Below are 53610 nucleotides of genomic sequence, written 5' to 3'. Positions count from 1 at the left end.
CATACCGCCGCGCCACCGAGTCCGCCACATCCGTCATAGCTCAACGGTAACGCCCGAAACCAGCTAAAGCGACATTATTTTGTCACAGGCCCTAAGCGGACGCTCATCTCCACGATGTGCCTGATGGGTACCGCCACGGTCATCATCGGTCTGCTGCCCACCGCAGCGACCGCAGGGGTCGTCGCACCGATCCTGCTCATCGTGCTCCGCATAGCCCAAGGGTTGGCCGCGGGCGGTGAATGGGCAGGCGCTGCACTGTTCACGTCCGAGAACGCTCCCAGCGACCGCCGCGGCTTCTGGTCGATGTTCACCAACCTCGGCGGAGCCGTGGCCAACATCCTCGCGCTGTCGACCTTTTTCGTGACCGGCCTCTTCATGAGCAACGAGGCATTCATCGCCTGGGGCTGGCGTGTTCCGTTCCTCCTCAGCATCGTTCTCGTCACGGTCGGCCTCTACGCCCGGTTCAAGCTCGAGGAGAGCCCGATCTTCGCGAACGAGGTCAAGCGGCGCGGGCGAAGCAGTCTCCCGTTCAAGGACGCCTTGGCCAACCAATGGAGGGAGATCCTCCTCGGCGCCGGGGCGCTCGTGTCGTCGTTTGCCTTCGGCTACATCGGGATTGCGTATCTGATCAATTACGGGACCGCTACGCTGCACCTGAGTCAGCACGGCGTGCTCGCGGCCGGGATCTTCGGGAACGTGGTGAACGGGCTGGCCATGATCTCGGGTGCGATCCTGTCCGACAGAATCGGCCGCCGACCTGTTCTGCTGATCGTCAACATGATTGGCATACCCTGGGCGCTGGTCCTCTTCCCCCTGCTCGACACCGAGTCGCCAGTCGCGTTCTGGATCGGCATCACCGTGAGCTTCCTCATCGCCGGCCACGGCTGGGGAGTCTGCGGGTCCTTCCTCTCCGAGCTGTTCCACACGCGCTACCGCTTCACCGCCGCCGGTCTCGCCTACAGCCTCGCCGCCATCCTGGGGGGTGGTATCCCCCCGCTGGTAGCAGCAAGCATCATCGGTAGTCACGGCGGCTTTGTCTTCGGGATCTTCCTGGCGGGCTACTGCCTGGTGGGACTTGTGTGCACGTTCGTCCTTCGAGAGACCCGCAGCAGGGCACTGGACGAACTCCCTCCCGACATCGGATTCGCACGAGCTGAAAACAACTAGACAACTACATCGGAGTGGTCCCATGAGCCTGACGATCAGAGCATTCTCTGTCGGCCGAGTATTCGGCCTCCCGAAGCCCTCGTTCACCTATCTGCGGGGATGGGGCGACACCATGGACCTCCCGCTCATCATGTTCGTGATCGAAGGCGGGGACGCGCCCGTGGTCGTCGATACCGGGGCCGACCTCAGCCGAGCCTGGGACACCCACCGCATCAAGATGGAACAAACTGTCGAGGAACGACCGGAGGTGGCGCTGCGATCCGCCGGGATCGATCCGGACGACGTGCGCCTCGTCGTCAACACACACCTGCATTGGGATCACAGCTCGAACAACCATCTGTTCCCCAACGCACGCGTCGTCGTCCAGCAACGTGAACTCGACTTCGCCCGACAGCCCGTGCCCTGGCACTGCCGGCAATTCGAAGCACTGCCACATATGGACCCCGCCTGGCAGCGAGCCGAGGACAAGATCGTTCCCGTCGACGGTGACACCGAGTTGGCTCCGGGAATCTCACTGGTCGCCTTGCCAGGACACACGCCGGGCTCGCAGGGCGTTCTCGTCGAGGCAGACACCACCCGCTACCTCATCGCCGGCGACTGCGTCTACCTGTACGACAACTGGGAGGGCGACGCCGAAGCCGACCACATTCCCGTCGGACTCTTCACCGATCTCGTCGCCTATCACGAGAGTCTGCTGAAGATCGAAGCCCTTGACTGCGAGGTCATCCCGAGCCATGACTTCCGTGTCCTCGAACGGTCGATTTTCAAGTGATCCCGCCGATTCGCGAGGGCGCCGAACCCCGGCTCCCTGCTGAACATCATCGCCTCACTCCGGAAGGAACCCAGTGACACGAGAAGCCGTCGTCGTCTCCACGGCACGAACCCCGATCGGCAAGGCCTACCGCGGCGCCTTCAACAACACCCAGCCGCAGCACCTCGCCGCCCACGCGATCACCGCCGCGGTCGAGCGGGCCTCGATCGACCCTGCTGAGATCGACGACGTCGTCCTCGGCTGCGCCATGCAGGAAGGCGCCTCCGGACTCAACATCGCCCGCCAGGCGTCGCTGCGCGCATCGCTGCCGGTCACCGTGCCGGGTATGACCATCGACCGCCAGTGCGCATCCGGGCTGATGGCCATCGCCACCGCCGCGAAACAGATCATTGCCGACGGCATGACCGTCACGGTCGGCGGCGGCGTCGAATCGATTTCGCTGGTGCAGAATGATCACGCGAACCGCTACCGGGCCCGCGACCCGTGGCTGGTGGAGAACCTGCCGCAGACGTACATGCCGATGCTCGAGACGGCCGAGATCGTCGCCGAACGCTACGGCGTCTCCCGCGATCGCCAGGACGCCTTCGCACTTCTGTCCCAGCACCGCACCGCCGCCGCTCAGCAGGCGGGGCTGTTCGATGCCGAGATCGTTCCCCTCACCACCACCAAGGCGGTCACCGACCGCTCCACCGGGGAGGCCGGCGGCGAGACGGTCACCGTGACCCAGGACGAAGGCAACCGCCCACAGACCGATCTCGCCGGACTCGCCGGGCTGTGCACCGTCCTCGAGGACGGGCACGTCACCGAGAAGGCCAGCGTCACCGCAGGCAACGCCTCCCAGCTCTCCGACGGCGCCTCGGCCGCCGTGCTCATGGAAGGCCGGGAGGCGGCCCGCCGCGGCCTCGATGTCCTCGGCACCTACCGAGGGATGGCCGTCGCGGGCAGCCACCCGGACGAGATGGGCATCGGCCCTGTCCACGCCATCCCGAAACTGCTCCGCCAACACGACCTGAAGATCGACGACATCGACCTGTGGGAACTCAACGAGGCCTTCGCCTCCCAGGCGGTGTACTGCCGCGACCACCTCGGCATCGACCCCGATCGTTTCAACGTCAACGGCGGCGCCATCTCCATCGGCCACCCCTACGGCATGAGCGGCGCCCGCCTCGTCGGACACGCACTACTCGAAGGGCGTCGCCGCGGGGCCCGATACGTCGTGGTCACCATGTGCATCGGCGGCGGCATGGGCGCCGCTGGGCTATTCGAAATCTGAACCGCATGAACACCATTGGGGAATCCATAAGAAGCGTGCGCCGATCATCTCGAGGTGCGCAGAGGGCCGACTTCAACGGGTGATGGCGACGGCATCGGAAACGTCGCGATGTATGCGCACGCCGGTCTCGGCCAACGGACGACCGGCACCGCCCCACCGTGACGCGACGACCTCGGCCACGATCGATACCGCCGTCTCCTCGGGTGTGCGTGCGCCCAGATCCAAACCGATCGGACTGCGCAGCCGCAACGCGATGTCGAGGACCGGAACATCGAACCTCGGGTCATGGGTGAGCACACAGATCACCTTGGTGGCATCGATCGCGCCGTCATCGGCTTGGGCCGCGAGGTAGCGGTGGGGCCACTCCACGACGACTTCGTCGGCGGCGGGGAACCGGGCGGGAGTCGCGAAGACCGGGCGGGCATCGCACACGGTGACTCGATATCCCAGCAGCGATCCTTGCTGTGCCAGGGCGGCGGCGAAGTCGACCGCACCGAAGATAAGCATCCGCGGCGGCGGCGCATGGCTGGCGACGAAGATCTCCATCCCGTCGCCTTGTCGCTCTCCCTCCGGCCCGTAAGAGAACACGGTGCTGCGGCCGACAGTGAGCAGGCCACGCGCGTCGTCGCGCACCGCAGCGTCAGTGCGCGCCGATCCGAGCGTGCCGGCGACCGTGTCGTTCTCGATCACCAGCCTGGCCCCCACCCTGTTGTCGTCGGGGTGGGCGATGATGGTTGCCACCGCGGTCGGTCGGTGAGCGGCAAGGTTGTCGGCCACAGTCTGAAGCTGAGGGAAGGTGCACTGCGACGCCGCCTCGACGCAGCCTCCCGACACAGATCCTGCGACCACGCCGTCCGGGGCCACGGTCATCGTGGCGCCCGGCAGCCGTGGCGCCGACCTCAGAGTCCGCACCACGGTGGCGACACCCACCGTGCCGCCTGCCCGCCAGACCACCATCACATCCGCCAGCACTTCACGCGTGCGGACCTCCCCGCCGATGAGCCGTCACAACAGGGTGTCCAGGGTGATGGGAAGGCTGGTCACCCGTTTTCCGGTCGCGTTGAACACTGCGTTCGCAACTGCTGCGGGCACGCCGACGATCACCACCTCAGCGAGCCCCTTCACTCCGAGCGGGTCGGCGATCATGTCCTCGGCGGGCACGAATTCCGCGTCGAGGGCGGTGATGTCGGCGTTGACGGGGACCAGGTAGTCGGCCAGGTTGGCGTTGACGATCTTGCCGTCGCGGTAGTCGAGGTGCGTGCCTTCCATCAACGCCATCCCGATCCCGCCGACCATGCCGCCGATGGCTTGGCTATGGGCGAGTTTCGGGTTGATGATCCGCCCGGAGTCGTAGCAGGCGTGCATGCGCCGGACCCGGACCGTGCCGAGCAGTTCGTCGACGGCGACCTCGGCGAACACCGCACCGTAGGCCCACATCGAGTACCGTTCGGCGGCGTCGCCGGCATCCCAGTCCTGTTGGGAATCCAGGCTGTTCCAGCCGCGGCGCCGCAACAGGTCCTGGTACGTCTCGCCGCGGGCCTGGTCATCGGTCTGGAACATGCGGCCGTCGGCGGCACCGACCTGGTCCGGGCGCAGACCGTTCAGCGGGGAACCGGGATCGACGACAGAGGTTCGAATAAATCTGTCACGCAGCATGTTTCCCGCGATGTGCACGGCCGACCCGACGCTGGCCATCGTCATCGAGCCACCGTGCAGGGGCGCGGGAGGGAAGGTGCTGTCGCCGAGCGCGAATCGCACCCGTGACATCGGCACGCCCAGTGCGTCGGCGGCCACCTGGGTCATGGACGTGTACGTACCCGGCCCCATGTCGATGGTGGCGCTGCGGACCTCGAAGGTGCCGTCGGCGTTGGCCCGAGCCACCGCGGAGGAGTCGGCGGTCAGTGTGTGATAGGCCGCAGCCGCGGTGCCGTATCCGATCAGGAGGTTGCCCTCGCGTATGACTCCGGGCACCTGATTGCGACGCGACCAGCCGAAGACGTCGGCGCCGCGGCGAAAGCACTCGGTGACCCGCCGGGTGGAGAAGGGCAGTCCTTCGGACTGGTCGACCACCGGTTCGTTGCGCAACCGCAAGTCGATGGGATCCATGCCGAGCCGGTGCGCCAGGTCGTCCATCGCGCACTCCATGGAGTACGCGCCGGTGACGGTGCCCGGTCCCCGCATGGGTGCGGCCGGGTTGATGTCGAGCGGCACCAGGCGCGCGGTGGAGCGCATGTTGGGAGAGTTGTACATGAACCGCGCGTACGGCGCGTTGGCTTCCAGATACTGGTCGTAGCGCGAGGTCTCGATGGACACCTCGTGGATGATCGAGGTGATCGTTCCCGCCCGGTCGGCGCCGACGGCCAGGCGCTGGCTGCTGGCCGGGCGGAACCCGACCACGCTGTAGAGCTGTTTGCGGGTCAGGACCAGCTTGACAGGGCGAGCAAGTTTGCGTGCGGCGAAACACGTGATGAGTTCATGTGGCCACACCTCGAGCGCGTTGCCGAACGCGCCACCGACGAACGGGCAGATCACCCGCACATTCTCGACCGGGATGCCGAAGGCCTTGGCCAAGCTCGCCTGCGACTGCGGCACGCCCTGCACCTTGTCGCGCACGGTGAGCCGATCGCCGTCCTACCGGGCGACGGTCGCGGGCAATTCGATGGGGTTGTGATTGTTGCGCGCAATGTCGTAATGCAGATCGCTGACCACTGCCGCCGACGCGAGGGCGCCTTCTGGGTCGCCTCGGCTGTAGTCGGGGGTGCGAGTGTTGGGTTCGGCCGGCGCCGCGGGGTCGTGCATGTCGGTGATCTGCGGTGCCTCGGTGTAGCGCGCGGTGACCAACCTTGCGCCGTGGATCGCGGCTTCCGATGTGGAGGCGAGGACCACTGCGATCGGCTGTCCGTGGGAGCGCACCTGCTTCGGGTCGAACGGCAGCGTGACGCCGGTGAAGTCGGTGATCACCTCCAGCACGCCGGAATGCTGTTGTGCAGCAGTGGTATCTATGGAGTCGACCGTGCCGCGCGCGACCGTGCTGTCCACGAGTACGGCGTAGACCAGCCCGGGTTCGATATTGTCGGCGGTGTACGTGGCCTTGCCGGTGACCTTGAGTGGTCCGTCGACGCGGGAGATGGGCCGGCCGCTCGCGAGGGTCATGGCAGTGCTCCGATGGTCGAGAGCTGACGTTCGACGGTCCGCTTGATCAATTCGACTTTGAAACCGTTCTCCGACAATGGTTGCGCGCCGTCGGCTGCGGTGGCGGCCGCGGTGCGCCACAGTTCGGCGCTCGGCGCCTGCCCGATGACAGCGCGCTCCACCGACGGCAGCCGCCACGGCACGGTACCGACCCCACCGACGGCAACCCGCGCGGTGCGGATCCTGCCGCCGGCGATGTCGAGGGCAACCGCCGCCGAGGTCAGTGCGAATTCGTAGGATTCACGGTCGCGGACCTTGAGGTAGCCGGACCGGCGTGCTTCCGGACCGACGGTGACCTCGACGGCGGTGATCAGTTCGCCCGGGCGCAGCGTATTCTCGCGGTTCGGCTTCGTGCCCGGCCGAAGATAGAACTCGCTGAGCGGAATTCGGCGTTCCCCATTGCTGTCTCGCGCGATGACGGTCGCGTCGAGGGCGGTCAGAGCCACTGCGACATCCGAGGCGTGGGTGGCGGCACAGCTGTCGCTGGTGCCCAGGATCGCATGGGTGCGGTTGCGGCCCCCGCTCGCCGCGCACCCCGCGCCCGGTGTGCGGCGGTTGCAGGCCGCGGTGACGTCGCGGAAATACAGGCACCGGGTCCGTTGCAGGAGATTGCCGCCGATGGAGGCACTGTTGCGCAGCTGAGCTGACGCACTCAGTTCCAGAGCCTGCACGATCATCGGGAACTGTTCGCGCACTCCGGGATGCGCGGCGATCTCCGCCATCCGCACCAGCGAACCCACACGCAACCGGCCGGGTTGCACATCGATGTCGCGGTAGGGCAGCGCGTTGATGTCGACGACCGCCTCGGGTCGCTCGACGGTTTCGCGCATGAGGTCGACCAGGGTGGTGCCGCCGGCGACGTAGCGTGCGCCCGACGCGGCGGCGCTGAGCGCGGCTTGCTCGTCGGAAGCCTTGCTGAATCGGAAGGGGAACATGCGTTCAGCTCTCCTTGGCGGCGGTGCCGATAGCGGCCGCGATGTTGGTGTAGGCCCCGCAGCGGCAGATGTTGCCGCTCATCCATTCCCGGATCTCGGCCGGTGATCTGGTGCGGCCCTCGCGTATGCAGCCGAGGCCGGACATGATCTGGCCCGGGGTGCAGGCGCCGCACTGGAAGGCGTCTTCGTCGATGAACGCCTGCTGCAACGGATGCAGCCGGTCGCCGTCCGCGACTCCCTCGATGGTGGTGATCTCGGCGCCGTCGTGCATCACAGCCAACGTCAGACAGGAGTTGACGCGCTGCCCACCGACGAGGATGGTGCAGGCACCGCACGCACCCTGATCGCAGCCCTTTTTCGTACCGGTCAGCTCGGCGCGCTCACGCAGCATGTCCAGCAGCGACGTGCGGTTGTCGACGGTCAGTTCGCGTTCTTCGCCGTTGATCCGCATCCGCACGACCGATGTCTGTGCCTCGCTCGCCCCGTTCTCGGAGTCACCGCAGGCGGCCAGCAGCGGTGCCGCCACTACGGCGCCACCGACCGCCAGCGAGGATCCGACGAAGGTCCTGCGATTGATTTCCTTCCGCCAGGGGGCGTTGCTACCGTCCAGCGCGCTCATAGGCGTTACCTCCTCGATTCGGGACAACTCACCGGCGGGCTTCGAAAATCTCTTTGAAGACCGGCATCGCGGTGAACACATACGGCCAGCCGGCGTAGAACGCGACCTGGGTGAGCACCTCGGAGGCCTGGGCCTGTGTGAGGCCGCTGTCCATCGCGCGGGTCAGGTGCGAGCGGATCTGCCCGGTGAGACCGGTCGCGACGAGCGCGCTGACCGTGACCAGGCTGCGGTCGCGGGGCGCCAGACCGGGGCGCAGCCACACATCCTGGAACAGCACGTCCGTGGTGAACCCGAGCACGCCGGGTGCCGCCTGGCCGAAATCGCCGTCGACCCGGTTGCGGCGTGCGGTCTCCCACTCCTGGTCGACCGGCAGGAGTTGAGGTGAGACGTCCGGCAGCTGCGCGGCGTCGATACCGCGGGCATCGAAGACGGGTTTGGCGGCTTCGACGGCACTCATCGCGTTAGGCCAGCCCGAGTAGAAGGCCAGGTGGGTGATGATCTCCGATACCTCGGTCGGGGTGACGCCGTTGGCGAGCGCTCGATCGAGGTAGAAGGGAAGTTCCACGCTCTGGTTTCGGGCGATCAGGGCAGCGAGGGTCACGATGCTGCGGTCGCGGGCGGACAGCTCGGTCCGCTGCCACAGCTGGTCTTCGAGGACTTCGTCGCCGTAGCGTTGCAGCGCCGGGGAGACCGAATCGACAGACTCCACCTTCGCCGCGGGCGAAGGCGAGGACGCGGGGTTGTTCTCCGAGCATGCGGTGGCCAGCACCGACAGCGAGACGATCGTTCCCGGGACAGCGACCCATCTGGACAGTTTCATCAGAAGTTCCTTCTCTCAGAGGTAGTACTGTTCGGGGCCGACTTGCTCCATCCAGGTGACACGGCTGCCGTCGACTGCCTCGGCGACGGCGATATGCGTCATCGCGTCCACGGCGGTCGCCCCGTGCCAGTGCTTGACGTCCGGCGGAATCGTCACCACGTCGCCAACCGTCATCACCTGCTTGGGGCCGCCCCATTCCTGCACCCACCCGGTACCCTCGGTCACGATCAACGTCTGACCTGCGGGATGGGTATGCCAGGCGGTCCGGGCGTGCGGCTCGAAACCGACCTCACCGCCCGAGGCTTCGAGGTGATCGGTCGCGCCGAACAGTGACCTACTCTGCACCTGACCGGTGAAATTCTCCGGGGAACCGGGAGCCGCAGGCCGAGAAATCTCGGGGCAGACGCCGATCTGAGGGCTTCCGGCGTGGGCGGGCGCCGCGATGATCACGGCGCCCAGCAAGGCTGACGTCGACAGCAGGGCGGCCTTGGAGGACAAACGCACGATATCGCCTTTCACAAAGGGGAGTTCGGCTACTTGCCGTCGAGTTGCTTGTCGGCGAGGAACTTCGAGACTTCGTCGGCGATTTGGGTGTTGTTGAGGTCGGAGAACGGGAAGTGGGTATTGCCGATGATGCCGATCTCGGGCAGGTGGACGACGGTGGCGTCGCCGCCGTGGCGGTTGACTGCATCGGCCCACAGCCGTGCCATCTCGAGTCGGGCCCGCCAGCTGTCCTGATTCGGCTGATCGGTGGGCTCGCTGGGGATGTTGTCGCCGTAGTAGATGACGATCGGAATCTTCGTCAGCGCGGTGAACTGTTCCATCGGAACGGTTTCCGGGCTGAGAGTGTCGAAGCCGTTCGGGATCGGTTGTGGTGCTTCCCCTTCGGGGAAGACAAATCCGCTGCCCGGCTCGAACGCGACGATACCCTTCACGTCGGGATTCTTCATGGCGGTTTGCCAGCCGGGCCCGCCACCTTGGGAGTGGGTGAAGAGGATCCCCTCGCCGATCCTGTCGAACAGGGCTGACAGGCTGTCGGAGATGACCCCGGCGTCGAAGGGACCGGTGTTGGGTGTCATCGAACGGTAGAACTGGTCCAGGGCTGCGGGGTCGCTCGGGAACTGCACCCCGGGGAACATGTCCGGCCAGGTCCCGAGGCGGAACTGGTTGAACCACAGTTGCTCGTCCGGGGTCGGGGTGACGGTGGTGCCGACCATGCCGCGGCCCGCGTCACCGCGCCGCGGCTGGTCGACGAGATAAGTGGAGAACTGTTTGCGCAGGAACAGGTTTTGGAAACCTTCCCGGCCGTCGGCGGTGGTCTCCCAGGTCTTGGCGGACTGGCCGGCACCGTGCAGCATCACGATAGGCAGGTTCCGGGTGTCTTGGGGCACCTGGTAGTAGGCGTAGGCGTGGTCGCCGTGATAGGTCTGTCCCTGCGGATCGGCGGGACGACGAGGATCGAACTGGCCGGGCGCGGTTGTCATGGTGCCGCCGACGGTGAAGCTGCCCTGCTCGGCGATGGTGAGTCCGGTCGCAGGTGAGTCACTTCCACTCTCGCCGGAGCTGCAAGCGGTGAGCGCAGCGGCGACGGCCACTGCGAGGGCGGCCATCCGTGTCCGCGTGCCGATCGTTGTGGTGTGCATATCGTTTTTTCTCCCGACTAGAGCGTGTTCTGCGAAATATTGGCGGTCGGATGGTCGATGCTGTCCCGGTGCTGCGTGCCGGCGAGATTTCCAACGTTCCCGGGGACTGCGATCAACGGGGCCGCTGGGAGCGAGATCAGATCTCGCGGAGGACATCCCGAATCCCTGTCCCGCAACCCGGGGAGGTGTGTCACACCACGCATGCCGCATGACGATAGAGAAACTGTCGATGCGTTCTGTGTGAAAAGATGTGAGCTTCCTATGAAGTGCCCGTCGGCTCACTCGGCCGTAGCTGGCCCGAGGCTCAACTCGCCGGTGCCGACCATCGACCCGATCAGCAGTACCGCGCTGCCACTGGGAAGAAATCCCGGCGGAAATACTGAACCGGTCCACCCGGTGTCGTGCGGGTGGACTGGATCGCCGTCAGCCGAGTTGGCCGGCGGGGCGGAGCAGGATCTCGTTGATCGCCAGGTGACGGGGGCGGGCGAGGGTGAAGGCGATGACCTCGGCGATCTCCTCGGGCTTGACCGCGGCCGCGTCGTAGCCCTGCTGCACGGCCTGCCTGGTGGCCTCGTGGGTGATGTGGGTGGGCAGCTCGGTGTCGACGACACCCGGTTCGATCAGCGTGACCCGGACGTCCGGTAGCAGTTCCTGGCGGAGGGATTCGGACCATCCGTTGACGCCCCACTTGGTGGCGGCGTAGACCCCGTTGGTTGCCCTGGCCGTGCGTCCGGCGACGGAGGAGATGTTGATGAGGTCGCCGCCGCCATCCTTGAGCTGGTCGAGGAAGACCTCGGTGGCGGTGATCGCGCCGAGCAGGTTGACCTCGATCATGTTGCGGTAGTCGGCGCGCTGTTCGGAGGAGAACGGGCCCAGGAGCATGGTTCCGGCGTTGTTGACCAGCACGTCGGCCCCGCCGAGCTCGTCCTGCACCCGCTGGGCTGCGGCCACTAGTGCGTCGCGGTCGGTCACGTCGGCCTGGATCGCGATCGCACCGTCACCGAGCTCGGCGGCGAGAGCCTCGATGCGGCCGAGGCGGCGCGCCAGGAGCGCGACGCGGTACCCGTCGGCATGGAGGGCGCGAGCGGTGGCTGCGCCGATCCCGGACGATGCGCCGGTGATAACCGCAACACGGGGAAGGTTCTGGGAGTCAGTCATGTGATTGGTTTCCTTCTGATTGGTCGGGGGGTCTCGCAGTGGCAGCGACCCGACATACGGTGGGATGCTCGCCCTGCTGCCTTTCCAGCACACCATGGTGACTCCGAATGCGGGAGTAACCGGCTATCCGTGTACTGGTATTACTCTTTACCGCCGTCGGTCGGGCGTGACGTACACGAGCGGGCGCGTTGTCCGTGCTGCTTTCTCATACGAGGTTGTTCGCGCTGAGCCACTTGTCGAGCTCCGGGGCTGCTTCTGCGACGGTCTCGCCCTGAATGGCCAGCCCGTCACGGACCTCGCTGTCGGGAAGGGCATCGCGGTAGTCGTCGTCGATTCCGCTCATGCCGCTGACGGCGTAGGTGACGAACGGCAGGATCGTCTTCCCTGCGAGGTCGAGGCCTTCGATCAAGGTGGACATGATCATCGGGGTGCGCATGTTCCACACGGGGCTGCCCAGGAGCACGATGTCGTAGCCGCTGACGTCCGGAAGCGGGTTCGCGATCGCGGGTCGGGCGTCGTCTTGTTGCTCTCGGCGGTTGCGCTCGACCGTCGGGTCGTACGCATCGGGATAGGGGTCGGCGGCTTCGATTTCGTAGGTGACACAGTCGATCCGGTCGGAGATCATCCCAGCGAGGACTTCGGTGTTGCCGATCGCCAGGTCCCGACGGCCCCTGTAGTAGTAGTTCTCGCCGGCACGGGAGAAGTAGACGAGTAACACTCGCGTGCCGGGGACGGTGGTTCTCTCGGGATCGGGTGTCCTCGGGGTTCGCTCTCCGGTGGCCGGACTCTCTTGCGGGCGCTGCCCGGTGGTGCAGCCGGTGAGGACCGCGGCGATGGCCGTGATCCCGGTGAGCCCCGCGGTCAGGAGTGTTCTGCGGCTGATGGATTCGATCATGATGCCGTCGGGTGCGGGCCGGCGGCGGCGCTCACGATGCTGCATCGGTGCTGCGGCTGAGTTGCTCGAACCGATCGACGTCGCGGGCGGCGTCGTCGGCGGCTGCACGAAAACCGCCGAGCGCGTCGCTACCGAGAACGAGCAACTTCGGTGGCTCGGCGTCCTCGGCGGCCTGCAGAATCGCGGCCGCCGCTTTCTCCGGTGCGCCACGCTGCGGACTGAGCGCCGAGTCACCTGTCCGTCCGAGTACCTGGTCGTACGCCTCGATCTGGACGCTGGACCGGTCGGCGGAGCGTCCGCGAAAGTCGGTGCGGAACGATCCGGGTTCGACGACCATCACGCGCAGCCCCAACGGCTCGACCTCCTTGCGGAGCGACCCGGACAGTCCCTCGAGGGCCGCCTTCGCGGCGGAATAGTAGCCACCGCCCGGAATGGCGATGCGCGCGCCCACAGATGAAATGTTGATGATCAGGCCGTTCCCGCGGCCGCGCATACCGGGCAGGGCCGCCTTGATCAGCGCAACGGGACCGAAGAAGTTCGTCGCGAACAGGCGAGCCACAGCCTCGTCCTCGCCTTCTTCGACCGCAGCGGTGTACCCGTAGCCGGCGTTGTTCACCAGCACGTCGATACCGGTCCAGCGCTCCTCGACCCTCGCTACGGCGGCATCGATGGATGTCGGGTCGGTGACGTCCAGAGACGTGATCAACGCGGTTTCGGGATAAGCCGCCCGGAGGTCGTCGAGGGCGTCCGTGTTCCTCGCGGTTGCGACGACCTGATGCCCGGCAGCGAGAACGCGCTCGGCGAGCGCACGGCCGAGTCCGCTTGATGCTCCGGTGATCAACCACGTCGTCATTCGTCGTCCTTCTCGATGGCGAAGTCGGTGATGGCACTGACGTGCGCCCACTCGTCGATCTCGTCGATTCGTCCCTGGAGCTCCTCGCGGACGATCTGAATGGCGTCGGTCCCGAGCAGCAGGCGGAAGGGGGCGTCCTTGCCTCGGACCGTGTCGATGATGACCTGCGCCGCGCGATCTGGGTCACCCTGCTGGGTGCCGTGGGTGTGGTCGCTCTCCTTGCGGCGCTTTCCGGCGGTGTCGGCGTAGTCGTCGATCACGGTGCTGGACTGGTTCAGGGAGCGACCGGAGAAGTCGGTCCGGAACGCGCCCGGCTCGAGCACCATCACCCGGATCCCGAGCGGCGCGACCTCACGGTTCAATGCGTCGGACATGCCCTCCAACGCTGCCTTCGTCGCGGTGTAGTAGCCGGAGGCGGGGTTCGATCGGGGCGCGCCGATCGAGGAGACGTTCACGATGGTGCCCGACCGGCGGGAACGCATCTGCGGCAGCACCTGCTTGATCAGATCGACGGGGCCGAAGAAATTTGTGGCGAACAGCTCGTCCACCTCGTCCACAGCTGCTTCCTCGACTGCGGCCCGGTACCCGTGCCCGGCGTTGTTCACCAGCACATCGATGCCCCCGAACCGGTCGTTCGCGGCGCGGACCGCGGCGACTACCTGTTCGTGGTCGGTGACGTCCAACGGCACCGCCAGCGCACTGTTCGGGTGCGCGGCGACGAGGTCCTGAACGTGGTCGGCGTTGCGGGCGGTGATCACCGCGTTGTCGCCGTGCTCGAGGACGGCCCGTGCAAGCGCGTCTCCCAGGCCGCTCGAAGCTCCCGTGATGAACCAGGTGGTCATGTTCGTGTCTCCTTCGTCGTGCGTAGTGCGTCCGGCGCTCGCGCCGGGCCGGCGGGCAAGGGGCTGTCCGGGGGCGCGGAAGCAGAAGCCATATGCCCATTTCATCGCACCGTCCGCGCGCGTGGGAGTCACGTCTTATCCGTGTACTGGCAGTTCCTCCCACCGCAGCATCGCTGACGTTAGCGTTCAAGATATGGATCATCGAGCAGAAGTGGCCGAGTTCCTCCGGACCCGCAGGGACCGGATCACCCCGGACCAGGCGGGCATCATCGGCGGAGGACGCCGCCGCGTGCCCGGGCTGCGCCGCGAAGAGGTCGCCATGCTCGCCGGGGTCAGCGTCGAGTACTACGCGCGGATGGAACGCGGCGACCTCACCGGCGTCTCCCCCGAAATACTCGACAGCATCGCCAGAGCTCTCCAGTTCGACGACGCCGAGTGCGACCACCTGGCCGACCTGGCCCGAGCCGCCGGACCACCACCGCCGCGGCGACGCAAACGACCCGCCGAGCAGACCGTGACGCCCACGTTGCAGCGGTTCCTGGACGCCGTGACCGGCGCGCCGATGTGGGTGCGGGACCGGCGTATGGACTTCATCGCCGCCAATCCACTGGGGCGGGCACTCTACGCGCCTTTGCTCGATGATCCGGCGAACCGAGGGAATACGGCCCGGTTCACGTTCCTCAATCCCGCCGCGCAGATCTTCTTCCCGGACTGGGAACAGAACGCCGATAACATCGTCGCGACCCTGCGCACCTACGCCGGTCAGAATCCGCTCGACAAGCCGCTCACCGATCTGATCGGGGAGCTCGTCACCCGTAGCGACACCTTCCGGCACCGGTGGGCCGCACACAACGTCCGTCATCATCGCGGTGGGATCAAACGCATCCACCACCCCGCCGTCGGCGACCTCGAATTCTCCTACGAAGCAATGGATCTGCCGGCGAATCCGGAATGGTTCATGTTCGCCTATACCGCCGAGCCCGGCAGCCCCACCGAGGAACGCCTCAAGCTCCTCGGCAGCCTCGCCGCCACCGGCCAGGCAACCAGTGACGCCCGCGCGCATCGCTCATTCTGATCGGGCCCGCCCCACCTGTGGGGCGGAGAGTCACACCGCCGAGTCCGGCAACCCAACCGCGAAGGGTGTACTGCCAGTTACTCCCTCATCTGACATCGAATGTCTAACGTCAAGGAATATGAGTATGAACGTGACTTTGAACAATGGCGTCGAGATGCCCGCCCTGGGTTTCGGCGTCTTCCAGACCCCGCCCGAGACGACCGCCGCATCCGTGGCCGAAGCGCTGAGCGTCGGCTACCGGCTGATCGATACGGCCGCCTCCTATTTCAACGAGCGCGAGGTCGGCGAGGGCATCCGCCGGTCCGGGCTCGACCGTTCCGAGGTGTTCGTCGAGACGAAGATCTGGATCAGCGACTACGGCTACGACCAGACCCTGCACGCCTTCGACAAGAGCGCAGGCAAGCTCGGCGTCGACCAGATCGACCTGCTCCTGCTGCATCAGCCCGTGCCCACGCAGTTCGACAAGACCATCGAGGCCTACAAGGCGCTGGAGAAGTTGCTGTCCGACGGTCGCGTCCGGGCGATCGGGATCAGCAACTTCATGCCCGACGTCCTCGCGAAACTGCTTGAGCAGACCGATGTCGTGCCCGCGGTGAACCAGGTGGAGGCGCACCCGTACTTCACCCAGCCGGACGTGCAGGCCGCCGACAGGGAGCACGGGATTCTGACTCAGGCGTGGTCGCCAATGGGTGGCATCACCAGCTACCGTGGCGACGGCGCGCGCTCGACCTTCAACGATCCGGTGATCGGCGAGATTGCCGCCGCCCACGGCAGGACGCCCGCCCAGGTCATGTTGCGCTGGCACCTGCAGGAGGGACGCTCGGCAATCCCGAAGTCCGTCAACCCCGAGCGCATCGCCGCCAACTTCGACGTGTTCGACTTCGAGCTCACCACCGACCAGCTCGGCGCGATCGACGCACTCGATACCGGTGTCCGCGGCGGACCCGATCCCGTAACCGTCACCCCCGAGCTGTTCGCCCGCGACATCCCGGAAGCCTGAACCGCAGCTCGCGGTGACCCGATGAGCGCCCACGCGCGAACGGACGGCCAACCGGTGAACCTCGAGGCCACATTCCGGTTCCAGGTGATCGGTGCCGATTGGGAGATCGACACCGAACAGCCACTCCCCGAGAAGGTACGGCGCAGAATCTGCTCCGTCACCGAGGACTTCGATCACGTCTGGTCCCGGTTCCGTGCGGATTCACTGGTCACGCGGATCGCGCGCGCCGAGGGCGGGGGACGGTTCGAGTTCCCCGCCCGGGACCTCGCCCTGTTCGAACTCTACGACCGCCTCGTCGCCGCAACCGACGGGGCGGTCGACCCGCTCATCGGAAGGGACCTCGAACTGCTCGGCTACGACGCCCGGTATTCCCTCGTCCCCGACGCTGCCGCGCTCGCGAACCGCCGTCGCGACCGCTGGCTCTCCGACATCCACCGTGACGGAACCACAATCGCCTCGGATCGTCCGACCGTGATCGACGTCGGCGCAGCCGGAAAGGGGTACCTGGTCGACCTCGTCAGCCAGACGCTGACCGAGGAGGGAATCGACCGGTTCTTCGTCGACGCCAGCGGCGACCTGCGGCATCGCGGAGCCGAGGCCGTCAGGGTGGGACTGGAACACCCCCGTGCTCCCGGCCGAGTGATCGGCACGGTGAACCTCCGAGACGGTTCGCTGTGCGCGTCGGCGACGACCCGACGAACGTGGGGCGCTGGACTGCACCACGTGCTCGACGGCCGAACCCGGCGCCCGGTCGCGGACGTCGTAGCGACCTGGGTGCTCGCCGCCGACGCCGCCACCGCGGACGGGTTGGCGACCGCCCTGTTTATGAGCGAAGCAGCGAGCCTCAGGTCGTTCGAGTTCAGCTGGGTGCGCATGCTGGGTGATGGAAGAGTCCAGTGGTCCGATAACTTCGACGGGGATCTCTTCATCTGACGGACGCTCCGATCGCACGCAGTCGTCCCCTCGTCGCTGCCGACGACCGCCGGCGGCCGGTGTCCGAACGGTCATGTCATCGGTGATCGGTTGCGGTCCGGGAAGATCGCCTCGCCGAAACCTTCGAATTCCGAGGAATGTTCGGTTCCGGAAGGAGGAACCGCGGATGGGTGTTTCAGCAGTTCCTCCCTCCATGCTCGAGCCGACCGTAACGTTGAATATATGAACCAGCAACCTCACAAAAGACCGGGCGACGCGCGTCCGTCCGCGAACCCGGTGCTCATCGTCGGCGCATCAGGAAGTATCGGCCGACTGGCGGTCGACGAAGCCTTGCGCGAGGGGTTCGAGACCAGGGCGCTCGTTCGCGACCGCAATCAGTCTTCCTTGTTCCCTGAGGGCACCCGTGTCGTCGTCGGCGACTTCACTCAGCCGGACTCACTCACCGAGGCACTCGAAGGGGTGACCGGGGTGGTATTCACCCACGGCACCTATGGCGGTGCCGACGAAGCGGAACGGGTCAACTACGGCGCCGTCCGCAACGTGCTGAACGCGCTGAAGAAGCCCGCCCGGATCGCGTTGATGACGACGATCGGCGTCACCAAGCCCACGCCCGGCCACGACTGGAAGCGGCGCGGTGAACGCCTTGTCAGGGCCAGCGGGCTGCCCTATACGATTGTCCGTCCCGGCTGGTTCGACTACAACGAGCCGGATCAGCACCGCCTCGTGATGATGCAGGGCGACGCCAGGTGGGCGAGCGATCCGTCGGACGGTGTGATCGCACGCCGGCAGATCGCGGAAGTCCTCATCGGCAGCTTGAGCTCGGACGCAGCCGAGCACAAGACCCTGGAACTGGTGGCAGAGAAGGGCGGGGCTCAATCCGATCTGACGCCGCTGTTCGCCGCGTTGAAGACCGATCCCGTGCAGTCGTTCGACGCCGTCCTGGATCGAGACAATCTGCCGATCGCCGGCGAACCGGCCCGTGTGGTGAGCGACCTCGACGCGGTACGGGGACGGTTCTGAAAGCGGAGAGCGACGCGTTCACCCCGGGTGAGCCGACTTGCACACGACGAACCCCGGAGAGCCCGTGAACGCGTGGAGCCCAAGTCAGTTGCCGTCGGTCGAGCGCGCTTGCTCGCGGATCTGCTCGATGGCGTCGTTGAAGCCATCTGGGCAGGTGCTCGCGCCCGCCAGCCTCCCGACCTCGGCCTCATCGAGGCTCTTCCCAATTACCTCATCGGGGACGGCGGCCGCGAACCGTTCCTGATATCCGAGGGACGTCTCGTTCTCCGCCATTGTCCCGACCGTGACATCGGCAATGACCTCGTCGCTGATGGTGACGGTGACGTTCAGGTAGGAGGGTCCGCCGCCGTACTCACCGATCGCGTTGTAGGTCCCGTCCTCGTAGGTCGCCGACCCTGTGCTGCTCTCCGGCGGCAGGGTCGACTCAGTGGCAGGAACAGATTCCGAAGGGGATGGGCCGGTGCCGAGACCGGAGCATCCTGCCAGTGGCACGAGAGCCACGGCGGAGACAACGGTCGCGAGCGCGGCGCGTGTCAAGGTGTCGGTTCTCATTCTTCAAATGTAGAAGGCGCCAGTCTCTTTCGGGAGGAACTCGCGGTACACCCCTGGCACATAGGAAACACTTATCTTTTCAAAGGGGACACATCGAATTCGGCATTATCCTCACGTGCCATGCGGCTGACAGCGCAAACCAAAATCGGCTCCAGACTCCCAATCGGACGGATCGACCTGTGACAAGACCAACTGCCCTACGGCCCACCCTCGTGGAACCGACAACTCGGGTCGCCTTGGGAGCGCTCTGCGCGATTGCAGCCTCCTCTGCAATGTTTCTCCTGCTCGACCTGAATGCAGTAGTAGCGATGCGAAGCCGACTCGAATCAGCCATCAGCGCATACGGTGTCGGCAGCGGCCGTTGGATCTTTACCCTAGCCATTCTCTTCCTTGCTGCGGGCTCCGTTGCGCTACTCATAGCAGTTGTAGACCAACAGCTCACGAGGTGGAGATCCGGCGCTACCGTCGCCCTGACACTGTGGGTTCTCGGGCTCCTCGCCATCGCAATCTTTCCCAAACAGGACTGGTCTCAACCCCCGAGTATCAGTGGCAGCATTCACCTCACCGCGAGCGGAATTGCATTCGTCAGTCTTCCGATCGCGGCCGTCCTCCTCGCCAGGCCGTGGCTTCGGCATCGAACCCATGGTGTGCACGCCCGACGGACTCGGCTCTTCGCCTGGCTGGCGATCGCAAGTTTTTCGCCACTCCTATACGCGTTTGTCGTCGCTGCGGTGACCGGTGTTGCGTGGTGGGAGGTCGTGACCTTCGGTCATTCCGAGCGCCTCCTGGCAGTGAGTGAAGTGGCGACATTGGCCGTGATCGGCACCTGGGTCCTGACGAGGAAGTGAAGTACAGAAGTTACGTGGGTGCTGCGTCCAGATAGGTTGTGACAACCAGGATTAGGAAGACAATCGCGAAGATGATCGCCCCCTTCCGGGTGATCAGCGGTTCGAACTCGTGAGTTTCGTCGTCTATGTCGTTGCGTGAGTCCATGCACCGATCACTGTCCGTTCGATAGGCAGGCCGTCCCGGCAGCCCGAGTAGTACCCGTCAGTCCACACCTTGTCCCGCACCCGAAGAGGTTTGTCACACCACGCATGACGCATGACGATAAAGAACCTGTCGGTGTGTTCTGTGTGAAAAGATGTGAGGTTTCTATGAAGTGCCCGTGCATCCTTTGATCACGAGAGTCGATCAGGAATAATGGTCGCAGTGTCATCAACTCGTCCGGATTTTCATGCCGCCGATTCGGGACGTCGCCGCGCCGTTCTGGCGCAACTGCCACGGATGTATCGAGCGGACGGGTCGACGATTCGCGTGCTACTCGTCGACGACGAGCCGACTCTGACCGACCTGGTGGGCCTCGCCCTCGGGTACGAGGGTTGGACCGTCGAGGTGGCGCACGACGGTTCGACCGCTCTGCAGAAATTTCGTGAGCAGCAATTCGACGTGGTGGTTCTGGACATCATGCTGCCCGACATCGACGGGCTGAGTGTGCTCCAGCACATACGGGGCTCGGGCGGGGGAGTGCCGGTCCTCTTCCTCACTGCGCGGGATTCGGTCGACGACCGGGTGATCGGACTGACAGCCGGCGGCGACGACTACATGACCAAGCCCTTCAGCCTGGAAGAACTTGTTGCACGACTGAGGGGTCTGCTACGGCGGGCGGCCGATTCGATCTCGGAGAACGATGCGGTACTGACCGTGGGCGATCTTTCGCTGGACGAGGGCAGCTACGAGGTGAAACGGGGCGGCGACAGCATTGCGTTGACCGCCACCGAGTTCGAACTGCTCCGCTACTTCATGCACAATCCCAGACTCGCGCTCAGCCGGGCGCAGATTCTCGACCGCGTATGGAACTACGACTTCGCCGGCAAGGCGAGCATCGTCGACCTGTACGTGTCGTACCTGCGGCGAAAGATCGACGCGGGTCGGGAGCCGATGATTCACACCGTTCGTGGCATCGGATACATTCTCAGGCCCGCAGAATGACATTATCGGGCCGCTTCCTCGCTCGGGGACCGTGGAGTTTGCAACGGAAATTGGTCGCAGCACTGACGACGGTGATCGCGGTTGTCCTGCTCGTCGTCGGAGTGGTCGGTGTAGCGACGTTGCGTGCGTCGGTCACCACTGTCGTCGACAAGCAATTGACCGGATCGATGTCCGTATTCAGTCACTCGGTCGACAAGTATCGTGACGGAAGCCCGGTCACCGCTCCCGGCCTCGACCCGAACTACGTGAAGCCGTTGACCGAGTTCGGTGGGCAGGCGCCGGGCACCGTGATCGTGCTCCTGGACGACGGGGTAGTCACCGATTCTGCGGTGTTCTCGGACGCCGAGCCGGTCCCGCTCAGTTCCGAGGCAATTGCCCAGATCGAGAGCAGGGAGTGGGCAGACAATCGCAGGCAGGACTTCGACGTGGCAGGCCTCGGCGATATGCGGGTGGAAAGCCTTGCACACGATGAAGATTTGACTCTCGTCGCCGGAATATCGTTGACAGCGGCAAACGAGGCTGTGGTCCGCGAAACCGTGGTGTTGTCGATTCTCGCCCTTGCGGCACTCGTCGCGACGGTGATCTGTACGGTGCTCGTAGTTCGGGTTGCCTTCCGACCGTTGAGTCGCGTGGTTACCACGGCGAAGAAGGTCACCGATCTTCCGCTCGGCACCGGTGAGGCGGCCCTCACGGTGCGGGTCGCGGACCCCGACACGGATCCTCGGACCGAAGTGGGCAAGGTCGGGGAAGCGCTGAACCACCTGCTCAGTCACGTCGACGACGCACTGGCGGTCCGCGTGGCGGCGGATCGGAGGATGAAGCAGTTCGTCACGGATGCGAGCCACGAATTGCGGACGCCGCTGGCCGCCATCCAGGGCTACGCCGAGTTGACTCGACAGGACAGCGACCAGCTCCCCGAGATGACCGAGTACGCGCTGGCCCGGATCGAATCGGAAGCCAAGCGGATGGGCGCGCTTGTCGCCGATCTCTTGTTACTCGCCCGTCTGGACGAGGGCCAGGATCTGCACACGACGTGTGTCGATCTCGCCGACCTGCTGGTCAATGCGGTGAACGATGCTCGGGTCTCGGCGCCTCTGCACCGCTGGGCGGCGGTCGTGCCCGAGTCCGCGGTCATGGTGAATGGTGACAACGAGCGTCTCCATCAGCTCGTCGCGAACCTTCTGTCGAATGCGCGGGTACATACTCCGCCGGGTACCGCCGTGGTCGCAACGTTGACAACCACGACCGACGACTGCAATGTGGTGACGGCCGAATTGACGATCACCGACAACGGCCCCGGAATCGCACCGGACCTGCTGAAGACCCTGTTCCAGCGTTTCGTTCGGGGCGACAAGGCCCGGTCCCGCGAGACCGACAGCACCGGCCTCGGGCTGGCAATCGTCTCCTCGATCGTCGACGCGCATCACGGTCAGGCGAGTGTCGAGTCGACTCAGGCCGGGACGACGTTCCGCGTTCAGATACCCGCGATCGAACCCTCCGGCACTGCCACCGTCACTCATCAGCGCCTCCGGACTTCCGCCGTCACGCGCAACTAGTGTGTTGGATCCCTACAGGGTCCACAGGAACGGGAGTGTCACCACCCCGACAGGCGTCCTCACTCCGAGGCGAGGGTGAGGACGATCTTGCCGACCGCCTCACCGGAGCGGAGCCGCCCGGCTGCCTGCTGGAAGTCGGTGACGTCCACGGTCCGGTCGATCACGGGACGGATCTCACCACGCGCGACGGCCGGGATGACCTCGGGCAGGAGCCCTGCGATGATGCTCGCCATCTCCCAGTCGCGGGTGAAGCCGAAGGACACGCCGTGGACGGTGAGGTGGCGGTAGGACAGGTGGTCGAGGTTGATCGACGACTCGGCTCCGTCGAGGCGTCCGATGTTGACCACGTGACCGTCCTCCTTCGTCGCGGCCAGGCAGTCGGCGAACGTCTGGCCGGCGATGTGGTCGAGCACGACGTCGACGCCCTTGCCATCGGTCGCCGTCAGGGTCGCGGCGGTGAGGTCCTGCTCGCCGGTCACGATCACGGTCTCGACCCCAGCACCGGTGAGAAGGTCCCGCTTGGCGCTGCTGCGGGTCGTGCCGATCACGTGTGAGGCACCCAATGCCCTGACTATCTGCGCGCCGATGAGACCGATCGCGGTCGACGCGCCGGTGATCAGCACGCTCTGCCCGGCCGTGAACCCGGCGGTGGTGAGCGCACCGTGCTCGGTCAGCAGGCCGGTCGGCAGCGCGCAGGCGATCTCCGGGTCGAGCCCGGCGGGGCGGGGCAGGACGAACCGGTGGTCGGCGACCACGTACTCGGCGAAGGCCGACGGGATCGACCCCATCACCGCGTCACCGACCTGCCAGGTATCCACACCCTCGCCGAGTGCGGCCACCTCGCCGGCGTACTCGAACCCGGCGATGAACTCCTTGCCGTGACCACCGTGGGTGGGATCGGCCTCGGCGAGCATCGGGATGTCGGCGTTGTTCGTCGCCGCGGCCCGGTTCCGGATCAGGACCTCACCGGGCCCGGGCTGCGGGACGGGGACCTCCTCGAGGACCCATTCCGGGCCGATCCCGCCGACGAGGGCGCGCATCGTGTCAGTCATGTGGGTTCTCTCCTCCGGGAAAAGAGTCGGGCACGGTTCAGGAGCGGCAGGTGCGCGGCGCGTGGTACTGCTCGTCGGTGACTTCCTCGAGCCAGGTCGTCTCCGGCGTGCTCGACCCGTCGCCTTCCCAGATGGCCAGGTGTTCCATGAACCGGTCGTCGGTGGCGCCGTGCCAGTGCTCTTCACCGGCGGGGCAGGTGACGGTCTCCCCGGGCTGGGCTGCGAAGACGACACCGTCGCGGGTGCCGACGAGCGCGGTCCCGCTCACGACGTGCAGGGTCTGCCCGAGGACGTGGTGATGCCAGAACGTGCGGGCGCCGGGCGAGAAACGGACCATGTTCGTACGCGCCCGCGAGGGTTCCTTCCCGGCGTAGATGACGTCGAACCAGACATCGCCGGTGAACCACTCGGCCGGCCCCTTGCCGGTCGGGACGGGATCGATGAATTCCATGAGTTGTCTCCTCAATCGGTGATGTGTCAGTTGTCGAGGTCGAGGTCGAAGCCGAGTTCGCGGGAGGCCTCGGCCTGCGAGCTGATCTGACGTCCCTTGTCGATGACGGCGGGGATCGCGTCGCAGCCGGCGACGAACCGCAGCGGCGGCTCATCCAGCTCTGCGACCTTGATCAGTGCCTGGGCGAGCTTGACGGGGTCGCCGGACTGCTGCCCGTTCATCGAGTGCCAGGCGGCCTTTGTCTGGGTGGTGCGCTCGGCATAGTCGTCGATCGACTGGTCCGCCCAGGCGGTGGACGCCTCTTCGAGAAGTTCGGTGCGGAAGAACCCGGGCTCGACGATCGTCGTCGTGATCCCGAACGGTTCCAGATCGAAGCTCAGTGACTCCATCCAGCCCTCGACACCGAACTTCGTGGTGGCGTAGGCGACGCAGAACTCCTGGCCGATGATCCCGGCCAGCGAGGAGACGGTCATGATGTGCCCCGACCGCTGCTTGCGCATTTGGGGTAGGACGGCGCGGGTGACGTTCATCGGGCCGAACAGGTTCGTCTCCACCTGCGCACGCATCGCGGCGTCGGAGATCTCCTCGAAGTAGCCGGCTTGGAAGGTGGCGGCGTTGTTGATCAGCACGTCGATCCGGCCGAACCGCTCCACCGCGGCGGCGACCACGGCTTCGGCATCGGCAGGGTTGGTGATGTCCAGGGCGGCGGCCAGCAGGTTGTCGCTCTCACGCAGTAGTTCCTGCACTTTTTCGGGGCGGCGGCCGGTGGCGATGACCTGATGGCCCGCCGCGAGGGCAGTGCGGGCGATGTCGGTGCCGAGCCCTCGGCCTGCGCCGGTAACCAGAATGACCTTGCTCATACGTGTATGTCTCTCGATTCTTCGTTCGTGGTGACTGTCAGTTGTTTCAGCAGCACCTTGGTGGCGCGCCGTTCATGGATGCACTCGACTAAGGCCACGTCAGTCGGTTTCCGGTGGGAAATCGGTGGAGGCGGCGAGTTCGGTTTGGGCTTCGAAGTCGGCGACGCGTTTGCGGAGTACGGCGAGGGTGGACTCGAGTGCCTGCGAGCCGAGCATGAGGCGCAGTGGTGCGGGTTGGACGTCGACGCTTTCGATGATGCGGGTGGCCATTCGTGCCGGGTCTCCGGGCGCCAGGCCGGCGGCGGGGTCGAGCATTTTCTGGAAGTTGTGCGCGGGTGTCGCGTCGTACTCCGGAATCGGTTCCGCGATCTGGGCGCCGCGGTAGCGGAAGTCGGTGCGGGCGCCACCGGGCTCGACGATGGTCACGCCGATGCCGAACGGCGCCACCTCCTGCGCCACCGCTTCCACGAAGCCTTCGATTCCCCACTTCGTCGCGTGGTACATCGAGTTACCGGGGAACGCGACCTGTCCGCCGTACGTCGAGAGCTGGATTACCCGGCCCCCGCCGGCAGCCCGCATGTGCGGAAGCACGGCACGGATGAACTGGATGGAACCGGTGAGGTTGGTGGCGATCATGGCGTCGACCTGTTCGTCGCTGAGCTCCTCAGCGGCCCCGAACAATCCGTATCCGGCGTTGCTCACGGCCACGTCGATCCGACCGAAGTCCGCGACGGTTCGCGTCACGGCTGCGCGCACGGCCGGGCTGTCACGGACGTCGAGTACCTCGGCCCGGAACAGGTCCGGATGCCGGCTGGTCAATTCGTCGGCGGCCCCGGGTCGGCGGACGGTGCCGACCACGCGGTCGCCGCGTTCGAGCAGTTGCTCGGTGAGGTGGCGACCGAAGCCACTGCTGACGCCGGTGATCAGCCAGGTGCGTTCGGTCATGACTGCGACGAGTGGTCGGCGGCGGGTGCGGCCTCGTTCAACGCCCGCAGGGCGTTGAGCGTGCGCGGGTAGCCGATGAACGGCAGCAGGTGTGTGAGGACGGCGAGCAGGTCGGCCCGGGTGTTCCCGACGCGGAGATTCGCCATCGTGTGTCCCTTGACCTGGGGTTCGCAACCACCGAGGGAGGCCAGCATCGCGAACGTGAGCAGCTCACGGGTCGGCGTGTCCAGGCCGCCGCGTGTGACGTAGTCACCGAAGCAGTTCGCCGACAGGTAACGCTGGATGTGGACCTCGTCCGGTGCTGCCGCGTCGTACATCCCGTCCACGGCGTCTGCGCCGACGATCTCCTTCTGCTTGGCCAAGCCCTTCGCCAACCGGTCCTCGGCCGTCGTCGTCGCCCGGCCTTCCAGGGGGAGGCTGATGCCACGCTCGGTGAGCACGTCGTTCGTCACGTGGAGAAAATCGAAGACTTTCGCCATGCCGACGTACGGGACCGCCTGATACACGACCTCCTTGGCCTCCGCAGGGCTCACTCCGACAGTGAGGGCTGCGCCCAGCATGACCCGGTACTCGGCAAGTGCCTGGCTCGCGACCATCGACGCGAGTTGCACCATCAGACGCGTACGGGTGTTCAGGTCGCCGTACTGCAGCACCTCGTCGAACGCGAAGTTGTCGAACACCTCGATGAGCTCCGGATCAGTCTCCTTCAACGTCGAGACGTGTCCCGGGAACAGATCGTCGTGATTGTTCCGGGCTGCTTCGGTGATCGCCATGTCCAACTCTCTTCCAGGGATTCGTGTTACTCGATGCCGCACGGGAGCGCAGCGTTCGGCAGGGGTGGCCGATCAGGGCTGTCGCGAAGATCCGCCGCGACGGTGCCGCGACCGGCGGTCGGTCATGCGAGGTGGTCACAATTCGAGTAAACGCGCGATCCGGTACCCGCGGGAGTCACTGCTCTTCCAGGTAACCGCAGTACCTCCCTCGGCCGTGCCGGTCCGCATACCGTGGAACGCATGGACGACCAGCGAGCACAGGTCCGGGAGTTCCTCACCTCCCGGAGGGCGCGGATCAACCCCGAACAGGCAGGACTGCCCGCCTACGGCGGTACCCGGCGGGTTCCTGGGTTGCGCCGAGAGGAAGTGGCCCTGCTCGCCGGCGTCAGCATCGACTACTACGTGCGGATGGAACGCGGCAACCTCGCCGGCGCCTCAGACAGCGTCCTCGAAGGCCTCGCCCGCGCCCTGCAATTGGATGACGCAGAGCGCACACACTTGTTCGACCTCGCCCGGGCCGCCGAACCCGGACCCGTCCGGCAGCGCCGCTCGAAGACTGCGGGGGTCACCGCCGGCGTTCAACTGGTCCTCGACGCCATCACCGATGCACCCGCCTGGGTACGCAACGCCCGCCATGACATGCTCGCCGCCAACCGGTTGGCCCGCGCCCTCTACGCACCCGTGCTCGCCGACCCGCGCCGACCGGCGAACAATGCCCGGTTCGTCTACCTCGACCCGGCCGCGCGCGACTTCTACGTCGACTGGGACCGCGCCGCCGACGATATCGCCGCCATGCTTCGTTCCGAAGCCGGCCGCAACCCTCACGACAAGCACCTCATCGAGCTGATCGGCGAATTATCCACCTGCAGTGAGGTTTTCCGGGCCCGGTGGGCGGCGCACAACGTCCGGTTTCACCGAACCGGGCACAAGAAGATCCGCCATCCCGCCATCGGAAAGCTCGAGCTGAACTTCGAGGCGATGGAGTTCCCTGCGCATCCCGGCCTCATCCTCCTGGTGTACACCGCACCCGAGGACAGTCCCGCCGCCGACGGACTCAAACTCCTCGCTACCTGGGCCGCGACCCTCGAAGAAGCCGGCCAACTCGCCACCCACCACGGCGCGGAATAGTCTGACTGACGCCAACGCAGGTCGCACTTGCGTGGATCCTTGCTCAGGGGGCCGACTTCCCCGATTCCCCGGCACCGAACGCGTCTCCCGCGTAGAGGACAAACACCGCGACCGCCGACATCGTCCTGGCTCCCGGGAAGAGGCGCGACCGGGAAAGCGTCCGTTGCGGAGATGAGGCACGCTCGGAAAGGACCGTAGTAGTGATGGTCACCGGTCCATGCGCGTCTACGCTTCGTGCGAATCGGCGTACCGGTTCTCGAGTTCCCGCATGGCAGGCAGGCCCACCAGGTCATTGAATCCGTCGAACGTGGGTGGCGGGATCTCGGCCTCGCCCGAGGCGCCGTCGGTGGCCAGTTCTCGAAGTGAGCGCTGCATCGCTGCCGTGGCAGCGAGAAGCGTCCCGATGGGCAGGAGGAGAATCGAGAAGCCTAGATCGGCGAGGTCGGTGAACGACAGTGGCGGCGATTGCCTCCCTTCCGGGACCTTGAAGACCAGTGGCGCCAACGGTGCGAGGCTCGATGCGATCTTCTCGATCTCTCGGACGTCATCCGGCGCTTCGACGAAGAGGATGTCGGCCCCGGCATCGGCATAGGCCTGGGCTCGCGCGATCGCCGCGTCGGTTCCTTCGATGGATGCCGCATCCGTCCTGCCGATGATCATGAGGTCTGAATCTTCGCGGGCGTCGACGGCCGCCCGAATCTTGCCGAGCATTTCCGCGCAGTCGATCACCTGCTTTCCCGACATGTGTCCACAACGCTTGGGGGTCACCTGGTCTTCGAGCTGGATGGCGGAGACTCCGGCCTGCTCGTAGGTCTGTACGGTCCGCATCACATTGATCGCGTTGCCGTAGCCGGTGTCGCCGTCGACGATGAGAGGAATCTGGACTGCGGCAGCCATACGTCGTGCGTTGTCAACCATTTCGCTGCCAGTCAGCAGGCCGATGTCGGGCTTACCCAGCAGAGCCGCCGAGACCGCGTATCCGGACATGAATGCAGCCTTGAACCCGGACTGCTGGACCAGGAGGGCCGACAGCGCATCGTAGGCGCCCGGAACAATCAACGGGCCGGGTCCCGTGAGGAGTTGGCGCAGTGCCCGACGAGCCATCATGCCTCCATACCGGGCTGGATGACCGCCTTGATCGGCTCATGACGTCCGACAGCCTCAATTGCGCTCTGCGCGTCCTCCAGCCCGAATCGATGCGAGACGACGTCGGTCAGTGGCAACTGCGCGTGGTAGCGCTGTGCCAGTTGGATCGTCTTGAAGATGTGCCTGGGTCGCGAGAGCGCGGATCCGATGATTCGCACGTTGTCGTTGTTGATCTTTCGAGGTTCCAGCATCGTGGTCCCGGGAGCCGACCATAGGCCGACGATGAGGTAGCGGCCACCACGTGCCACCAGTTGGGTTCCCTCCCCGAACGCCGCGAGCTTTCCCGCGGCCTCGATCACGATGTCGGCGCCCCCATCCATGACCTCCCTCGCGGCTGCAATGCGATCTGCGGAGGTGGCGTGCAAGTCGAGGTCGATGGTCGATGTCGCCCCCAGGCGCTTTGCCATGTCGAGTCTCGACGCCGGGGCTCCGATCACAACCACCTCGCCGGCCCCGGACAGGCTGGCGACTAAAGTCGCCGCCAGGCCGACGGGCCCAGCGCCCTGGACAAGCACTCTGTCCCCGAAGCGGATCTGGCCCAGGCGCTCCATGGCGTGCAGCACTGTCGGCATCGCGCAACCGAAGGCGATGACCGCCTCGGACGGGGTGTCCTCTGGAACCTTGAAGAAGGTCATCCCGTCCGGAAGAAGCGCGAAGTCGGTGTACGTCGCAAATGGCGTGAGCCGTGGATCACGGAACCGGCCGGGGGACTGGTTAGGGCACAGGGACGTGTCTTCCAAGACCGTGCATGCGTGACACCGGTGACATGGTTTCAGGGGAACCCAGTAGACGCGGTCGCCCTTCGCGAGGGGATTGCCGGCGCTGTCGGTTGTTGCTTCGGGCCCGGTCTCGACCACTCTGCCGATCCCTTCGTGACCGAGGACCATCGGCCCGGGCATGGGCACCTCACCGAGGTAGAAGTGGTAATCAGTGCCACACACTCCGGCCATTTCCACCGAGACCAGCACGTCGGCACCGGAGGGCGGGTCCACTGGGGACTCCCAGATCTCCAAGGGTTTGTTGGGCTCGACCAGGACGGCCCTTCTGCCAGTACGCATTTGCTGCATTACCGCCTTCTTCACGTGAGGTTTCAGATTGACAGGCCGCCGTCAGCCACAATTGCGCTGCCGGTGATGTAGGAAGCGGCAGGGGATGCCAGGAAGCCGACAACCGAGGCGATCTCGCTCGGCTCGGCCATGCGTCCGAGAAGCACCCGCGACACGAGGCCTGCGGCGCCATCTGCTTCGCCCGTAGCCTGGACGCGTTGTTCGCTCAAGGAGTTCATCATGCGCGTGTCGACCGGCCCCGGGCAGACCGCGTTGACCCGAATGCCGTGGGGCGCCAAGTCACTGGCTGCCGATCGAGTGAGACCCAGGACAGCGTGTTTGCTCGCCACGTAGGGTGCCAAGAGCACCGACGAGCGGAGCGCGGCAACCGAGGCGACGTTGACGATGGAGCCGCCGTCCGCGAGCAGCAGCGGCACCACGTGCTTGATGTTGAGCCAGGTTCCGCGTGCGTTGACGGCCCACACCCGGTCGAACTCTTCTTCGGAGTACTCATGGATCGCGCAGACGCGGCCCTCGATACCTGCGTTGTTGACCAGAAGCCGGATCGGGCCGAGTTCGGCCCCCGCGCTCTGCACGTAGTGCGCCACTGCCGCGCCATCCGTCACATCGGCGACGTACGTCCGGAGCTCCGCAGTCGGAACCTCTGCGCGGACCAGATCCGCCACGCGGTCCAACTGCTGCTGGTAGCGGTCCACGAGCGCCAGTGCGTAGCCGTCGTGGGCAAGTTGGACAGCGGTGGCGGTCCCGATGCCACCACCGGCACCGGTGAGGATCGCCCCGCGCGAACGTGTCGATTCAGATTCAGTCATTCAGTGTGTCCTCCGTATCATCGTTACTTGGTGTCCCAGTCGGTGAGTACCGAACGCAGCGCAGAGAGCGCCCGCTCTGGTGCGTCCCATAAGACCATGTGGCCGGCCCCCGGCACTTTCACAAATCGCGCCTTCGGGTTCGACAGCGTGGCTTCTTCGATGGATTGCCCGGATGCCATGGGGCTGTCGGCCCCGTAGATCAGCACGGTCGGCTCTGGGACTCCCGGCCAGAAGTCGAAGAAGTCGTCGCCCTCGAAGCCCTCGTGTGTTCGAGCGATGGCTTCGTCTGCGCAACTGGACAGCCAGCGAGCACGAAGGCCCAGTTCGCGTTGCGGCCAGGTCGGCCAGGTTCGCGCCATGTCCGCCGGGTCCAAGCCGCGCCTCGCTGCGACGAGTTGATCCTCGAAGTCGTGCAGCGTGACCGGGTACGGCCCGCGGCCTGGGCCGCTCGTCATCGGTGGGTCGACGAGGATGGTGCCGGCCAGTTTCTCCGCATCAAGGGATGCTGCGAGTCCTGCTACTCGGGCACCCATCGAGTGCCCGAACAGGAGCGGTGATTCAAGATGCAGGGAATCGATCACCGCGCGCGTGTCATCGACATAGTCCTTCAAGGAGTACGACTCGGCGCTGTCCGAGAGTCCTCGTCCTCGCATGTCGACGACAATGGGGCGGACGAGGTCGAGCAGCTCGCTCGCCACGAAGTCCAGTGTGATTGCAGGACTGGTGATTCCGGGCAACATCACCATCGGCGGTTTGTTCCCGCCGTAGTCGAGCACGTGGAGCCTCAGTGTTCCTGTGTCGACCCAGCGGCTGGTCGCCCGCAACGATGCGAGGTCGGCGAGGGCCGTTTGGAGGACGGCCCTAGGGCGGCGGACATTATCTGCGGACAACGGCTGCTCCTCGTCGGAGGTCGGGCGAACCCGAAGATAGTTTGTCCACTGATCATCTTGCGCGGTGCAGTCGTTGTCAACCCACATGTCCAGCGCTGGAGGGATTGTTCAGGGTTGCGCGGCGCGGATGTTGTAGCCCGTGTTGCGCCGGGACGGTGGGCCCGTCCACGCAATGATCAGTACGCAGAGCAAATCCTGCATTTCGATCAACAATGTTCGACACTCGTCCGTCGGACCGACTCGGTTCGAAGACCCCTCGGGCCAGAGACCTCCGGCTTGGAATCCGGCATTTAGGCTCCCTGGACCTGCATAGATGTGCGGTCGGACAGGCCTCTCGCCGCGCAGGCCAGGCTCGCCGGTCCGGCGGTGAGCCTTCGGAGATTGGATTGTCCAAATCCGCAGCACATCTCTTGCGGATGGAGATAGTCCGTGTTCCAATTACCTCCTCGAGCCGCGAGACGAACGTCACATAATTCGGGCGGGCGAAGGAAAGGCTGGCTACATCCAATGTCACAAACTGATCTTCCAAGGAGCGCCATGGCGACGGAATCAGCAGCAGCGAGGCCTGCCCTCGGGTCCGGTCCCACTGCCCGCAACCAGCGCCGCGCGTACCTGGCGAGCCTCATCGGCAGTGTCGTGGAGTTCTACGACTTCGCCATCTACGGGACTGCCGCAAGCCTGGTCTTCGGGTCGATCTTCTTCTCCGGCATGTCCCCGGCCGCTGGTGTGATCGCCTCGCTGGCGACATTCGCGGCCGGATACCTGGCGCGTCCGCTGGGTGGGGTCGTGTTCGGTCACTTCGGCGACCGAACCGGACGAAAGTCCGTGCTGATGATCACCCTGGTCCTCATGGGTGTCTCCACGATGGCCATCGGACTCCTGCCGACGACTGCCCAGATCGGTAGTCTCGCGCCAGTGCTGCTCGTGATCCTTCGTCTGATCCAGGGGCTTGCCGTCGGTGGCGAGTGGGGCGGTGCGGTGCTGATGTCGGTCGAGACCGGCCCGCAGAAATCTCGCGGACTCTTCGGAAGCGCGACCGGCGTCGGAGCGGCGCTCGGGGCACTGCTGGCAACCGCATCGTTCGCCGTCTTGGGACTTCTGAACGAGGACCAATTCATGAGCTGGGGATGGCGCATCCCGTTCCTGGCATCGGTGGTTCTGATTGCTATCGGCGCCTACATTCGAATGAACGTTCAGGAGAGCCCGGTCTTCGAGGCTTCTGTCGACGAGCGAGAGAATGAGACGAAGACCCGCAAGCAGGCGCCCTTTGTCCAGTTGATTCGCAACCACCCGGGACGGCTCGTGCTGGCGCTGTGCGTCTACGTCGGGCCGGTCATGGCCCAGTCCATCGTCAAGATCTTCGTCGTCTCGTGGGGAACGACCCACACCGACGCTTCACGCGGACTCATGCTGAACGCCCTCACCGCGTCTCTGGCCGTGATGGTTGTCGGTGTGCCACTCTTCGCCGCGCTGTCGGACAAAGTTGGGCGACGCGTGGTCTACGTGCCGGCAGCGATCCTGTTCGGAATCTTCTCGTTCTTGATCTTTCCCATGATCGACTCGGGCTCCGCAGCCCTCGTGTTCCTGGCCTTCTTCATCTCCATGGGCGTGATCGAATCCGCGTGCCTCGGTCCCGTCGGCGCGATCCTCAGCGAGGTGTTCCCGACCGAGTCCCGCTACACCGGTACGTCCTTGGCGTACCAGTTGTCCAGCATGATCGGTGGTGGATTCGGCCCCCTCGTCGCCGCGGCGTTGGCAATGACCCTTGATCTGGGCGTCATAGCGGTGTCGCTGATGATTGCAGTGTTCTGCGCGATCAGTGCCGTCTCCACGATGATGCTTGGAGACACCCGAAAGGCCAACCTCACCCGGGTGTGAGAGTGCCAGATCGTGATGCGCCCGAGAGTTGACTCCCCAAGTTAGTCCGTGTACAGATTATTTTGACGGCCAAGCGACGGAGTCAGGCGCCGTGGGAACAACAATCCAGCCTTCGAGAGGCTGCAAAGCGCGATCACCTCGTTCTTCGAAGAGCTGGCAGGGACGTCCGCGACGGGAATCCTCGAGGTGGGGCAGGCACAACTGCTGTTTCCTTCGTCGCGCTACGTCACGACATGCACGCCGAACGGGCGGTATGAATTTATTCGAAAAGACACAAGGGAGCTTGAGGGAAATGACGCACTGGTCTGCTGATTATGGTTGGCGTGGCAAGGTCGGGTTGATCTCTACACCGGTTATCGAGAACGCTCATGTCGAGCTCGCGCGTGTCGCTCCGGAGGGAGTGGGTGTATACCAGACCTTCCCGTACGTACCGAACTTCCGCGTGGATGCCACGAATATCAAGCGGGCAGTCGAGCAGCTCGAGACCTCCGCCGCTGCACTCGGCTCGGCCGGCGTCGATATCGTCGGCCAGGTCGGCACGCCGTTCTCGTTCGCCGGCGGTTCGGGTCTCGAGTGGGCCGAAGACATTTCCACAAAACTGGAAAAGGCCTCCGGGAAACCTGTCGCATTGATGGGCCTGTCCATCGTCGAGGCACTGCAGGAACAGGGGTACAAAACCGTCGCCATCTCATCGACTTACTACAGTCGAGAGCTGAGTGAGCGGTACACGCAATTCCTGGAGGCCGGCGGCATTCGTGTGCTGACCATCAAGAACTGGGTCGACCAGAAGCGCTTCCCCGACGAGGAGTCGGTGGACGGTAGGAACCTCTGGTACCCGGCCAGCTACGCGTACAAGAGTGCGCGTGAGGTCGCGGAAGAGGCTCCCGAGGCGGACTGCATCATCATGTCCGGCGCCGCGGTTCACACGATGGACATCATTGCGCCACTGGAAGCAGATCTTGGGAAGCCCGTGATTTCCAGCGACTCCGCATTCTTCTGGAAACTCCTCAGCCTCCTCGGCGTCCGCGAGACCTCCGGCGGCTGGGGCTCCCTCCTCGACAGCCTCTGATGCGCGTGCGGCGCTTCACCATCCGCCCAGCATCGAGCGCGTGGACCGGTCGCTGACATCAGAGGCGCGTCGGGCGCCGACTCCGGAAGAAGTTGTCGCCCGACGGCCGCGCCGCTGGCGGCGTCCGGTCCTGGACCACCGCGCGGGCCCTGTCGCCGCCAGACCCGGGAATGGCCGAGGCTCCGGTCTCGTTCAAGTAGTCAGGGCGCTGATGACAGCGGCTGGTCACTGCGACCGTGGAAGTGCCTGGGAGTCTGAGCGGGTAAAGCGCGGGAAGAATCAGTGATGGTGCGCACGTCAGTTCCGCTTGCGGGTGGAGATGGTGTGTGATCGGATTACCTCTGAATCGATTGCTGGTGAGCATGTCTCGATAGCTGCCTGGGCAGATCGAATCAGGACATATCACGCCCCGTGTCAGGAGTAAAGCCGGGTGTAGTGGTGGCAATTGAAGGAGGCATTGCGTGGAAATCAATGACGCGCGGACCGTCGAGTCCGAAACGGAGAGGGTCGCGACCCCCCGTGGGCAGGCCGCCCGGATCTATGCCGCGAGTTTCGTCGGCACCACGATCGAGTTCTTCGACTTCATCGTCTACGGTACGGCGGCGGCGTTGGTGTTTCCCCAGGTCTTCTTTGACGGGGTTCCCTCCGCAATGGGCATCGTGTTCTCCTTCGCGACACTTGCGATCGGTTATGCTGCCCGACCGCTGGGGGGCATCATCGGTGGTCACTACGGTGATCGGTACGGCCGCAAATCCGTGTTGGTCGCCACGATGGCCGTCATGGGCGTGAGCACGTTCCTCACCGGGTTGTTGCCACCGTCGGCCAAGATCGGCATCTTGGCACCGATCCTCCTCATCCTGCTGCGTGTGGTGCAGGGTGTCGCAGTTGGTGGTGAGTGGGGTGGCGCTGTGCTGATGGCGGTCGAGCACGCCGGCAAGGAGAAGCGGGGCTTCTCCGCCACCGCCGTTGCCATGGGCTCGGCATGTGGTGTCTTCCTGGCCTACGCATCGTTCGCCGCTCTCGGGTTCCTTTCTGAGGAGCAGTTCAACTCGTTCGGGTGGCGCATCCCGTTCGTGGCGTCGATCGCGCTGGTGATCGTCGGCATGTACATCCGACTGAAGGTCGAAGAGTCTCCAGTCTTCCTGGAAGCAAAAGAGGCGCCGACAGAGTCCGAGCGGCGGTTGCCGATTCTTTCCCTGATCAAGGAACAACCGGGCCGCACCCTTGTCAGCATCCTGACCTACACGGGGCCGTTCATGGCGCAGGCGATCTTGACGACCTACGTAATCACTTATGCAACAACGGAGTTGGGGATGCCGCGGCAGGTCTTCCTCAATGCCATGATGATCTCGCTGCTGGGGATGATGGCGATGGTCCCTGTGCTCGGCGCACTCTCCGACAGGATCGGGCGGAGGGCGATCTACGTTCCGGCCTGCCTGGCCTTCGGCGTCTTCTCGTTCTTCACCTTCCCGATGGTTGGAACGGGCAACACGTGGGTCATCTTCTTGCTCTTCATCGTGGGGATGAGCTTTCTGAACGCCGCGACGCTCGGCGTCGTCGGCTCGATTCTCTCCGAGGTCTTCCCCACCCGGCACCGGTACACCGGTGCGTCTGTGGCATAGCAGTTCGCCGGCCTGATAGGTGGTGGCTTGGGGCCGCTCGTCGCAGCGTCAATGGTCGGGAGCGGCATGCACGTGGTGTCGGTCGGGATCATGGTCGGGGTCTTCTGCGTGATCAGCGCGATCGCCTGCTACAGCCTGGGCGACACCCGCAAGCGCGAACTCGTGGACTAGCCAAGGTCGACCCGCCGCGACGCCCCAAGTGCCCCGAGCCCCTTGGCTCGGGGCACTTGGGATTGAACGGCGGATGACATCGACGAGGTGTTCGTCCTCAGGGCACTTCTGGAGAGCCATGGCGCATCGCACGCCGCGCCGACCATCGCTGAGGAACACCTTGGGGGAAAATCGAGCGCATGTGTGCCGGGGCAGAGTTGCAACGGAGCCTGACGAAACCTGACTCGAGCGCCCGAGTTAGGTCAACCATGCATTCCACCAACGGACCTGATCACCGCGGGAGTGCCCGGCTCGTTGCCTCGGTCTCTCCAGTCGTCCCGATGCCCTTGTTGCTCAATATGTTCGAGCGATTCTCCGACGAAGGTCCTTGGGCGCAGCCTCAACCATCACCGGTAGATCCGGGCAGCCTTCCGTGCCCGCAATCCGGGCTGGGCTGGTGATATCATGCATGGCCGCGCGATTCGAGGCGAGCCCGTAGACCTAGACGACTGGGCCGGCTACCGGGACGCCACCGGTCAGGTCTCGGGGCCAGAACGAAAGGTCTGACCTTGCGACGCCCCGGGCTGACACCGATCAGCCCTGTCGGTCCGCGACATCCTCCCAGCGCTGCGCGAGGGAATCCATCATCGAAACGACAATTTCCATCCCCAGGGGACCGAACCCCTCCATGAGCAGGCCGTCCAACTTCTGTGCACGTCCGACCAGATCCGTCACGGCCGCCTTCCCCTCATCGGTGAGGTACAGGAGTCGCTTGCGCCCGTCGTCGGCAGGGCGGACCCGATTGATCAGTCCGCGCTCCTCCAAACGGGTGACGATGCTGGCCATGGTCGATCGATCCAACGAGATCGAAGCTCCGACCATCCCCTGTTCGACTCCCGGATAGGTGCGAATGGCCATGAGGACGGCCACCTGCGGTCCGGTTGTCGTGGTGTCGACATGGGCGAGCCAAGCCGCTTGGTACGCCTGGTTGAGGCGACGAAGGAGGTGCCCCGGTGCCGACATCATGTCGGGTGGGGTTGGGTACTCACGCTTCTGATCGTGATGGTTCATAGCCGGAGTGTCTCGCTGCTTGGCCATGGGCGGAGGGTACGCCTGCCTGTCTGTCGTTTGATGGCTCCCCCGGCATTTGAGTGAATCGGCCGTCATATCGATCACCCGGCTCGGACTCGTCTCGCCGCGTCGACGACCACCAAGGTCGGTGATACGGAGTCAGACCCAGCAGCCCCACCTGGTGCCTCAACTTCGGACCCGTCCACGGACGAGTCGGTACCCGAGGGCGATCACCACTGTCGCCAGCGTCGCCAGCGCAGCCACACGGAGCGCCGGGCCGGCCGCAGCGCCGAGGATATTGAGCGAATCCGCTTCCTCCGACGCACTTGATGAGGCTCCCGGCTCGCCCGTGGCCCCATTGAGCTTGTCGGCCAATCGTGCGGCGAACTGGCCGATGATTTTGTCGGCGACGTCCGACATGATGCCGCGGCCGAACTGCGCCGGCCGTCCGGTGATGTTGAGATCGGTCACCATGGTGACATTGGTCCGCGCGGCACCGGCGGACTCCATGGAGCCTGTGACGACCGCGCGCGCGGATCCATTGCCGCTGGTGTCTCGCCCCTCAGCCTCGATCACCAGGCGTCGGCTCGACTCGTCACGCTTGATGTAGACCCCGGCGCCTTTGTACTTCAGCGAGACGGGGCCGAGTTTGACTCGCACACCCCCGGTGAACGAGTCACCTGTGTACTCGGTCAGGTCTGCGCCCGGGAAGCAGGGTGCGACGAACTCCGGATCGTTGAACGCCTTCCACACATCGTCGATCGGCGCTTCGATAGTGAACGTGTTGGTCAGTTCCATGATGCTCTCCTGGGTCTTGTCGTGTCAGCGGCGCGACGCGGGCCGGAGCTCGGGGACCGCGAGGTCGCCTTTGTCGACGATCAGTTCGTCGTCGAGGTACAGCGAGCAGTTGCGCATCGGAATGTCCATGTGGCACGGCGTGTCGTTGGGGCCGCCGAGCTCGTTGTTGGGCCCGGTGGAGATCATTACGTTGCCATAGTACGAACGGGTCTCGACCCCGATCACGTTGGGATCCTGCACCATCCCATGCCAGCGCGCGCGCTCGTCGAGTCCCCAACCCACATGGCTCATGCCGAAGCCACGCGGATCGGCGAAACCGTCGATGTGTGCCTTGACGAAGTCGGAATCGAGGCTCGAATGACCGTCGACTCCCCGGATGTCCACGATGAAGCCATTCTCGATCGTGAACTTGACCGGCGACTGCACGTAGGTGTCGAAGGGGTGGATGATGTCACCCGGGCTGAGCACGATTGTGCCGTCCACGCCGTCGTCGTCGGCGCCGGTGAAGGCGAACCCGCAGCCCCAGTGATCCCAGCGGCCGGGGGTGTCCGTGTAGCCGTACTCGGCCATCGCCGGGTACTTTCCGAGGCGGTAGGTGACATCGGTGCCGAGGTCATTGGTGATACGAAGGGACTTCGCCTCCGCCAGGTACTTCTGGGAGAGCTCGACGCGGTCTCGCAGTTCGTGCGTCGGGAAGAGACGTGCCAGGACCGGCACAGGCTCGATCGCGGAAAGGACGCGTGTGCCCGCGCCCTGGATCTCGAATTGCTCGGGGCTGAAGAGCATCAGCGCACAGTCGACGACCATGTCGGCCTTCTTCAATGCGTCCACGGCGAGCGGGTTGGAGCCGAGCCCCACGTCGCCGACCTGCCAGGCACCAGCCGGGTCGCTGGGGGCCGGCAAGCGCAAGTGGTACGTCTGGGCGCCCAGACGCTGCGCCGCCCACATGAAGGAGTCCGCGTACGCGGTCCTCTCGTCACCGCGTGTCAGAACGGCGATCGTCTCTGATTCGTTCACTCCGCAAAGCTTCAGTTCCTCCAGGCAAAGCTCGTTGAAGGCAGTCGGATTCATCGTGAAGACCCCTCTCGTGAGGTAGTAATTCGTACACGGACTATCGCATTGGACCCGATGCTTGTTTGCCGTCAATGTTTTGTCAAGCGGTATGGAGGCCTGCTCGAAGTCTCCGCACTGTGAGGCGTGTTTCAGCTCGGTGAACTGCGCGACGCGGGGAGGGTGGAGGGGTGGGGTTTTTCGTTCAAGGATGGCGAGTGTCGGGACATCTATTGCGAAACTCGTCAGTGTGCGTACTATCTAGGTGAGATAGTCGTCCTAGGAGGTAGTCATCAGAACCTCGGCACGGCACCCACCTTGTTTCAGGAGGTTCCATTGAGTAACCATATTCACAGAGTCGTTATCGCGGGCGGAGGCCTCGGTGGTCTCACCGCGGCCTACCTGCTGCGCAGTGTCGGCATGAAGGTCACCGTGCTGGAGCAGGCCAACGAACTCGGGGAGGTCGGTGCCGGCATCCAGACCGCGCCCAACGCGAGCCGAATCCTGATCAACGCCGGACTGCGGCCCCAGCTCGAGGCGATAAAGACGGAACCCACCAGTCAGGTGCGTCGACGGTGGAGTGACGGCAAGATCCTCGCCAGTCGGCCGCTCGGCGACACCCTGTGGCAAGAGTTCGGGGCGCCGTACTGGCACTTCCACCGCGCGGACCTTCACCAGATGCTCGTCGATGTGTGCTCGGATCCCACGTTGCCCGGACCCGTTGTCGACCTGCACACGAACTCGAAGGTGGCCACCGCCGACCAGTCGAACCCGGCGCTTCCGGTGGCAATCACCGAGGACGGCCGCAGATACGAGGGTGATGTCCTCATCGGGGCTGACGGAGTGCATTCACGCGTGCGTGCCGCCATGGGTATGAGCGAAGAGGAGGACCTCCTCTTCTCCGGGCAGATGGTGTTCCGGGCGATGGTCCCGGGTGAGAAGTTGAAGGCGGACCCCGCTACCCGCTTCCTGTGGGACAGCTTCCATTCGACAATGTGGTACGGCCCTGGTCGGCATCTGGTTCACTACTTCATCCGTGGTGGTGAGTACCTGAACGTGGCCGCGGCCCTCTCCAGTGATGTGAATCTGGACAAGGGCTGGACCGAAGAGACGACAGCCGAGGAATTCATCAGGGCATTCGGCGACTGGGACTCGCGGATCGCTTCGATCCTGGAGAAGGCCGAGGGGCCGATCCTAAAGTGGGCCCTCTTCGCGCACCGTTGCAATCCGGTCTGGGTCCAGGGGCATGTCGGACTCCTCGGCGATGCCGCACATGCGATGGTGCCGTTCCAGGCTCAGGGTGCCTCGCAGGCGATCGAGGATGCGGCCGTGCTCGCAGAGGAACTCGCCGTCGTCGACAAGGACCAGATCTCGGCTGCTCTGCTGCGCTACGGCGCAAAGCGCGCCAAGCGGGCGGGGATGGTGCAGGAGGCTTCGGCGCAGAACGCCCACCTGTACCAACTGCCAGACGGACCCGAGCAGGAGGTCCGGGACGAGAAGCTGGCAAGATTCGAGGGAGAGTCGGACGTCTCCTATGAGTGGCTCTGGAACGGAAGGCACGAACCGATGTCCCCGGCGTATGTCTTCAGCAAGGGGGACCGCCCGGCTCTTGCGAGATTGCAGGACGAATGATCACTCCGTTTCATGCGACATTGCCTGTGTCGAGCGACCAGGCGCTCAACGCTCTCGCCGACCGAGAGTTTCTGGCCGAGTGCGTGCCTGACGTGAGGTTCGAAACCGGCGACGCTGATGAACTGCTGCGGGGCACTTTCACCAGCGACGACCCAGCAGCGGTGGCCATCTATCAGTTCGGGCTGCGCCTCATCGACTTCGACCAGGATGGACGCAGTCTGCGGTACGAGGCGCAGGCGCGTCAGGTCGATGGACGGGGCCTTGCGTCTCTGATCGTGGATCTGGATGTAACCGTCGAGGGCGAGGGAACTGCGCTCGTGATGAATTCCTGTCTCAGCATGGCAGGAATCGGCAACCGCCGCTCCTACGCGGAGATCGAGCGGACCGTCTCCGACAGGCTCTCGGCATTCGGCACCAGCGCCGTTGCGCTGCTCGGCGAGGACACCGGTAGAACCTGGCCGGCTCCCGGCGCTGCAGCGCCTCAGAACCCGGCACCACTTGCGGTGGCGCCTGGGGCCGCGAAGACTGTCATCGACCCCAGGTTGAAGCGGGTCATTCTCCCACTCGGTACCTTCGGAGGGACAGCCTTGTTCACCTACTTGATCTGGCGTGCGATCCGCGCGGTTCGGGGCGAGGAACGAATGCGGGGTGCGGGCTCGTGAAGCCTTCGAGGTTCGATTACCTGCGGCCGGACAGCGTTGACGAAGCGCTCCGTATGCTCGCTGAGGATCCGGATGAGTCGAAGATCCTTGCCGGGGGCCAAAGCCTCATCCCGGTGCTGAATTTCCGATTGGCGTCGCCTGAGCGCCTGATCGACATCAATAGATTGGTTGATCTCGCGTACCTCAGATCCGTTGACGGAAATCTGCACATAGGTGCCCTGACCAGGCACGCCACCCTCGAGAAGTCCAGGCTGATCGAGCGCCGATGGCCCCTGTTGAAGGAGGCCGTCCACTGGGTGGCGCACGCCGCGATCAGAAACAGGGGAACAATCGGTGGCAGTGTTTCGCACGCCGATTCGGCTGCCGAGCTGCCGGTCGCATTGACCGCCCTTAATGCGACCATCGTGGCGCGTTCCAGCAGCCGGGGCGAGCGGTGCATCCCCGCGCAGGACTTCTTCGTGGGAACGATGACTACCGCCATGGAGCCGGACGAACTACTCGTAGAGGTCCGTGTACCTCCGCTCCCTGCCGGTCACGGGTACGCATTCGAAGAGATCTCACGACGGAACGGCGACTTCGGCCTTGCCGGTTCAGCCGTCGTCCTCACGGTCGACGAACAGGGCACGTGCTCGGACGCCAGGATCTCGCTTCTCGGCGCGGCGCAGACACCGCTGCGGGTCCCCCGAGCCGAGGAGCGCCTGACAGGAAGCGTCATCGACGATGCTGCTGTCGAGGCGGCTGTTCAACTTGCGCGCGAAGCCAGCGAACCCTCGGGAGATCTTCACGGCTCCGCCGAGTACCGACGATCACTCATCGGGGTGGTCGTGCGCCGGGCAATAAACAAAGCAGTCGAAAGAGCAAAGGAGGGCCGCGATGCAACTCCGCGCCATGACCACTAGCTTGAACGGCAAAGACTTCACTGCAGAAGTCGAGCCGCGGACGCTTCTATCGGATTTCATCAGGCACGAAGCCGGGCTCACCGGCACCCATGTCGGGTGCGAGCACGGCGTGTGTGGCGCGTGCACGGTGGAGGTCGACGGCTCGCCCGTTCGGTCGTGTCTGATGTTCGCAGTCCAGGCCGAAGGTTGCCACGTCAGAACGGTCGAGGCCGTGGCAGGCACAGACGACGACTGGACCGTGCTCCAACAGGCCTTCCACGAGAATCATGCGCTTCAGTGTGGCTTTTGCACGCCAGGTTTCCTGATGGCCCTGCAGCCGCTGCTCCTCGAGAACAAGGAATTCACCGAGGAAGAAATTCGCGAGGCACTCTCGGGCAACCTCTGCAGGTGCACCGGATACGAGAGCATCGTGAAGGCGGTGACACAGGCTCTCGACACGTTGCGTGCCGCCCGAAAGTCGACCGGGTCCACGGATGACCTTCCGTCCGAACAGGTTTCGGCGGAGTTGATGTCATGAATGCCAGTCCTGAACAACCCTCGGGGATGGTGGGACGGGCAACACTTCGCGTTGAAGACCGCCCACTCCTCACCGGTACCGCAACCTTCCTGGACGATGTCCGATTGCCCGGCGACGTACTCCATGTCGTGTATGTGCGGAGCACCATCGCGCACGGCATCATCAAGGAAATCCGGAGCGAGCATGCCGCAGCCATGGAAGGAGTGGTGGGTGTCTTCACGCGCGAAGACCTCGGCGACGTCCCCGACCTGGTGACGCCTGTCGCGAACGCGAGCAAGCCTCCGCGTCCCATTCTCCCGCACGAGCGGGTGCGTTACGTGGGCGAACCTATCGCCGCGGTCGTGGCGACCTCCCGCTACATCGCCGAAGATGCCGCCGGTCAGGTGGACGTCGACATCGAACCCTTACCGGTCGTGAGCCACATTGCCGATGCGCTGGATCCGTCCAAACCGATCCTGCACGAGTCCGAGGAGATCACCTCGAACGTGCTCTTCGACCGCCTGATCGAAGTGGGTGACCCGGACGGGGCCTTCGACGAGGCCGCCCATGTCGTCGAGCGCGTCTTCCGGCACCCCCGGGTTGTTCCGTCGCCGATGGAGGGGCGCGGTGCAGCGGCGTACGTCGACGACGGTGAAGTCGTGCTCTGGTCCTCGACCCAGTTCCCGCATGCGCTCATGGAATGCGTCAGGGACCTCTTCGGGTTCCGGGTGCGAGTCAAGTGCCCCGACATCGGAGGTGGGTTCGGGCTCAAGAGCGTGGTCTCCCCCGAGGAGCTCGTGGTGGCCTGGCTGGCCGTCAAGCTCGATCGATCCGTCAAGTGGGTCGAGGACCGCGCGGAAAATCTCATCGCCTCTGCGCACGCACGCGACTTCGAGGTCAAGGTTCGTGCTGCGGCGGACGCCAACGGCAACTTGCTCGCGATCGAGTTGGACTCCCTGGGAAATGGCGGAGCGTACTCGGTCTTCCCGATCACACACGTACTCGAGACGGCCGGGGTGCTTGCCATGACCCCCGGCCCCTACCGTCTTTCGAACTATCGTGCCCGCGGCCGTGCCGTGACCACGAACACCTGCCCGGCGGGACCGTATCGTGGCGTGGGACTACCCGTCGCCAATTTGATCCACGAACGGATCATGGACATTCTCGCCAAGGAGGTCGGGATCAGCGCCGTCGAGATCCGCCGGCGAAACCTGATCACGCCGGAGGAACTTCCCTACACGACGGTCACGGACCAGAAGTACGACTGCGGTAACTACCCGGCTGCTCTCGAGGCGGCTGCCGAAATGCTGCGTGTGGACGACTTCGCGGCAGAGCAGGCGGCGGCTCGTGACGACGGGAAGATCCTGGGCCTGGGCATCTCCACCTACGTGGAGTGGACAGGGAACAATTCCAAGCTCTTCAAGCAGCGCGGCATGACGGCGATGAAGGGATGGGACAGCTGCCAGCTCAGCCTCGGGCAGGACGGGCGGGCCAAGATCTGGACATCGAGCCCGTCCATCGGACAGGGCAGTGCCACGACCTATTCGCAGGTCCTGGCCGACGCCAGTGGGCTCGACTACGACGACATCGATGTGATCCAGAGTGACACGGGTTCCGGCGAGGTGGACGGAACAGGAACCGGCTCCTCGCGGAGTGCGTCGGTCACCTCCGGGGCGATCATCAAGGCCGGCGAGGAACTCAAGGGTCGCCTACTGGAGGACGCGGCGGCACTGCTCGATGTTCCGGTTGATCGCCTGCAGATCCGGTCCGGTCTGGTCTTCGTCGTCGATGACCCGACGGTGTCCGAATCTGTTCGGAGCTTGGCAGCCAAGGCGCCGGAGGGGCGCTTCACGCTCGGCCGGACGTATGAGGCCGAGACCGTCCTGTACTCGTACGCGACACACGCCTGCCGCGTGGAGGTGGATCCGGAGACAGGCTTCGTGAAGATTCTCGACTGGGTCGTGGCCGAAGATTGTGGGCGGGTCATCAATCCTCTTGTCGTCGAAGGGCAGACCAAGGGGGCCATCGCCCAGGGTATCGCCGGGGCTCTCTACGAGTCGTTCCAGTACGACACTGAGGGACAGCCCCTGGCCGGGTCCTTCATGGACTACCTGATCCCGACGGCGAGCGAGCTGACGAACGTCACCGTCCGGCATCTTCCGGTCCCTGCGCCGGACGGCATCATCGGTGCCAAGGGAGTCGGCGAGGGTGGAACCATCGCGGCCGGCGCATGCCTGGCGAATGCGGTCACGAATGCCCTCGAATCGGAGTTCAATGAGCTCCCGTTGCATCCCGAAGCACTACAGAAGCAGGCTCAGATGCTGCTGAGCCGGCCGTCCAGAGCGGAGACCGTGTCGTGACCCGGACCGAAAGTGCCGCAACTGTTTCGCTCACCGCGCCCTTCTCCGGGCGGGTGGGATGGGGGCGCCGTCCAGCGTTCATCGTCGTGGATCTCGTGCATGCATACACCGATGCGGACGGCATGTTCTCGCTGCCCGGGATGGAGGCAGTGGTCGAAGCGACGGAAACGCTCGTCGGTGTCATGCGTCGAGCGGGCTTTCCCATCGTCTGGACGGACGTCAGGTACGACGAGACAATGTCGGACGCGGGCCTGTTCGGCAAGAAAGTGCCGGGACTGGCCGCATTCGCAAAGGGTGCTCCCGAGCGCGGTGGCAAACTCGTGCTGCAGCCCGAACCCGGAGACGTGCGCATAACGAAGAACTATGCGAGTTCCTTCTTCGGAACGTCCTTGGCGTCGACTCTGCACACTGCCGGCGTCGACACCGTCTTGGTCGGCGGCGTATCCACATCCGGTTGCGTGCGAGCTACGGCCACCGATGCCCTCAACCACGGTTTCAGGCCCCAGGTGGTTCGCGAGACGTGTGCAGACCGGAGTCCGGAGCTGCACGAGTCGAACCTCCGCGACCTCGATGCGAAGTATGCGGATGTATGCCATCTGGATGAGGCCATCGCCAGGGTTAACGCCCTGTCCGGTCTTGAAGGCTAGTACCGCAACCAGTGCCAGACGTGAACGAGGGCGTGTCACGGGCACGCGACGCGATTGACGGCCGCGTATCTCGTTGACTGGCAGAGAGGTCAGCTCTTATCCATCGGTAGACCGGTCCGTCGCAAAGCGTGTCGTGTCATCTCGATGCCCTGATCCACGGCGTGGCGATGTTGCTCGCCCCAATCTATTCCGCGTCAAATTCCAATGCGTGCAATACATCTAGCGAAAGGGAACAGCATGGCCAATATGTTGAGTCGGGAAACGGTACCGGCGCCTCGTCGGTTGCGACAGGCACTCGAGGAAGCACCGCGAACTGGACCCGTGATCGCGCCCGGCGCATACGACGGACTCACGGCGCGGTTGATCGAACTTGCGGGATTCGACGCTGTCTACTTGACCGGTTTCGGTGCGACGGCGTCGCTACTGGGGATGCCGGATGTCGGCTTGCTGACTGGAACCGAAATGGCTGATCAAACACGTCGCTTGGTCTCCGCCGTCGATATCCCTGTCATCGCTGATGCTGACACCGGATACGGAAATGTCGTCAACGTAGCTCGGACTGTGAGTGTCTATGAACAGGCCGGGGCTGCTGCGATTCAGCTCGAGGATCAGGTGAACCCGAAGAAGTGCGGGCACATGAGCGGCAAGGCACTCGTGTCGGCAGGCGAGATGATCGGCAAGATTCAGTCCGCCGTGGACGCACGGCGCAATCCGGACACGGTACTGATCGCACGTACCGACGCTATCGCAGTCGACGGTGTGGACGCCGCAATCGCGCGAGCTAGGGCATACCATGCAGCCGGCGCTGACGCGTTGTTTGTCGAGGCACCGACCAGCGAGGCAGACATCGAGCTGCTGGCCGGAGAACTCGCGGCCGAGATGCCTCTTGTCTTCAATTGGGTCGAAGGCGGGAAAACGCCCCCTCTCACATTCGAGCGAATGCGGGAACTTCAGTTTGCAATGGTCATTTATCCGATTGGAACCCTGCTCGCAGCAACCGCGCGTGCACGTTCCTACCTGGCGGACCTGAAGGAACACGGCACGCCTACGGCGGCGTCGTTGGCTGGACTTCCGAGCTTCGAGGATTTCACTTCTGTGGTTGGTTTGCAGGATGTGCGGGCTCTCGAGAACCGCTACGTGTCCGAGGAAGCAGTTTCCGCTGTGTAACAAAGGCAGTGGTGGGCTCGGCCCGAAGAACCTACCCCAGAAAACATCTGGAAATGGGAATCGGTCGCCTCATCCGCACGGTCATCGACAGATCCGGGCCGGCCAACAGCGATTGTTCCCATAGCATGCGGGAGTCGGCCCGCATCAGCGCCTTGCTCGGCGTTTGCCGCGCAGGCGGCGGGCGGGCGGCGGTCACGGGTCGGATGACCAACCACCCGTCCCACGGGGATCCGCAGTCGCCGCGGTGGGTACCGCCCTGTACGACGTGCGTCGCCGGTGACCACACCGGCCACTGGTGAGGACACGTTGTCTGTGGGCACGAACATGCACATCCGCAAGCGAGCCCGTGGCAGGATTGTTGTTTTCATCAATACGACTATTGCGCTTGCTGTTACAGCCCTGTGCGATCGACTGCACTCCACCAGGCGTCGCTGTGTACGGAGAACGGCTTGTCGGATATCTGCAGGGCCAACGGTGCCGTCGGCGGGGATGCATCTCCAGCCAACACAAACGGCTGGGACAGATGGACATCATTCTCGATACCGATGCTGATTTCAGCAACGCTACGCCCAACCGGAAGCACACAGGAGTTGGAAAAGTCAGATGACAGACAAACGCGTTGCGAAAGGATTTGTTCTCACTGAAATAGGTTATGACGGACTTGTCGAAATCGAGCGCGAGGTTCCGTCAGTGGGCACGACGCAGATCTTGGTCGAGATGAAAGCTGCTTCGCTTAACTTCCGCGATCTCAAAATCCTCAAAGGCGTCTACGCTGTGAAGCCCAATTTGCCCATCGTGCCTCTGTCCGATGGGTCTGCGCAGGTGATCGAAACCGGAGTCGAGGTCAGTCGATTCAAGGCCGGTGACAGAGTTCTCCCGATTTACATGGAAGGCTGGTACAGCGGTCCCGCAACGAAGGATAGACGGGGCTGGAAAGCGAAGTCTGCCGATGTTGACGGTACGGCCATCCAGTATGCGGTTTATGATCAGGAAGACATACTCCCGATCCCCGCATCGCTTTCCTATGAGGAAGCTGCGTGCCTGCCTTGTGCCGGCGCTACGGCTTGGCAGGCATTAGTTTATGTCGGCCAAGTCAAGACTGGCGATACCGTCCTGATCATGGGCAGTGGCGGCGTTTCGGTGTTGGGTTTACAAATCGCACTGATGAGCGGCGCGCGTGTGATAGCAACCTCCAGCGACGACGCGAAGCTCCAGCGACTGATCGACATGGGCGCCAGCGACGGTATCAATTACAAGAAGAACTCTAATTGGGAAGAAGAGGTTCTGAGGCTGACCAACGGTCGCGGCGTCGATCTCGTACTGGACGTGGTGGGTGCGGCGACGATCGGACAGTCGATGCGTGCGACGAAAGATGGGGGCTATGTCGGGAGTGTCGGGAACTTGAGTGGGGAATTCTCATCGGCCGCCGCAACAGAGCGCGAAATTCGTGTCGCAACCATTCCTGTCGGCTCTCGCGAAATGACGGAAGACCTGATGAGGGCACTTGATCTACACAACGTGAAACCGGTCATCGACAGAAGATTCCCGTTCAAACAATTGAGGGAAGCCCTGCAATACCTGGAAAAGGGCCAGCACTTCGGCAAAGTGGTCATATCGTTCTAGGCACCAAGTCGACCCAGCGTCGCCGATGGTCCAGTAGGGCTCGCTGTGGAAGACCGAGGTGCGGATGCACTCGGTTTGTAGAGCCCGATCACGCACTCCATCAGGCCGTTGCCATACGTATCGGCAACCGAACCGATCGACGGCCGGATGCCCTCGTCGGCGAGGTGGTCGGTGAAGGTCATGGGATATAGCCGCCACGGGTCTCGACGACGTCAGTCCTCGGCGATCGTCTCCCATCGGCTTGCCAAAGACCTCAGTAGGTCGACAATCAGTTCTTGGCCGAGGGGCCCATATCCCTCCATGAGAAGGATGTCGAGGTCCTGGGCGCGTCGGACAATCGCGTCGATTGACTCATAGCCCGCGTCGGTGAGGAATAGCAGTCGTTTACGCCCATCTTCGGCGGGCCTTTTCCTCTCGAGCCAGCCCCGTTCCACAAGGCGCTTGACGATGCTTGCCATAGTTGATCGGTCGACGGCGACTGATGCTCCGAGAGCTCCCTGCTCGACGCCAGGGTTACTCCTTACGGCCATCAGTACGGCGGCCTGAGGTCCGGTAGCGACCGGATCGACATGTTTCAGCCATGCCGACTGGTAGGCCTGGTAAAGCCGCCGCAGGAGATAACCGGGAGCGGAGACCATGTCCGGAGGAGCCTCGAGCGCATTCCGATCGTTCGTCTTCAATGTGTTGTCAAATCTATCGATCGTCACGGGTTCAGCTAACCATGTGTGACCTACGGCGGGTTGGCTCGACTTGACGGTTCGGCACGTTCGAGTGTCGGTGAGATTGGCGTGCGGTTCAGCGGCGACAGCACGCGACCTCGACGAAGAGGGCAGGGCGGGAGTGTCGTGTGCGCGTGTGCTCTCGGTACATGACAACTGCGGCCGCATAGAAGGATCGGCTGGCTGGTGTGCTCGACCATTACGGGAGGCGGCGTCGTCACTCGGTCACTTGCTGGGCGTGCCCTTCGTTGTCGGTCCACGCTGGACACGGGACAGTGGTCGGTGTCGAACTTTGCCCCGAGCTTGGGCGGCGGCACGAGCTGCGGAGCGTTGTCGATCACGCCAACGGTGCACTTCTCGGTTTTCCTCTGTCTTGGGTATTCAGTCGTGGTGATTTGCTTATTTCAGCCTTGGATATGACTTTCGGCATCCTTCCATTCGGAGTCGCGAAGTTCGTTCTTACGGGTCTTGCCTGTGGAGGTTTTGGGTAGTTCGACGAGGAATTCGACCGAACGGGGAGCCTTGTACGACGCGATCCTGGTTTTGACGTGGGCAACAAGTTCTTCGGTGCTGCCGGCGGTACCGGGATTGAGGACGACAAATGCTTTGGGCCGTTCTCCCCATTTCTCGTCGGGAACCCCGATGACAGCTACGTCGGCGACGGCGGGATGACTCATCAGCGCTTGTTCGACCTCGATGGTAGAGATGTTCTCTCCGCCCGAGATCACGACGTCCTTGGCGCGGTCGAGTAGCTGCACGTATCCGTCGGGGTGCATGACCCCGAGGTCACCGGAGTGGAACCATCCGCCTCTGAAGGCGGTAGCGGTGCCGGCGGGATCTCGGTAGTAACCCTTCATGACGTTGTTGCCCCGCATGACGATCTCGCCCATCTCGACGCCATCGGAGTCCACATCGGTGAGGCTGCCGTCATCGGCCGGCTTCTCGCGGACCACCCGCAGGTGGTCCGCCGTGAGGAAGCCGACGCCTTGCCGGGCCAGGAGACGGGATTGCTGCCCGGGATCGAGGTCGGCCCATTCGGGCTTCTCCTCGCAGACCGAGTACGGCCCGTAGGTTTCAGTGAGACCATAAACATGCACTAGTGTGGCTCCGAGGGAACGGATTTCATCGATTGTCGTCGGGCTCGGCGGTGCGCCGGCAGTAACGATCAGCAACGGGTTCGCGAGTGGGTGCGCTTGAGGTGCCGACGCCAGCAGCGAAAGCACGGTGGGTGCGCCGGCCATGTGATTGATGTGCTCGGTGTCGATCAGGGTCCAGATCGCGTCGCCGCGGACCGCACGCAGGCAGACGTGGGTGCCCGCAGCTGCGGTGACCGCCCAGGCCGAGCACCAGCCATTGCAGTGGAACATCGGCAGGGTCCACAGGTACCTGGTATCGAGCGCGAATCGCTGGTGATGCAGCTCGCCGAGCGCGTTGAGGTAGGCGCCCCGGTGGGTGTACATGACACCCTTGGGGCGGCCGGTGGTGCCGGAGGTGTAGTTGATCGCGATGGTGCGCGTCTCGTCGTCCACTTCCCACGGGATGTCTTCGCCGTCGCCGCGGGTCAACAGCCCCGTGTAGCTGGTGGTGCCGGGAACCTGCTCGTAGGTGCCGTCCTGGCTTGGGGTTTCGACGATCTCTGCGACGGTGGCGAGATTCGGATGTTCGCCGAGCCCTCGCAGAAGTCCGGCGTCACCGATAAGGATTTTGGCCTCGGCGTGATCGCAGATGTAGGAAATCTCCTCGGCGGACAGCCGGGTGTTGATCGCGACGAGGATGCCGCCGGTCAGCGGAACGGCGAAATGGGCGAACAGCATTTCGGCGCTGTTGGATGCAAGATAGGCCACCCGGTCGCCGACACGGATTCCCGAGGCGCGCAGGGCGTGCGCGAGTTGGGTGACATCGGCCGCGAATTCGGCGTACGTCCATGTGCGATCGCCGTCGATCACTGCGGTCTTGTTCGGGTGTACCTCCGCGGCCCGAGCGAGGAAACGAAGTGGGGTGAGAGGCGTATCAAGCCCAGACATGATTGATCCTTCGAAGTGGGGGGGTCGGCAAGTATCCGTCTGTTAAATCAAAACGGTGTCCGCAGCTGGATCAGCTCTACTACGGGGAGTTCGGCACCTGATGCCGTGCAGAATTATCACCGCCGGATAGCGGGTGTGTAGGTCGATCGGCTCGCCTCGAACGTGGCGATGTCGAACTCGTGTCGAAGAGTCAATCCTATGTCGTCGAGGCCCTCGATCAAACGCCACCGGGTGTAGTCGTCGATGGTGAACGGCACAGTTAAATCCTTCGTGGAGATCAGCCGCGTACCAAGATCGACCGTCAGTTCCGTACCCGGACTGTGCTCGAGCGTGCTCCACAGCAGTTCGACGTCAGCCCGTTCGACAGTCGCGGCAAGGAGCCCCACCTTTGATGCGTTTCCCTTGAAGATTTCACCGAAACGGGAAGCGATCACGACACGAAACCCATAGTCCATCAGTGCCCACACCGCATGTTCGCGGGACGATCCGGTTCCGAAGTCGGGACCGGCGACGAGCACGCTACCGCGAGAGAAGGGCTCGACATTGAGGATGAATCCTGGGTCCGATCGCCAAGTGGCGAATAGCGCGTCCTCGAATCCGGTGCGGGTGACACTTTTCAGATATTCACCGGGGAGGATTTGGTCGGTGTCGACATCGGACGCGCGTAGTGGTGTTCCGACTCCGGTGTGGGTGGTGAAGGCGTGCATCTTGTCTCCTGGACCTATCCGACGCGGATCGGTCGGTGAGTTTCGGCGTGGTTTAGGGGGACGAGGTCGGTCGGCGAGGAAAGCGTTCCGCGCACCGCCGTTGCGGCGGCCACGAGCGGTGAGACCAGATGGGTACGGGCAGACCTGCCCTGGCGCCCTTCGAAATTTCGGTTGGACGTGGACGCGCTGCGCTGTCCTGGTGAAAGCTGGTCAGGGTTCATGCCGAGACACATCGAACACCCGGCCGCACGCCATTCCGCGCCTGCGTCGGTGAACACTCGATCGAGGCCTTCCTCTTCGGCCTGCGCTTTGACCGACATCGAGCCTGGAACGACAAGCATCCTGACGGAGTCGGCGATCCGTCGGCCGGAGAGCACCGACGCGGCGGCACGCAGATCCTCGATGCGGGCATTGGTGCAGGATCCAATGAAGACGACGTCGATACCGATGTTGCGCAACGGGGTCCCTGGCGATAGACCCATGTAGTCGAGGGCCTTGCGGGCAGAGATTGCTTCACGCTCGTCCGTCATGTCCGCTGGATCGGGTACGACAGATTCGAGTGGAAGCCCCTGCGCGGGGTTGGTGCCCCAGGTGACAAACGGCGTCAGCGAGGACGCGTCGATGTAGACGACTTGGTCGAAGTCGGCGTCGTCGTCGGTGTGTAGCTCCCGCCACGTCTCGACCGCTCGATCCCAATCGCGGCCGCTCGGCGCGTATCGGCGGCCGCGAAGGTATGCGAACGTGGTGTCATCGGGTGCAACCATCCCCGCTCGACCGCCCGCCTCGATCGTCATGTTGCACATGGTCATCCGCGCTTCCATCGACATCTTCCTCACCGCCTCGCCTCGGTATTCGAGGACGTATCCGGCACCGCCGCCGGTACCGATCCGAGCGATGACGGCGAGGATGACATCTTTGCTGGTCACGCCGGGAGGCAATTCTCCCTCGATCTCGACGGCCATGGTCTTGAAGGGCCGGATCGACAGGGTCTGGGTAGCGAGAACGTGTTCGACCTCCGACGTTCCAATGCCGAAGGCGAGTGCGCCGAAGGCACCGTGTGTGGAGGTGTGTGAGTCGCCACAGACCACGGTAGTTCCCGGATGAGTGAGTCCAAGTTGTGGACCGATGACGTGCACGATGCCCTGTCCCTCGTGTCCCATCGAGAACAGTTTGATGCCGAACTCCTCACAGTTACGACGCAGCGTTGCAACCTGTGTCGCGGAGATCGGGTCGGCGATCGGAGCAAGGATGTCTACAGTGGGAACGTTGTGATCTTCTGTGGCGATCGTGAGGTCTGGTCGTCGAACTGTGCGACCGGCAAGGCGAAGGCCTTCGAACGCTTGCGGGCTGGTGACCTCGTGCACGAGATGGAGATCGATGTACAGGAGGTCTGGTTCTTGACTGAGCCCCGGACGAACCACGTGCCGCGACCAGACCTTTTCTGCAAGTGTTCGACCAGAACCACTCGTCGACGTGGACTGCTTCATTCTCGGTCACCTTTCAAGGAGGGGTGTGGGCGGGGCGTCATGCGTCGCTGAGGTCGACGGTGCGGTTGTCGCCGATCCGGTATGCGCAGATGGCGCTGAGTGTGCAGAATGCTGCGAGCATGATCGAGACA

At 64.4% G+C, this 53610-nt stretch carries 50 protein-coding genes and 2 pseudogenes; 23 read left to right on the top strand and 29 right to left on the bottom strand.

Going from position 1 to position 53610, the window contains the following annotated elements; translation table 11 throughout:
- Positions 1-99: 99 nt before the first annotated feature.
- The 3 genes and pseudogenes from ACFWAY_RS37595 to ACFWAY_RS37585 all read left to right on the top strand — a co-directional run.
- A pseudogene (locus ACFWAY_RS37595) lies at positions 100-1167 on the top strand (MFS transporter); the annotation flags it as partial.
- 22 nt (positions 1168-1189) lie between these two features.
- Complete coding sequence (locus tag ACFWAY_RS37590; protein ID WP_378514133.1) at positions 1190-1939, top strand: N-acyl homoserine lactonase family protein; 750 nt, start codon at positions 1190-1192, stop codon at positions 1937-1939.
- A 73-nt stretch (positions 1940-2012) separates the two neighbouring features.
- Positions 2013-3212 carry an acetyl-CoA C-acyltransferase gene (locus ACFWAY_RS37585; RefSeq protein WP_378514132.1) on the top strand — a complete coding sequence of 400 codons (1200 nt, stop codon included), beginning with the start codon at positions 2013-2015 and terminating at the stop codon, positions 3210-3212.
- 72 nt (positions 3213-3284) lie between these two features.
- Here ACFWAY_RS37585 and ACFWAY_RS37580 read toward each other — a convergent pair whose 3' ends face one another.
- From ACFWAY_RS37580 to ACFWAY_RS37525, 12 genes and pseudogenes are all read right to left on the bottom strand, one after another.
- Positions 3285-4169 carry an XdhC family protein gene (locus tag ACFWAY_RS37580; RefSeq protein WP_378514134.1) on the bottom strand — a complete coding sequence of 295 codons (885 nt, stop codon included), beginning with the start codon at positions 4167-4169 and terminating at the stop codon, positions 3285-3287.
- A gap of 48 nt (positions 4170-4217) precedes the next feature.
- Positions 4218-5828, bottom strand: a pseudogene (locus ACFWAY_RS37575) (xanthine dehydrogenase family protein molybdopterin-binding subunit); the annotation flags it as partial.
- Positions 5829-5843: 15 nt separating this feature from the next.
- Positions 5844-6365, bottom strand: a complete 522-nt coding sequence (locus ACFWAY_RS37570) for a hypothetical protein (RefSeq protein WP_378514131.1) — start codon at positions 6363-6365, stop codon at positions 5844-5846.
- Positions 6362-7339 (bottom strand): FAD binding domain-containing protein, encoded by a 978-nt coding sequence (locus tag ACFWAY_RS37565; protein WP_378514130.1) that lies wholly within the window; start codon positions 7337-7339, stop codon positions 6362-6364. Before ACFWAY_RS37565 ends, ACFWAY_RS37570 begins: the two co-directional genes overlap by 4 nt.
- A gap of 4 nt (positions 7340-7343) precedes the next feature.
- Positions 7344-7958, bottom strand: a complete 615-nt coding sequence (locus tag ACFWAY_RS37560; RefSeq protein WP_378514129.1) for a (2Fe-2S)-binding protein — start codon at positions 7956-7958, stop codon at positions 7344-7346.
- Positions 7959-7986: 28 nt separating this feature from the next.
- Positions 7987-8778 carry a carboxymuconolactone decarboxylase family protein gene (locus tag ACFWAY_RS37555; RefSeq protein ID WP_378514128.1) on the bottom strand — a complete coding sequence of 264 codons (792 nt, stop codon included), beginning with the start codon at positions 8776-8778 and terminating at the stop codon, positions 7987-7989.
- A gap of 15 nt (positions 8779-8793) precedes the next feature.
- Positions 8794-9282, bottom strand: a complete 489-nt coding sequence (locus ACFWAY_RS37550) for a cupin domain-containing protein (protein ID WP_378514127.1) — start codon at positions 9280-9282, stop codon at positions 8794-8796.
- Positions 9283-9311: 29 nt separating this feature from the next.
- A complete protein-coding gene (locus ACFWAY_RS37545; protein ID WP_378514126.1) occupies positions 9312-10421 on the bottom strand; it encodes an alpha/beta fold hydrolase in 1110 nt (369 codons plus the stop codon).
- A gap of 423 nt (positions 10422-10844) precedes the next feature.
- Positions 10845-11579 (bottom strand): SDR family oxidoreductase, encoded by a 735-nt coding sequence (locus ACFWAY_RS37540; protein WP_378514125.1) that lies wholly within the window; start codon positions 11577-11579, stop codon positions 10845-10847.
- A gap of 205 nt (positions 11580-11784) precedes the next feature.
- Positions 11785-12519 (bottom strand): flavodoxin, encoded by a 735-nt coding sequence (locus ACFWAY_RS37535; protein WP_378514124.1) that lies wholly within the window; start codon positions 12517-12519, stop codon positions 11785-11787.
- On the bottom strand, positions 12506-13327 hold the full coding sequence (locus ACFWAY_RS37530) for an oxidoreductase (RefSeq protein WP_378454909.1): 822 nt from the start codon (positions 13325-13327) through the stop codon (positions 12506-12508). Before ACFWAY_RS37530 ends, ACFWAY_RS37535 begins: the two co-directional genes overlap by 14 nt.
- Positions 13324-14169 (bottom strand): oxidoreductase, encoded by an 846-nt coding sequence (locus ACFWAY_RS37525; protein ID WP_378514123.1) that lies wholly within the window; start codon positions 14167-14169, stop codon positions 13324-13326. The genes ACFWAY_RS37530 and ACFWAY_RS37525 overlap by 4 nt, the downstream gene beginning before the upstream one ends.
- Before the next feature lie 193 nt (positions 14170-14362).
- On the opposite strand from ACFWAY_RS37525, the gene ACFWAY_RS37520 reads away from it, so the two are divergent.
- The 4 genes from ACFWAY_RS37520 (at position 14363) to ACFWAY_RS37505 (ending at position 18197) form a co-directional block, all read left to right on the top strand.
- The gene (locus tag ACFWAY_RS37520; RefSeq protein ID WP_378454907.1) at positions 14363-15244 is read left to right on the top strand and encodes a helix-turn-helix transcriptional regulator; all 882 of its coding nucleotides are present in this window, start codon (positions 14363-14365) and stop codon (positions 15242-15244) included.
- Between the two features lie 118 nt (positions 15245-15362).
- Positions 15363-16244: an aldo/keto reductase gene (locus ACFWAY_RS37515; RefSeq protein WP_378514122.1), complete on the top strand. Its 882-nt coding sequence runs from the start codon at positions 15363-15365 to the stop codon at positions 16242-16244.
- A gap of 21 nt (positions 16245-16265) precedes the next feature.
- On the top strand, positions 16266-17177 hold the full coding sequence (locus tag ACFWAY_RS37510; RefSeq protein WP_378514121.1) for an FAD:protein FMN transferase: 912 nt from the start codon (positions 16266-16268) through the stop codon (positions 17175-17177).
- Positions 17178-17399: 222 nt separating this feature from the next.
- A complete protein-coding gene (locus ACFWAY_RS37505; RefSeq protein ID WP_378514120.1) occupies positions 17400-18197 on the top strand; it encodes an SDR family oxidoreductase in 798 nt (265 codons plus the stop codon).
- Between the two features lie 84 nt (positions 18198-18281).
- On the opposite strand, the gene ACFWAY_RS37500 is transcribed toward ACFWAY_RS37505, so the two are convergent.
- Positions 18282-18749 (bottom strand): calcium-binding protein, encoded by a 468-nt coding sequence (locus ACFWAY_RS37500; protein ID WP_378514119.1) that lies wholly within the window; start codon positions 18747-18749, stop codon positions 18282-18284.
- 272 nt (positions 18750-19021) lie between these two features.
- Here ACFWAY_RS37500 and ACFWAY_RS37495 point away from each other — a divergent pair, with 272 nt between their 5' ends.
- The 3 genes from ACFWAY_RS37495 (at position 19022) to ACFWAY_RS37485 (ending at position 22297) form a co-directional block, all read left to right on the top strand.
- A complete protein-coding gene (locus tag ACFWAY_RS37495; protein WP_378514118.1) occupies positions 19022-19597 on the top strand; it encodes a DUF998 domain-containing protein in 576 nt (191 codons plus the stop codon).
- Between the two features lie 355 nt (positions 19598-19952).
- Positions 19953-20741, top strand: a complete 789-nt coding sequence (locus ACFWAY_RS37490) for a response regulator transcription factor (protein WP_378514117.1) — start codon at positions 19953-19955, stop codon at positions 20739-20741.
- A gap of 50 nt (positions 20742-20791) precedes the next feature.
- The gene (locus ACFWAY_RS37485; protein WP_378514116.1) at positions 20792-22297 is read left to right on the top strand and encodes a sensor histidine kinase; all 1506 of its coding nucleotides are present in this window, start codon (positions 20792-20794) and stop codon (positions 22295-22297) included.
- Between the two features lie 59 nt (positions 22298-22356).
- On the opposite strand, the gene ACFWAY_RS37480 is transcribed toward ACFWAY_RS37485, so the two are convergent.
- From ACFWAY_RS37480 to ACFWAY_RS37460, 5 genes are all read right to left on the bottom strand, one after another.
- Positions 22357-23349 (bottom strand): zinc-binding alcohol dehydrogenase family protein, encoded by a 993-nt coding sequence (locus ACFWAY_RS37480; protein WP_378514115.1) that lies wholly within the window; start codon positions 23347-23349, stop codon positions 22357-22359.
- A 37-nt stretch (positions 23350-23386) separates the two neighbouring features.
- A complete protein-coding gene (locus ACFWAY_RS37475; protein ID WP_378514114.1) occupies positions 23387-23800 on the bottom strand; it encodes a cupin domain-containing protein in 414 nt (137 codons plus the stop codon).
- Between the two features lie 26 nt (positions 23801-23826).
- Positions 23827-24660 (bottom strand): SDR family NAD(P)-dependent oxidoreductase, encoded by an 834-nt coding sequence (locus ACFWAY_RS37470; RefSeq protein ID WP_378514113.1) that lies wholly within the window; start codon positions 24658-24660, stop codon positions 23827-23829.
- Between the two features lie 99 nt (positions 24661-24759).
- Complete coding sequence (locus ACFWAY_RS37465; protein ID WP_378514112.1) at positions 24760-25605, bottom strand: SDR family oxidoreductase; 846 nt, start codon at positions 25603-25605, stop codon at positions 24760-24762.
- Complete coding sequence (locus ACFWAY_RS37460; RefSeq protein WP_378514111.1) at positions 25602-26378, bottom strand: carboxymuconolactone decarboxylase family protein; 777 nt, start codon at positions 26376-26378, stop codon at positions 25602-25604. Before ACFWAY_RS37460 ends, ACFWAY_RS37465 begins: the two co-directional genes overlap by 4 nt.
- Positions 26379-26618: 240 nt before the next feature.
- On the opposite strand from ACFWAY_RS37460, the gene ACFWAY_RS37455 reads away from it, so the two are divergent.
- On the top strand, positions 26619-27506 hold the full coding sequence (locus tag ACFWAY_RS37455; RefSeq protein ID WP_378514110.1) for a helix-turn-helix domain-containing protein: 888 nt from the start codon (positions 26619-26621) through the stop codon (positions 27504-27506).
- Positions 27507-27731: 225 nt separating this feature from the next.
- Here the strand turns inward: ACFWAY_RS37455 and ACFWAY_RS37450 are convergent, their stop codons facing one another.
- The 4 genes from ACFWAY_RS37450 to ACFWAY_RS37435 are packed head-to-tail and all read right to left on the bottom strand — an operon-like array spanning position 27732 to position 31418.
- Positions 27732-28610, bottom strand: coding sequence for an oxaloacetate decarboxylase (locus ACFWAY_RS37450; protein ID WP_378514109.1), 879 nt, complete (start codon positions 28608-28610; stop codon positions 27732-27734).
- Positions 28610-29710: a zinc-binding dehydrogenase gene (locus ACFWAY_RS37445; protein ID WP_378514108.1), complete on the bottom strand. Its 1101-nt coding sequence runs from the start codon at positions 29708-29710 to the stop codon at positions 28610-28612. Before ACFWAY_RS37445 ends, ACFWAY_RS37450 begins: the two co-directional genes overlap by 1 nt.
- A gap of 32 nt (positions 29711-29742) precedes the next feature.
- A complete protein-coding gene (locus ACFWAY_RS37440) occupies positions 29743-30528 on the bottom strand; it encodes an SDR family NAD(P)-dependent oxidoreductase (RefSeq protein WP_378514107.1) in 786 nt (261 codons plus the stop codon).
- 23 nt (positions 30529-30551) lie between these two features.
- The gene (locus ACFWAY_RS37435) at positions 30552-31418 is read right to left on the bottom strand and encodes an alpha/beta fold hydrolase (protein WP_378514106.1); all 867 of its coding nucleotides are present in this window, start codon (positions 31416-31418) and stop codon (positions 30552-30554) included.
- A 537-nt stretch (positions 31419-31955) separates the two neighbouring features.
- Between ACFWAY_RS37435 and ACFWAY_RS37430 the strand changes: the two genes are divergently transcribed.
- The 4 genes from ACFWAY_RS37430 (at position 31956) to ACFWAY_RS37415 (ending at position 36158) form a co-directional block, all read left to right on the top strand.
- Positions 31956-33296, top strand: a complete 1341-nt coding sequence (locus ACFWAY_RS37430; RefSeq protein ID WP_378514105.1) for an MFS transporter — start codon at positions 31956-31958, stop codon at positions 33294-33296.
- A 292-nt stretch (positions 33297-33588) separates the two neighbouring features.
- Positions 33589-34365 (top strand): hypothetical protein, encoded by a 777-nt coding sequence (locus ACFWAY_RS37425; protein ID WP_378454889.1) that lies wholly within the window; start codon positions 33589-33591, stop codon positions 34363-34365.
- Between the two features lie 461 nt (positions 34366-34826).
- Positions 34827-35987: an MFS transporter gene (locus tag ACFWAY_RS37420; protein ID WP_378514104.1), complete on the top strand. Its 1161-nt coding sequence runs from the start codon at positions 34827-34829 to the stop codon at positions 35985-35987.
- A gap of 27 nt (positions 35988-36014) precedes the next feature.
- A complete protein-coding gene (locus ACFWAY_RS37415; RefSeq protein ID WP_378514103.1) occupies positions 36015-36158 on the top strand; it encodes a hypothetical protein in 144 nt (47 codons plus the stop codon).
- A 573-nt stretch (positions 36159-36731) separates the two neighbouring features.
- Here the strand turns inward: ACFWAY_RS37415 and ACFWAY_RS37410 are convergent.
- The 3 genes from ACFWAY_RS37410 to ACFWAY_RS37400 all read right to left on the bottom strand — a co-directional run bounded on the left by ACFWAY_RS37410 (position 36732) and on the right by ACFWAY_RS37400 (position 39023).
- Positions 36732-37235 carry a MarR family winged helix-turn-helix transcriptional regulator gene (locus ACFWAY_RS37410; protein ID WP_378454887.1) on the bottom strand — a complete coding sequence of 168 codons (504 nt, stop codon included), beginning with the start codon at positions 37233-37235 and terminating at the stop codon, positions 36732-36734.
- A gap of 159 nt (positions 37236-37394) precedes the next feature.
- On the bottom strand, positions 37395-38006 hold the full coding sequence (locus tag ACFWAY_RS37405; protein WP_378514102.1) for an SRPBCC family protein: 612 nt from the start codon (positions 38004-38006) through the stop codon (positions 37395-37397).
- Between the two features lie 24 nt (positions 38007-38030).
- Positions 38031-39023 carry a leucyl aminopeptidase gene (locus tag ACFWAY_RS37400; protein ID WP_378514101.1) on the bottom strand — a complete coding sequence of 331 codons (993 nt, stop codon included), beginning with the start codon at positions 39021-39023 and terminating at the stop codon, positions 38031-38033.
- Between the two features lie 369 nt (positions 39024-39392).
- Between ACFWAY_RS37400 and ACFWAY_RS37395 the strand changes: the two genes are divergently transcribed.
- The 8 genes from ACFWAY_RS37395 to ACFWAY_RS37360 all read left to right on the top strand — a co-directional run bounded on the left by ACFWAY_RS37395 (position 39393) and on the right by ACFWAY_RS37360 (position 48542).
- The gene (locus ACFWAY_RS37395; RefSeq protein ID WP_378514100.1) at positions 39393-40688 is read left to right on the top strand and encodes an FAD-dependent monooxygenase; all 1296 of its coding nucleotides are present in this window, start codon (positions 39393-39395) and stop codon (positions 40686-40688) included.
- Between the two features lie 20 nt (positions 40689-40708).
- Positions 40709-41350 (top strand): hypothetical protein, encoded by a 642-nt coding sequence (locus ACFWAY_RS37390; RefSeq protein WP_378514099.1) that lies wholly within the window; start codon positions 40709-40711, stop codon positions 41348-41350.
- The gene (locus ACFWAY_RS37385) at positions 41347-42249 is read left to right on the top strand and encodes an FAD binding domain-containing protein (RefSeq protein ID WP_378514098.1); all 903 of its coding nucleotides are present in this window, start codon (positions 41347-41349) and stop codon (positions 42247-42249) included. Before ACFWAY_RS37390 ends, ACFWAY_RS37385 begins: the two co-directional genes overlap by 4 nt.
- Positions 42224-42766, top strand: a complete 543-nt coding sequence (locus tag ACFWAY_RS37380) for a (2Fe-2S)-binding protein (protein ID WP_378514097.1) — start codon at positions 42224-42226, stop codon at positions 42764-42766. Before ACFWAY_RS37385 ends, ACFWAY_RS37380 begins: the two co-directional genes overlap by 26 nt.
- Positions 42763-45105: a xanthine dehydrogenase family protein molybdopterin-binding subunit gene (locus ACFWAY_RS37375; RefSeq protein ID WP_378514096.1), complete on the top strand. Its 2343-nt coding sequence runs from the start codon at positions 42763-42765 to the stop codon at positions 45103-45105. The genes ACFWAY_RS37380 and ACFWAY_RS37375 overlap by 4 nt, the downstream gene beginning before the upstream one ends.
- On the top strand, positions 45102-45752 hold the full coding sequence (locus ACFWAY_RS37370; RefSeq protein ID WP_378514095.1) for an isochorismatase family protein: 651 nt from the start codon (positions 45102-45104) through the stop codon (positions 45750-45752). The genes ACFWAY_RS37375 and ACFWAY_RS37370 overlap by 4 nt, the downstream gene beginning before the upstream one ends.
- A 321-nt stretch (positions 45753-46073) precedes the next feature.
- Entirely contained in the window at positions 46074-46919 is an 846-nt protein-coding gene (locus ACFWAY_RS37365; protein ID WP_378514094.1) for an oxaloacetate decarboxylase, read from the top strand.
- A gap of 603 nt (positions 46920-47522) precedes the next feature.
- Positions 47523-48542, top strand: coding sequence for an NAD(P)-dependent alcohol dehydrogenase (locus tag ACFWAY_RS37360; RefSeq protein WP_378514093.1), 1020 nt, complete (start codon positions 47523-47525; stop codon positions 48540-48542).
- A 212-nt stretch (positions 48543-48754) separates the two neighbouring features.
- Here the strand turns inward: ACFWAY_RS37360 and ACFWAY_RS37355 are convergent, their stop codons facing one another.
- The 4 genes from ACFWAY_RS37355 to leuC form a co-directional block, all read right to left on the bottom strand.
- Positions 48755-49249: a MarR family winged helix-turn-helix transcriptional regulator gene (locus tag ACFWAY_RS37355; RefSeq protein ID WP_378514092.1), complete on the bottom strand. Its 495-nt coding sequence runs from the start codon at positions 49247-49249 to the stop codon at positions 48755-48757.
- 416 nt (positions 49250-49665) lie between these two features.
- The gene (locus tag ACFWAY_RS37350) at positions 49666-51285 is read right to left on the bottom strand and encodes an AMP-binding protein (RefSeq protein WP_378514091.1); all 1620 of its coding nucleotides are present in this window, start codon (positions 51283-51285) and stop codon (positions 49666-49668) included.
- Positions 51286-51401: 116 nt separating this feature from the next.
- Complete coding sequence (gene leuD / locus ACFWAY_RS37345) at positions 51402-51992, bottom strand: 3-isopropylmalate dehydratase small subunit (protein WP_378514090.1); 591 nt, start codon at positions 51990-51992, stop codon at positions 51402-51404.
- A gap of 14 nt (positions 51993-52006) precedes the next feature.
- Entirely contained in the window at positions 52007-53479 is a 1473-nt protein-coding gene (leuC, locus tag ACFWAY_RS37340) for a 3-isopropylmalate dehydratase large subunit (RefSeq protein ID WP_378514089.1), read from the bottom strand.
- Positions 53480-53610: the final 131 nt, after the last annotated feature.

This window comes from Rhodococcus sp. NPDC059968, assembly GCF_042738615.1.
In the GTDB taxonomy this organism is placed as follows: domain Bacteria; phylum Actinomycetota; class Actinomycetes; order Mycobacteriales; family Mycobacteriaceae; genus Rhodococcus_F.
Note: the sequence above shows the minus strand (reverse complement) of the source record. Positions and strands in the feature narration are given on the sequence as shown.

Excerpts from the sequence above, each read along its gene's own strand:
- ACFWAY_RS37565 (WP_378514130.1), bottom strand. The coding sequence starts at position 7,339 with ATGTTCCCCTTCCGATTCAGCAAGGCTTCCGACGAGCAAGCCGCGCTC.
- ACFWAY_RS37505 (WP_378514120.1), top strand. The coding sequence starts at position 17,400 with ATGAACCAGCAACCTCACAAAAGACCGGGCGACGCGCGTCCGTCCGCG.
- ACFWAY_RS37570 (WP_378514131.1), bottom strand. The coding sequence starts at position 6,365 with ATGACCCTCGCGAGCGGCCGGCCCATCTCCCGCGTCGACGGACCACTC.
- ACFWAY_RS37495 (WP_378514118.1), top strand. The coding sequence starts at position 19,022 with ATGTTTCTCCTGCTCGACCTGAATGCAGTAGTAGCGATGCGAAGCCGA.
- ACFWAY_RS37465 (WP_378514112.1), bottom strand. The coding sequence starts at position 25,605 with ATGACCGAACGCACCTGGCTGATCACCGGCGTCAGCAGTGGCTTCGGT.
- ACFWAY_RS37535 (WP_378514124.1), bottom strand. The coding sequence starts at position 12,519 with ATGCAGCATCGTGAGCGCCGCCGCCGGCCCGCACCCGACGGCATCATG.
- ACFWAY_RS37440 (WP_378514107.1), bottom strand. The coding sequence starts at position 30,528 with ATGACTGAATCTGAATCGACACGTTCGCGCGGGGCGATCCTCACCGGT.
- ACFWAY_RS37460 (WP_378514111.1), bottom strand. The coding sequence starts at position 26,378 with ATGGCGATCACCGAAGCAGCCCGGAACAATCACGACGATCTGTTCCCG.
- ACFWAY_RS37375 (WP_378514096.1), top strand. The coding sequence starts at position 42,763 with ATGAATGCCAGTCCTGAACAACCCTCGGGGATGGTGGGACGGGCAACA.
- ACFWAY_RS37445 (WP_378514108.1), bottom strand. The coding sequence starts at position 29,710 with ATGCGTACTGGCAGAAGGGCCGTCCTGGTCGAGCCCAACAAACCCTTG.
- ACFWAY_RS37425 (WP_378454889.1), top strand. The coding sequence starts at position 33,589 with ATGACGCACTGGTCTGCTGATTATGGTTGGCGTGGCAAGGTCGGGTTG.
- ACFWAY_RS37525 (WP_378514123.1), bottom strand. The coding sequence starts at position 14,169 with ATGACCACCTGGTTCATCACGGGAGCTTCGAGCGGCCTGGGAGACGCG.
- ACFWAY_RS37515 (WP_378514122.1), top strand. The coding sequence starts at position 15,363 with ATGAGTATGAACGTGACTTTGAACAATGGCGTCGAGATGCCCGCCCTG.
- ACFWAY_RS37580 (WP_378514134.1), bottom strand. The coding sequence starts at position 4,169 with ATGGTGGTCTGGCGGGCAGGCGGCACGGTGGGTGTCGCCACCGTGGTG.
- ACFWAY_RS37350 (WP_378514091.1), bottom strand. The coding sequence starts at position 51,285 with ATGTCTGGGCTTGATACGCCTCTCACCCCACTTCGTTTCCTCGCTCGG.
- ACFWAY_RS37490 (WP_378514117.1), top strand. The coding sequence starts at position 19,953 with ATGGTCGCAGTGTCATCAACTCGTCCGGATTTTCATGCCGCCGATTCG.
- ACFWAY_RS37555 (WP_378514128.1), bottom strand. The coding sequence starts at position 8,778 with ATGAAACTGTCCAGATGGGTCGCTGTCCCGGGAACGATCGTCTCGCTG.
- ACFWAY_RS37405 (WP_378514102.1), bottom strand. The coding sequence starts at position 38,006 with ATGGAACTGACCAACACGTTCACTATCGAAGCGCCGATCGACGATGTG.
- ACFWAY_RS37590 (WP_378514133.1), top strand. The coding sequence starts at position 1,190 with ATGAGCCTGACGATCAGAGCATTCTCTGTCGGCCGAGTATTCGGCCTC.
- ACFWAY_RS37430 (WP_378514105.1), top strand. The coding sequence starts at position 31,956 with ATGGCGACGGAATCAGCAGCAGCGAGGCCTGCCCTCGGGTCCGGTCCC.
- ACFWAY_RS37510 (WP_378514121.1), top strand. The coding sequence starts at position 16,266 with ATGAGCGCCCACGCGCGAACGGACGGCCAACCGGTGAACCTCGAGGCC.
- ACFWAY_RS37360 (WP_378514093.1), top strand. The coding sequence starts at position 47,523 with ATGACAGACAAACGCGTTGCGAAAGGATTTGTTCTCACTGAAATAGGT.
- leuD (WP_378514090.1), bottom strand. The coding sequence starts at position 51,992 with ATGCACGCCTTCACCACCCACACCGGAGTCGGAACACCACTACGCGCG.
- ACFWAY_RS37545 (WP_378514126.1), bottom strand. The coding sequence starts at position 10,421 with ATGCACACCACAACGATCGGCACGCGGACACGGATGGCCGCCCTCGCA.
- leuC (WP_378514089.1), bottom strand. The coding sequence starts at position 53,479 with ATGAAGCAGTCCACGTCGACGAGTGGTTCTGGTCGAACACTTGCAGAA.
- ACFWAY_RS37450 (WP_378514109.1), bottom strand. The coding sequence starts at position 28,610 with ATGGCTCGTCGGGCACTGCGCCAACTCCTCACGGGACCCGGCCCGTTG.
- ACFWAY_RS37475 (WP_378514114.1), bottom strand. The coding sequence starts at position 23,800 with ATGGAATTCATCGATCCCGTCCCGACCGGCAAGGGGCCGGCCGAGTGG.
- ACFWAY_RS37540 (WP_378514125.1), bottom strand. The coding sequence starts at position 11,579 with ATGACTGACTCCCAGAACCTTCCCCGTGTTGCGGTTATCACCGGCGCA.
- ACFWAY_RS37470 (WP_378514113.1), bottom strand. The coding sequence starts at position 24,660 with ATGAGCAAGGTCATTCTGGTTACCGGCGCAGGCCGAGGGCTCGGCACC.
- ACFWAY_RS37520 (WP_378454907.1), top strand. The coding sequence starts at position 14,363 with ATGGATCATCGAGCAGAAGTGGCCGAGTTCCTCCGGACCCGCAGGGAC.
- ACFWAY_RS37500 (WP_378514119.1), bottom strand. The coding sequence starts at position 18,749 with ATGAGAACCGACACCTTGACACGCGCCGCGCTCGCGACCGTTGTCTCC.
- ACFWAY_RS37455 (WP_378514110.1), top strand. The coding sequence starts at position 26,619 with ATGGACGACCAGCGAGCACAGGTCCGGGAGTTCCTCACCTCCCGGAGG.
- ACFWAY_RS37560 (WP_378514129.1), bottom strand. The coding sequence starts at position 7,958 with ATGAGCGCGCTGGACGGTAGCAACGCCCCCTGGCGGAAGGAAATCAAT.
- ACFWAY_RS37480 (WP_378514115.1), bottom strand. The coding sequence starts at position 23,349 with ATGACTGACACGATGCGCGCCCTCGTCGGCGGGATCGGCCCGGAATGG.
- ACFWAY_RS37380 (WP_378514097.1), top strand. The coding sequence starts at position 42,224 with ATGCAACTCCGCGCCATGACCACTAGCTTGAACGGCAAAGACTTCACT.
- ACFWAY_RS37410 (WP_378454887.1), bottom strand. The coding sequence starts at position 37,235 with ATGGCCAAGCAGCGAGACACTCCGGCTATGAACCATCACGATCAGAAG.
- ACFWAY_RS37530 (WP_378454909.1), bottom strand. The coding sequence starts at position 13,327 with ATGACGACGTGGTTGATCACCGGAGCATCAAGCGGACTCGGCCGTGCG.